Annotated in this window: 56 protein-coding genes and 1 pseudogene (2 of these 57 only partly in view); 29 read left to right on the top strand and 28 right to left on the bottom strand. The window is 70.9% G+C overall.

All coding sequences use genetic code 11. The features are described 5' to 3' along the window. A protein-coding gene (locus tag ABH926_RS31890; RefSeq protein ID WP_370369604.1) for a helix-turn-helix domain-containing protein crosses the window boundary here: on the top strand, positions 1-1,974 show its 3' portion. 297 nt of this gene lie to the left of the window's left edge; the window shows 1,974 of its 2,271 coding nt (coding positions 298-2,271); its start codon lies off the left edge, out of view; it ends in the stop codon at positions 1,972-1,974. 143 nt (positions 1,975-2,117) lie between these two features. On the opposite strand, the gene ABH926_RS31885 is transcribed toward ABH926_RS31890, so the two are convergent. Further along, on the bottom strand, positions 2,118-3,017 hold the full coding sequence (locus ABH926_RS31885; protein ID WP_370369603.1) for a 5,10-methylenetetrahydrofolate reductase: 900 nt from the start codon (positions 3,015-3,017) through the stop codon (positions 2,118-2,120). A 93-nt stretch (positions 3,018-3,110) separates the two neighbouring features. Further along, complete coding sequence (locus tag ABH926_RS31880) at positions 3,111-4,043, bottom strand: alpha/beta fold hydrolase (RefSeq protein ID WP_370369700.1); 933 nt, start codon at positions 4,041-4,043, stop codon at positions 3,111-3,113. A gap of 56 nt (positions 4,044-4,099) precedes the next feature. Between ABH926_RS31880 and ABH926_RS31875 the strand changes: the two genes are divergently transcribed. The 4 genes from ABH926_RS31875 to ABH926_RS31860 all read left to right on the top strand — a co-directional run bounded on the left by ABH926_RS31875 (position 4,100) and on the right by ABH926_RS31860 (position 8,567). Beyond that, positions 4,100-4,708: a TetR/AcrR family transcriptional regulator gene (locus ABH926_RS31875; protein ID WP_370369602.1), complete on the top strand. Its 609-nt coding sequence runs from the start codon at positions 4,100-4,102 to the stop codon at positions 4,706-4,708. A 154-nt stretch (positions 4,709-4,862) separates the two neighbouring features. Beyond that, positions 4,863-6,887, top strand: coding sequence for a LodA/GoxA family CTQ-dependent oxidase (locus tag ABH926_RS31870; protein WP_370369600.1), 2,025 nt, complete (start codon positions 4,863-4,865; stop codon positions 6,885-6,887). Further along, positions 6,884-8,032, top strand: coding sequence for an NAD(P)/FAD-dependent oxidoreductase (locus ABH926_RS31865; protein WP_370369599.1), 1,149 nt, complete (start codon positions 6,884-6,886; stop codon positions 8,030-8,032). Before ABH926_RS31870 ends, ABH926_RS31865 begins: the two co-directional genes overlap by 4 nt. 67 nt (positions 8,033-8,099) lie before the next feature. Then, entirely contained in the window at positions 8,100-8,567 is a 468-nt protein-coding gene (locus tag ABH926_RS31860; protein WP_370369699.1) for a Gfo/Idh/MocA family oxidoreductase, read from the top strand. Here the strand turns inward: ABH926_RS31860 and ABH926_RS31855 are convergent. Next, on the bottom strand, positions 8,549-8,893 hold the full coding sequence (locus ABH926_RS31855; RefSeq protein WP_370369598.1) for a hypothetical protein: 345 nt from the start codon (positions 8,891-8,893) through the stop codon (positions 8,549-8,551). The genes ABH926_RS31860 and ABH926_RS31855 overlap by 19 nt on opposite strands. 96 nt (positions 8,894-8,989) lie before the next feature. Here ABH926_RS31855 and ABH926_RS31850 point away from each other — a divergent pair, with 96 nt between their 5' ends. From ABH926_RS31850 to ABH926_RS31840, 3 genes are all read left to right on the top strand, one after another. Next, complete coding sequence (locus ABH926_RS31850) at positions 8,990-9,154, top strand: hypothetical protein (RefSeq protein ID WP_370369597.1); 165 nt, start codon at positions 8,990-8,992, stop codon at positions 9,152-9,154. A 190-nt stretch (positions 9,155-9,344) separates the two neighbouring features. Next, positions 9,345-10,034, top strand: a complete 690-nt coding sequence (locus ABH926_RS31845; protein WP_370369596.1) for a hypothetical protein — start codon at positions 9,345-9,347, stop codon at positions 10,032-10,034. 37 nt (positions 10,035-10,071) lie between these two features. Then, positions 10,072-10,407 (top strand): hypothetical protein, encoded by a 336-nt coding sequence (locus tag ABH926_RS31840; RefSeq protein ID WP_370369595.1) that lies wholly within the window; start codon positions 10,072-10,074, stop codon positions 10,405-10,407. A gap of 64 nt (positions 10,408-10,471) precedes the next feature. Here the strand turns inward: ABH926_RS31840 and ABH926_RS31835 are convergent, their stop codons facing one another. Beyond that, positions 10,472-10,963, bottom strand: coding sequence for a YfbM family protein (locus tag ABH926_RS31835; protein ID WP_370369594.1), 492 nt, complete (start codon positions 10,961-10,963; stop codon positions 10,472-10,474). 148 nt (positions 10,964-11,111) lie between these two features. Between ABH926_RS31835 and ABH926_RS31830 the strand changes: the two genes are divergently transcribed. Both ABH926_RS31830 and ABH926_RS31825 read left to right on the top strand, forming a co-directional pair. Beyond that, complete coding sequence (locus ABH926_RS31830) at positions 11,112-11,837, top strand: peptidoglycan-binding protein (RefSeq protein WP_370369593.1); 726 nt, start codon at positions 11,112-11,114, stop codon at positions 11,835-11,837. Further along, positions 11,834-12,679 carry an XRE family transcriptional regulator gene (locus ABH926_RS31825; RefSeq protein ID WP_370369592.1) on the top strand — a complete coding sequence of 282 codons (846 nt, stop codon included), beginning with the start codon at positions 11,834-11,836 and terminating at the stop codon, positions 12,677-12,679. The genes ABH926_RS31830 and ABH926_RS31825 overlap by 4 nt, the downstream gene beginning before the upstream one ends. On the opposite strand, the gene ABH926_RS31820 is transcribed toward ABH926_RS31825, so the two are convergent. The 12 genes from ABH926_RS31820 to ABH926_RS31765 all read right to left on the bottom strand — a co-directional run bounded on the left by ABH926_RS31820 (position 12,658) and on the right by ABH926_RS31765 (position 27,476). Beyond that, positions 12,658-13,521: a helix-turn-helix domain-containing protein gene (locus tag ABH926_RS31820; protein WP_370369591.1), complete on the bottom strand. Its 864-nt coding sequence runs from the start codon at positions 13,519-13,521 to the stop codon at positions 12,658-12,660. The two genes, ABH926_RS31825 and ABH926_RS31820, sit on opposite strands and share 22 nt — an antisense overlap. A gap of 163 nt (positions 13,522-13,684) precedes the next feature. Next, entirely contained in the window at positions 13,685-14,083 is a 399-nt protein-coding gene (locus ABH926_RS31815; protein ID WP_370369590.1) for a hypothetical protein, read from the bottom strand. A gap of 132 nt (positions 14,084-14,215) precedes the next feature. After that, entirely contained in the window at positions 14,216-15,457 is a 1,242-nt protein-coding gene (locus ABH926_RS31810; protein ID WP_370369589.1) for an MFS transporter, read from the bottom strand. A gap of 13 nt (positions 15,458-15,470) precedes the next feature. Further along, entirely contained in the window at positions 15,471-16,112 is a 642-nt protein-coding gene (locus ABH926_RS31805; protein WP_370369588.1) for a TetR/AcrR family transcriptional regulator, read from the bottom strand. A 116-nt stretch (positions 16,113-16,228) separates the two neighbouring features. After that, positions 16,229-16,378 (bottom strand): hypothetical protein, encoded by a 150-nt coding sequence (locus ABH926_RS31800; RefSeq protein ID WP_370369587.1) that lies wholly within the window; start codon positions 16,376-16,378, stop codon positions 16,229-16,231. 14 nt (positions 16,379-16,392) lie between these two features. Continuing rightward, on the bottom strand, positions 16,393-16,842 hold the full coding sequence (locus tag ABH926_RS31795) for an ROK family protein (protein ID WP_370369586.1): 450 nt from the start codon (positions 16,840-16,842) through the stop codon (positions 16,393-16,395). Positions 16,843-17,124: 282 nt separating this feature from the next. Then, entirely contained in the window at positions 17,125-19,464 is a 2,340-nt protein-coding gene (locus ABH926_RS31790; protein WP_370369698.1) for a beta-galactosidase, read from the bottom strand. Positions 19,465-19,657: 193 nt separating this feature from the next. After that, entirely contained in the window at positions 19,658-22,429 is a 2,772-nt protein-coding gene (locus ABH926_RS31785; protein WP_370369585.1) for an RICIN domain-containing protein, read from the bottom strand. A 37-nt stretch (positions 22,430-22,466) separates the two neighbouring features. After that, positions 22,467-25,346 (bottom strand): glycoside hydrolase N-terminal domain-containing protein, encoded by a 2,880-nt coding sequence (locus ABH926_RS31780; RefSeq protein ID WP_370369583.1) that lies wholly within the window; start codon positions 25,344-25,346, stop codon positions 22,467-22,469. A 214-nt stretch (positions 25,347-25,560) separates the two neighbouring features. Then, positions 25,561-26,046 (bottom strand): DUF5324 family protein, encoded by a 486-nt coding sequence (locus ABH926_RS31775; protein ID WP_370369582.1) that lies wholly within the window; start codon positions 26,044-26,046, stop codon positions 25,561-25,563. A gap of 97 nt (positions 26,047-26,143) precedes the next feature. After that, positions 26,144-26,335, bottom strand: coding sequence for a hypothetical protein (locus ABH926_RS31770; protein ID WP_370369581.1), 192 nt, complete (start codon positions 26,333-26,335; stop codon positions 26,144-26,146). Positions 26,336-26,423: 88 nt separating this feature from the next. Then, on the bottom strand, positions 26,424-27,476 hold the full coding sequence (locus ABH926_RS31765) for a sigma-70 family RNA polymerase sigma factor (protein ID WP_370369580.1): 1,053 nt from the start codon (positions 27,474-27,476) through the stop codon (positions 26,424-26,426). Positions 27,477-28,071: 595 nt separating this feature from the next. Here ABH926_RS31765 and ABH926_RS31760 point away from each other — a divergent pair. From ABH926_RS31760 to ABH926_RS31750, 3 genes are all read left to right on the top strand, one after another. After that, positions 28,072-29,418 carry a hypothetical protein gene (locus ABH926_RS31760; RefSeq protein WP_370369579.1) on the top strand — a complete coding sequence of 449 codons (1,347 nt, stop codon included), beginning with the start codon at positions 28,072-28,074 and terminating at the stop codon, positions 29,416-29,418. A gap of 460 nt (positions 29,419-29,878) precedes the next feature. Next, the gene (locus tag ABH926_RS31755; RefSeq protein ID WP_370369578.1) at positions 29,879-30,772 is read left to right on the top strand and encodes a C1 family peptidase; all 894 of its coding nucleotides are present in this window, start codon (positions 29,879-29,881) and stop codon (positions 30,770-30,772) included. A 483-nt stretch (positions 30,773-31,255) separates the two neighbouring features. Continuing rightward, entirely contained in the window at positions 31,256-31,816 is a 561-nt protein-coding gene (locus ABH926_RS31750; protein ID WP_370369577.1) for a DUF2269 domain-containing protein, read from the top strand. 9 nt (positions 31,817-31,825) lie between these two features. On the opposite strand, the gene ABH926_RS31745 is transcribed toward ABH926_RS31750, so the two are convergent. Then, positions 31,826-32,134 (bottom strand): hypothetical protein, encoded by a 309-nt coding sequence (locus ABH926_RS31745; protein ID WP_370369576.1) that lies wholly within the window; start codon positions 32,132-32,134, stop codon positions 31,826-31,828. 99 nt (positions 32,135-32,233) lie between these two features. Here ABH926_RS31745 and ABH926_RS31740 point away from each other — a divergent pair, with 99 nt between their 5' ends. After that, on the top strand, positions 32,234-32,824 hold the full coding sequence (locus ABH926_RS31740) for a DUF1707 domain-containing protein (protein ID WP_370369575.1): 591 nt from the start codon (positions 32,234-32,236) through the stop codon (positions 32,822-32,824). A gap of 90 nt (positions 32,825-32,914) precedes the next feature. Further along, entirely contained in the window at positions 32,915-33,163 is a 249-nt protein-coding gene (locus tag ABH926_RS31735) for an SCO4226 family nickel-binding protein (protein ID WP_370369574.1), read from the top strand. Between the two features lie 80 nt (positions 33,164-33,243). Here the strand turns inward: ABH926_RS31735 and ABH926_RS31730 are convergent, their stop codons facing one another. Then, positions 33,244-34,020: a VOC family protein gene (locus ABH926_RS31730; RefSeq protein WP_370369573.1), complete on the bottom strand. Its 777-nt coding sequence runs from the start codon at positions 34,018-34,020 to the stop codon at positions 33,244-33,246. 202 nt (positions 34,021-34,222) lie between these two features. On the opposite strand from ABH926_RS31730, the gene ABH926_RS31725 reads away from it, so the two are divergent. Beyond that, complete coding sequence (locus tag ABH926_RS31725; RefSeq protein ID WP_370369572.1) at positions 34,223-35,704, top strand: hypothetical protein; 1,482 nt, start codon at positions 34,223-34,225, stop codon at positions 35,702-35,704. Between the two features lies 1 nt (position 35,705). Here the strand turns inward: ABH926_RS31725 and ABH926_RS31720 are convergent, their stop codons facing one another. Continuing rightward, positions 35,706-35,918: a hypothetical protein gene (locus ABH926_RS31720; RefSeq protein ID WP_370369571.1), complete on the bottom strand. Its 213-nt coding sequence runs from the start codon at positions 35,916-35,918 to the stop codon at positions 35,706-35,708. A gap of 133 nt (positions 35,919-36,051) precedes the next feature. On the opposite strand from ABH926_RS31720, the gene ABH926_RS31715 reads away from it, so the two are divergent. The 3 genes from ABH926_RS31715 to ABH926_RS31705 all read left to right on the top strand — a co-directional run bounded on the left by ABH926_RS31715 (position 36,052) and on the right by ABH926_RS31705 (position 38,776). Then, positions 36,052-36,975, top strand: coding sequence for a ketopantoate reductase family protein (locus tag ABH926_RS31715; RefSeq protein WP_370369570.1), 924 nt, complete (start codon positions 36,052-36,054; stop codon positions 36,973-36,975). Between the two features lie 85 nt (positions 36,976-37,060). Beyond that, the gene (locus ABH926_RS31710; protein ID WP_370369569.1) at positions 37,061-38,131 is read left to right on the top strand and encodes a lysylphosphatidylglycerol synthase domain-containing protein; all 1,071 of its coding nucleotides are present in this window, start codon (positions 37,061-37,063) and stop codon (positions 38,129-38,131) included. 60 nt (positions 38,132-38,191) lie between these two features. Beyond that, positions 38,192-38,776: a GNAT family N-acetyltransferase gene (locus ABH926_RS31705; RefSeq protein ID WP_370369697.1), complete on the top strand. Its 585-nt coding sequence runs from the start codon at positions 38,192-38,194 to the stop codon at positions 38,774-38,776. Between the two features lie 17 nt (positions 38,777-38,793). On the opposite strand, the gene ABH926_RS31700 is transcribed toward ABH926_RS31705, so the two are convergent. The 5 genes from ABH926_RS31700 to ABH926_RS31680 form a co-directional block, all read right to left on the bottom strand. Then, on the bottom strand, positions 38,794-40,518 hold the full coding sequence (locus ABH926_RS31700; RefSeq protein WP_370369568.1) for an ABC transporter ATP-binding protein: 1,725 nt from the start codon (positions 40,516-40,518) through the stop codon (positions 38,794-38,796). After that, positions 40,515-41,504: an ABC transporter permease gene (locus ABH926_RS31695; protein ID WP_370369567.1), complete on the bottom strand. Its 990-nt coding sequence runs from the start codon at positions 41,502-41,504 to the stop codon at positions 40,515-40,517. Before ABH926_RS31695 ends, ABH926_RS31700 begins: the two co-directional genes overlap by 4 nt. Beyond that, on the bottom strand, positions 41,501-42,469 hold the full coding sequence (locus ABH926_RS31690) for an ABC transporter permease (RefSeq protein ID WP_370369566.1): 969 nt from the start codon (positions 42,467-42,469) through the stop codon (positions 41,501-41,503). The genes ABH926_RS31695 and ABH926_RS31690 overlap by 4 nt, the downstream gene beginning before the upstream one ends. 10 nt (positions 42,470-42,479) lie before the next feature. After that, positions 42,480-44,192 carry an ABC transporter substrate-binding protein gene (locus tag ABH926_RS31685; RefSeq protein ID WP_370369565.1) on the bottom strand — a complete coding sequence of 571 codons (1,713 nt, stop codon included), beginning with the start codon at positions 44,190-44,192 and terminating at the stop codon, positions 42,480-42,482. Positions 44,193-44,310: 118 nt separating this feature from the next. Continuing rightward, complete coding sequence (locus tag ABH926_RS31680; protein WP_323747997.1) at positions 44,311-44,406, bottom strand: Ms4533A family Cys-rich leader peptide; 96 nt, start codon at positions 44,404-44,406, stop codon at positions 44,311-44,313. Positions 44,407-44,716: 310 nt separating this feature from the next. Between ABH926_RS31680 and ABH926_RS31675 the strand changes: the two genes are divergently transcribed. Beyond that, entirely contained in the window at positions 44,717-46,420 is a 1,704-nt protein-coding gene (locus ABH926_RS31675; protein ID WP_370369564.1) for a WD40 repeat domain-containing protein, read from the top strand. Here the strand turns inward: ABH926_RS31675 and ABH926_RS31670 are convergent. Beyond that, positions 46,404-46,862, bottom strand: coding sequence for an Lrp/AsnC family transcriptional regulator (locus tag ABH926_RS31670; protein WP_370369563.1), 459 nt, complete (start codon positions 46,860-46,862; stop codon positions 46,404-46,406). The genes ABH926_RS31675 and ABH926_RS31670 overlap by 17 nt on opposite strands. 62 nt (positions 46,863-46,924) lie before the next feature. Here ABH926_RS31670 and ABH926_RS31665 point away from each other — a divergent pair, with 62 nt between their 5' ends. Next, positions 46,925-47,668, top strand: coding sequence for an AzlC family ABC transporter permease (locus ABH926_RS31665; RefSeq protein WP_370369562.1), 744 nt, complete (start codon positions 46,925-46,927; stop codon positions 47,666-47,668). Continuing rightward, positions 47,661-47,993: a branched-chain amino acid transporter permease gene (locus ABH926_RS31660; protein ID WP_370369561.1), complete on the top strand. Its 333-nt coding sequence runs from the start codon at positions 47,661-47,663 to the stop codon at positions 47,991-47,993. Before ABH926_RS31665 ends, ABH926_RS31660 begins: the two co-directional genes overlap by 8 nt. A gap of 7 nt (positions 47,994-48,000) precedes the next feature. Here ABH926_RS31660 and ABH926_RS31655 read toward each other — a convergent pair whose 3' ends face one another. Continuing rightward, on the bottom strand, positions 48,001-48,579 hold the full coding sequence (locus ABH926_RS31655) for a TetR family transcriptional regulator (RefSeq protein ID WP_370369560.1): 579 nt from the start codon (positions 48,577-48,579) through the stop codon (positions 48,001-48,003). A 126-nt stretch (positions 48,580-48,705) separates the two neighbouring features. Between ABH926_RS31655 and ABH926_RS31650 the strand changes: the two genes are divergently transcribed. Beyond that, positions 48,706-49,431 (top strand): SDR family oxidoreductase, encoded by a 726-nt coding sequence (locus ABH926_RS31650; RefSeq protein WP_370369559.1) that lies wholly within the window; start codon positions 48,706-48,708, stop codon positions 49,429-49,431. 21 nt (positions 49,432-49,452) lie between these two features. Here the strand turns inward: ABH926_RS31650 and ABH926_RS31645 are convergent, their stop codons facing one another. Further along, a complete protein-coding gene (locus tag ABH926_RS31645) occupies positions 49,453-49,941 on the bottom strand; it encodes a hypothetical protein (RefSeq protein ID WP_370369558.1) in 489 nt (162 codons plus the stop codon). Between the two features lie 89 nt (positions 49,942-50,030). Then, positions 50,031-50,504, bottom strand: a complete 474-nt coding sequence (locus tag ABH926_RS31640; RefSeq protein ID WP_370369557.1) for a GNAT family N-acetyltransferase — start codon at positions 50,502-50,504, stop codon at positions 50,031-50,033. Between the two features lie 72 nt (positions 50,505-50,576). Here ABH926_RS31640 and ABH926_RS31635 point away from each other — a divergent pair, with 72 nt between their 5' ends. From ABH926_RS31635 to ABH926_RS31610, 6 genes and pseudogenes are all read left to right on the top strand, one after another. After that, positions 50,577-51,023 carry a MerR family transcriptional regulator gene (locus ABH926_RS31635; protein WP_370369556.1) on the top strand — a complete coding sequence of 149 codons (447 nt, stop codon included), beginning with the start codon at positions 50,577-50,579 and terminating at the stop codon, positions 51,021-51,023. Beyond that, positions 51,020-52,051: an NAD-dependent epimerase/dehydratase family protein gene (locus tag ABH926_RS31630; protein WP_370369555.1), complete on the top strand. Its 1,032-nt coding sequence runs from the start codon at positions 51,020-51,022 to the stop codon at positions 52,049-52,051. Before ABH926_RS31635 ends, ABH926_RS31630 begins: the two co-directional genes overlap by 4 nt. Positions 52,052-52,340: 289 nt before the next feature. Then, positions 52,341-52,844, top strand: a complete 504-nt coding sequence (locus ABH926_RS31625) for a MarR family winged helix-turn-helix transcriptional regulator (protein WP_370369554.1) — start codon at positions 52,341-52,343, stop codon at positions 52,842-52,844. After that, the gene (locus ABH926_RS31620; protein WP_370369553.1) at positions 52,841-53,755 is read left to right on the top strand and encodes an ABC transporter ATP-binding protein; all 915 of its coding nucleotides are present in this window, start codon (positions 52,841-52,843) and stop codon (positions 53,753-53,755) included. The genes ABH926_RS31625 and ABH926_RS31620 overlap by 4 nt, the downstream gene beginning before the upstream one ends. Beyond that, positions 53,715-54,593 (top strand): ABC transporter permease, encoded by an 879-nt coding sequence (locus ABH926_RS31615; protein WP_370369552.1) that lies wholly within the window; start codon positions 53,715-53,717, stop codon positions 54,591-54,593. Before ABH926_RS31620 ends, ABH926_RS31615 begins: the two co-directional genes overlap by 41 nt. A gap of 107 nt (positions 54,594-54,700) precedes the next feature. Beyond that, positions 54,701-55,181: pseudogene (locus ABH926_RS31610) on the top strand (DUF1269 domain-containing protein) (its annotated part continues 5 nt past the right edge of the window); the annotation flags it as partial.

The following is a 55,181-nucleotide window of genomic DNA, read 5'->3' as shown; positions in this document are numbered from 1 at the left end:
CCGGACTTCATCGGCCGCGACGCCGAGATCGAGCAGATCGCGGCCCTGGCAGGCGCTTTCGGACCGGCGGCGTCGGTGGTGGTCCTGTCGGGTCCCGGGGGCATCGGGAAGACGACGCTCGCAGTGCAGGCGGGGCGACAGCTGGCGGAGTCGGCCGGTCTGGACTTGTTCTCCATAGATCTACGGGGCATGGATGCCGAGCCGCTGGACCCGGCGGCGACGCTGTTCCGGCTGCTGAAGGCGTTGGGCGTCGCCAACCGCGACATGCCGGAGGGCGTGGACGGCCGGTCGGGGCAACTGCGCGCGATGCTGGAGCGGCAACCGGCGGTCGTCGTGCTGGACAACGTCCGGGACGAGGAGCAGGTGCGTCCGCTGTTGCCCGGCGGCGGGACGGCTCCCGTGCTCGTCACCAGCCGGCGGCTGCTGACCGGGCTCGAGGGCGTCCGGCGCCTGGCCGTCCCGGCGCTCGCCGCCGACGCCGGGATCGCGCTGATCAGCCGCATCATCGGCGGCGCCGAGGGCCCGCGCGGCGAGGGCCTGGCCGACCTCGCGGGGCTGTGCGGCGGGCTGCCGTTGGCGCTGCGGATCATCGGCAACCGGCTGGCCACCCGGCCGAACTGGACGGCACGGCAGCTCGCCGAACGGCTGGCCGACTCCGAGCGGCGGCTCGGGCAGCTCAACGCCGGGGACCTCCAGGTCACCGCGGCGTTCGCGATGTCCTACGACCAGCTGACGCCCGCGGCCCGGCGCCTGTGCCGCCGCTTGGCGCTCGTCCCCGGGCCGGACTTCGAGCCGGGCCTGGCATCCGTGCTCTGCCAGTCCGGCGTCTTCGAGACCGAAGACCTGCTGGAGGAGCTGTACGAGCTCGGCATGCTGGCCCAGGCCGGCGACGGCCGCTACGGATTCCACGACCTGATCCACCTGTTCGCCGGGGACCGCCTGGCGTCGGAGGAGCCGGCCGAGGAACGGGACCGGTTGCTCAGGGCCATGACGGACTGGCTGCTCGGCGTCACCGTCGCCGCCGGCCGCTGGTTCGAACCCGACTACGGCGCCGCCCCCGCCGACTGGCAGGGCCCGATCGACCTCTCGACCGCGGAGGCCGCCTCGGCCTGGCTGCACGCCGAGGCCGACAACTGGTTCGGCGCCTACCGGATCGCCGCCGCGCACCGGTGGGACCGCCAGGTCGTGGACACCGCCGAAGCCCTGCACTGGTTCTCAGACCACTGGGAGTACTGGGAAAACTGGAAGGAGCTGTTCGGCGGCGCTGTAGCGGCGGCCGAGCGGTTAGGCGACTCCGTCGCGCAGGCGACACAGCTGAACTATCTGGCCTGGGCCTACGCGGTCCGCGGCGAGCGCAGGCGGGCGGCGGACATCGCCCTGGATGCGGCCCGGATCGCCGAGCAGGCCGGGGACCTTCGCCAACAGGCCTGGGGCTACCAGTACGCGGCGCACTCGCTGCTGCGCGTCGAACCCGGCACCGCGCTGCCCTACTCCGAGACGGCGACCCGCCTGATGGCCGAGGCCGGGGACCACGAGGGCCACGCGGCGGCGCTGGTCACCCTGGGCTCGATCCTGATCGCCGTGGACCGCGCGCGCGAGTCGGTCGGGATGCTCCACCAGGCCATGGAGATGACGCGCGTCCCGCAGGACACCCCGGGCGGGCGGATGGTGGCCGACGTCAACCGGATGAGCTGCACCTGGAGCCTGGGCCTGGCCCACGAGGCACTCGGCGAGGACGTGCCGGCCGAGGAGTTCTACCGCGCCACCGTCGCCGCCGGCGAGCGCCTGGACATGGCCGCGCAGCAGGCCCGAGCCGAGGTCAAGCTCGCGCGGACGCTGCATCGTCTGGGCCGGACCGGCGAGGCGGTCGCGACAATGCGCGCGGCCCGGGAGCGGTTCGCCGCGCTGGAGGCCACGGCGGATGTGGCGGAGGCCGATCAGTTGCTGGAGCTGTGGGGTGGCGCCGGTACCTGATCTGAAGGCGGTCGCGGGGCCTGAGGACGCCGTGGCCGGCGTCGGTCCCCCCCCGGCCACGGCGACATGTCACACAGGCAGCGGGCGGTGTCCGATGACGCGCTGGCCCATCGCGGCGGAGTCGCGGACCGCGGCGAAGCCGCTCAGCGGCCGAGCACCACTCCGACCTCCTGCGCCAGCGCCGCCGAGGCCTCGATCTCGACCCGGCGGTTCGACACGCTCTCGATCAGGAAGCCGAAGGGCATGCCGAGCTTGCGGCAGAAGGCGGTCAGGTCGCGGGCGCCGGCGACGCAGTGCTCGAACGACTCGGTGAGGGTGTCGTCCGCGTGCCGCAGGGAGTTCGCCAGCCAGTCCGGGACGTCGACGCCGAGCCACGTGAGGAATGCCAGGGTCTTGACCGAGCCGCAGACCGAGAGGGTGAACAGGATCGGGTTCGGGGCCAGGCCGCGCTCGCGACAGGCGTAGTAGTAGTCGGAGGCGAGGTTCTTGGCGGCGTTGGTGTTGTAGACGACCTGGGAGATGAAGAAGGAGCAGCCCTCGGTCTGCTTGGCGATCAGGCGGAGGTACTCGTCCTTGCGCTCGGCGATGGCGACGCCGCCGAGCAGCAGGTCGGGGCGGACGCTGCGCCGCAGGGCCTGGGCTTGCGGCAGGCGGGTCCGGACGTCCTTGTCCTTCGACGACGCGCCGACGAAGACGGAGTGGACGCGGCCGGTGTCCGCCTGCCGGAGCCAGGTGCCGAGCTCGGCCTCGGTGTACTTGCCCACGCAGCGGTAGATGACCGTCGGACGGTCCCAGGCGCCGAGGTACTCGGCGTGGTACGTCGCCGGATCCATGGTCGGCAGGTAGGGGAAGGGACGCTCGGCCGGGTTGCGGTCGCTCTCGTCGTCGATGTCGTACAGCGCGAGGCCGTCGACGTCCACGCGGTTCAGGCGCGCGAGCGTCACCTCGGCGATCTCCCGGACGCGCTCGCGGCCGGTGGTCAGACGGGGCGGTACGACGCCGAGAAGCAGAGCGCCGCCGTCGTGGGCGTTGGCCAGGAGCATGCGGTGGAAGCTAGCAGGCTGTTCGGCATGCGGAATCCTGTTTTCACTCTGTGAGACGTCGGGCGTCCAGGGCGTCCAGGGCGTCCAGGGCGTTCACTCGTCGGAGCCGATGAACGCGGCTATGGCGGCGGCGACGGCTTCGGGCTGCTCATCGGGGATGAAGTGTCCGGCGTCGGGCACGATGACGCCGGTGACGTTCTCGGCCCACGGGCTGATGGAGGCCGCCATGTCCGGGATGGAGCCGTGGCTGCTGGAGATTCCGAGGACGGGCACGGTCAGGCGCCGCTGCTGGAGTGCTTGGTGGTTCTTGCGCGCCGACTCGGAGGCGTCCCGGTAGTAGGCCAGGCTGGCGCGCAGGGCGCCGTCGGCGGCGAGGGCCGCGGCGTAGTGGTGGAGCTCGGCCTCGTCGAACGTGTCCGGGGCGAGGGCCTTGGCGTTCAAGAACCAGCTGACATAGTCCCGCTCGCGGCCGGCCAGCAGGGTCTCGGGCAGGTCGGGCACGAGGTGGAAGGCGAAGTGCCAGGTCTTCCAGGCCCGATCGGCGTCGAGGGGGATCGCATTCGGGAGCGTGATGCCGGGGATTCCGGCGTCCAGCAGCGCGAGCCCGCGCAGGCGGCTCTCGTGGTTGAGGGCCGGAGATTCGTGGTTGAGAGCCACAGAGAAAGCGACCCAGGCGCCGATGTCGTGCCCGGCCAGCCAGTAGGACGACACCCCGAGGGCGTCCACCGCGGCCTGAACGTGCGCGGCGACGGTGTGCGTGTCGTAACCGCGCTCCGGACGCTCGGAGTGGCCCTGGCCCGGCAGGTCGATCGCGATGACGCGGAACCGGGCGGCGAGGCTCGGCATGACCTTCCGCCAGGCCCACCAGGTCTGCGGGAACCCGGCGAGCAGGACGACGGCCGGGCCGGACGGCTGGCCGCCCTCGACGGCATGCAGGCCGATGCCGTCGGCGTCGACCCAGCGGTGAGTGAATCCGGGCACGTCGTGCAGGGGCAGGCCGGGTGCTGCGGTGTCGGTCATCGTCATGGTCATGCCGGAAGGCTACACATCTTGAACCGATCAGTTCAAGATAGAATGCCCACATGGCAGGCAAGAAGCAGTTCGATGTGGACACGGCGCTCGACGCCGCGATGATCCAGTTCTGGCGGACCGGCTACGCCGACACCTCGCTCGACGATCTGACCCGCGCGACCGGCCTGAACCGCAGCTCCATCTACTCCTCGCTCGGCGACAAGGACGCGCTCTTCCTGCGTTGCCTGGATCGCTACTCCGCGCGCTATGGCGCGATGTACGACACCGCTCTGTCGTGCGCGGCCTCGGATCCCGTTGCCGCGATTCGTGCGTTCTTCGGCGTCACGCTGGGGCGCATCGCCGATCCCGACGTGCCCGACGGCTGCCTGATCGCCCAGTCGGCCATGGTGATTCCGGCGCTGAGCCCGCGCGTGGCAGCGCACACCAAGGCGGTGTTCGGCCTCCAGCGTCAGCGCCTGCACGCCGCGCTGAAGGCCGGGGGGCTGGCCGACCGGGACGCCGAGGACTTCGCTGTGCACACAGTGGCCGTGAACCAGTCTCTGGCGGTCATGAGCAGAGCGGGAGCGAGCCCGGCGCAGCTTCGGGCCGTCGTAGGCGTGACGCTCGACGCGCTCATCATCAAGAACCAGAAGATTCCGGAGCGCGATCAGCTCGGCTGATCAATACGACTACGTGGCGCCCGCGTCCGGCCAGCTCAGGTAGGGGCCAGAGCCGGGGTGGTCACCTGAAGCGGCTATTAGGCCACCCTTACCGTCCATGATCACCCTAGGTTGGTCTCCGGGAATTCTCCCGATCACCCGGAGGCCATCGGCCATGGATGCACAGCAGATCGTTCAGGTGAAGATCCACCCCGCAATCGGTATCGCCCGAGTCGGCAACAGCCCGAGGCCCGCGTTCATCGGCCCCGAGTCGCCCGACGCGCCGCCGTTGGACATGAGCACGTATAAGGACGAAGAAGGCAGGATCGTCCGGCAGGCCGCACGGTTCCGCCTCTACGGCTACGACAGCGCTGGAAAGGTCGTCAGGGAGCTCACACTGGAGGATGAGGACGTCTCAGGGATCGAGTGGACGGTGCACGTGGCCAACAAGAAGGCCGCTTGGTACAAGTTCTTCATCCCGCTGGACATCCCCGAGGCCGACAAACTGAGCGCCGATCAGCGAAGTCTGCGGAACCAGAAGGAGACAGCGCGCGGGGGACTGGTCATCGATCCCAAGGCCCGGACCCTGCGAGTCTCCAAGGGCGGGGGTGAGCAGAAGGCGGAGTTCGACGGCGGGACCATCATGGGCGTCCCGGTCGACCTCGGTTCGATGTCCGTCGGCGCGGCCGGCCGGCTGCTGGTCGCCGGCGGTGTCGGCAAGGCCGCGGCCTGGGCCGACGTCGAACCCCCGATCACCGGCGTGGCGAACAACGACGGCTGGTACGACGACACCTCCGACGGCCCGGTCGCCGCGTCGGTCTGGCTCGACGGCAAGAAGGTCGACGCCACCCGGGCCTGGGTCGTGGTCGCCCCGCCGCACTACGCGCCGGGGGTGAAGACCGTCCGGACGTTGTACGACGTGCTGGAGGACGTCTTCGCCACCGAGGGCACCCAGCCGATGCCCTCGAAGCTCACCTACGACGGCGACATCGAGCCGATCCTGGCCCGGTTCTGCCAGCTCCAGTGGACGAACCGCGGGTTCGCCGCCGAGTTCGGCTGGCGCGGGCCGCACGACTTCCTGGACCCGGACATGCGCCGGCGGCTGCGCGACCCGGGCGAGTCCACCGCCGAGCTGCGCCGCCAGGTCTATATCAACATGCGGTCTTTCGACCGGGACGGGGAGTCGCCGGTGCCGTGGCCGTGGGTGTACGGCGACGCGATGAGCGCCGGGAAGGCCACCTCGGTGCGGCAGCACATCATGCTCTCCGCGGTCCAGGACCGGAAGCTCGCCGAGTGGGCCATGGGCCGTTTCACCCCCGGCGAGGGGCCGGTGAGCCACCCGGACGTGGACCAGGCGCCGGTGGCCGTGCAGCCCGTGCTGCTCGACCGGGGCGCGCTGGAGAACTGTGCCGCGGAGGCCTTCCACCCGGGCTGTGAGGTCACCTGGCCGGTGCGGCACGCCTCGATGTACTCCGAGCCGTTCCGCATCCTGCATCGGGAAGGCGCCGAGCCCGACTACGGTCCGGTGCTCACCGAGAAGGAACTCAGCCGCAAGGACGGCCCCCTGTACGCGCAGGGGCCCGGCGACCTGACCCGCTGGATGGCGGCGCCCTGGCAGTGCGACACCGCCAGCTGCCGCTCCGGCTACCAGGTGGTCAGCGGTCTCGGCCCGCGCTACAGCCCCTATCTGCCCACGTTCTGGCCGGCTCAGATGCCCAACCAGGTGCTCAAGGAGTCGGACTTCGCCATCGTCAACGACACCGGCAAGCCCGACCAGGAGCGGGAGCAGGCGTTCGAGCACCGCGCGGTGTGGCTGCGCGGGCTCAGCGGCAGCGACATGAACATGCAGCGCCGGCAGATGATCCGGGACTGGTATCTGTTCGGAATCGTCCACATGCGCAGGTACACCGGCAGGGACGGGAAGTTCCCGGAGTACCTCCAGGTGGAGTCCGTTCCCGGCGGCGAGTTGGGCGAGCAGCCCGACTACGCCAACCTCATCAACATCCAGGTGCCGCAGGCCGGGGCGCCGATGATGGCCGCCGCGGCCGGCACCTGGACCGGCGAGGTCCCGGCCGAGCAGGTCGAGGCCGGGCTGGTGACCAACGCGGTCCAGGAGGCCATGAGGGCGACGGGCTACGACGAGGCCGCGATCACCGCCGGATACCTGGAGAAGCTCGACCCCTTCCATGAGGCGCTGTGACGCCACCGCGCCATGCGGCTGCCGGCGATCGCGGCGTCTACGACGTCGTGGTCGCCGGCGGCGGGCCCGCCGGGTGTGCCGCCGCGCTCACCCTGGCCCGGGAGGGTCGCAGGGTCCTGCTCGCCGACGCCGGCGGCGGCCCGCCCAAACTCGGCGAGTCGCTGGTCTCGGTGGCGCGGCTGCTGCTGGCCGACCTCGGGGTCGCCGATGAAGTGCTGGGCAGCGGCCATTCGCCCTGCTACGGCAGCCTGTCCGCCTGGGGCTCGGCGGACCTGCACGCCGTCGACTCACTGCGCGACCCCTACGGGCACGGCTGGCACCTCGACCGTCCGCTGTTCGACCGGCGCCTGCGCACCGCCGCCGGGGCCGCGGGCGCCGAAGTCGCCGATCGCACGTCGGTGTCGGTGCAGCGGCTGACGCGGTCGTCTGACGACGGCTGGCGGATCACGCTGCACGATCGCCAGGACGGCTCGGAGCGGGCCGTGCACTGCCGCTGGGTGATAGACGCCACGGGACGCAAGGCCGCCATCGCGATCCCCGCCGGAGCCCGCCGCCGGACCACCGACCGCCTCACCGCGCACCACCTCACCCTCGCCGCCGTCCCCGGCGCGCGAGACCAGCCGGCGGACGGCCGCAACCTCGTCGAGTCCGACCCGGACGGCTGGTGGTACACGGCCCTGATGCCAAGCCGCCGACGCCTCGTCGTCTACTTCACCGACCCCGATCTGCCGTCCGCCGTCCCGCGTACCGCCACCGAATTCCGCCGCCGGATGCTGGCCACCCGGCACGTCTCGGCCCGCGTCCGGGACCACGACCTCACGACCCTGCCCGCCCCCGGCCGCGCACCGGCGCACACGGCGTATCTGGACCGGGTGCACGGACCGGGCTGGACAGCGGCCGGCGACGCGGCGGCGGCGTTCGATCCCCTGTCCTCCCAAGGCATCCTGACCGCTCTTTACACCGGTCTCAGCGCCGGCAAAGCCGTTGCGGCCCGACTGCGCGGCGACATGGCCGCCCTGCCGGAATACGCCACCGCGGTCGCCACCGCCCGCGCCGCCTACGGACAGGGATACCGCGCCGTCCACGCCCAAGAAGCGCGCTGGGCCCAGCATCCGTTCTGGGCGCGACGTGTCCCAGAACATTGATATAAATCGGTCCAGCGGTTGATCGCCTCGGTCCCGAGGTTGTCGCTGGCCGCAGTCGTCACCAACGATCCACAGTGCGTGCCGCCGTCCCGGCGCGCAGGTCGACGACGGCGCGTTCCTCACCCTGCATCACCGCGGCGGGACCGCCTCCGACCTGTGGGCCAGCGCCGTCGTCCGGGACTCCGGGCCGCGCTTCCGGCTGGTCGGGGAGCGGGGCGTTTACACGGTCTCCGGAATGGACGGTCAGGAAGACGCGCTGGCGCAAGGGCTGCGTCCGGGCATGCCCGAATGGGGGAGTACGCCGGAGAGCCGATGGGGCCTGCTCACCGACGCGAACGGCAGCCGCGCCGTGCGTGCGGAACCGGGTTCCTACGAGGAGTTCTACCGACAGCTGGAAGCCGCGCTGCGTCAGGGAACTCCTTTGCCCGTGGACCCGGCATCCACCCTGCCCACGTTGGACGTCATAGACGCCGCGGTGCTGTCCGCGCGCGAAGGGCGTGTCGTGGAACTGACTAGTCAGCCCGCCGACCACTGAGGCCCGAACAAGTCGTCGCGCGCCCGGTCCAGGGCCACGGCCAGGGCGCCGGCGAGCACCGCGTCGGAGCCCGCCGAACCGATCCCCACCTCGATGGGGACCGGGCTTCTCGGGGCTACAGCCGCGGTGACCGACTCCGCCAGGCGCTGCCCGCCCGCCAGGCACACCTCCCCGCTGAGGAAGACGTGTCCGGGGTCGAAGGTGGCGCTCAGCGCGAGCACGGCGTCGGCAATCGAGGCGGCCAACTCGTCGAGGAAGGCGCGAGCCGCAGAGCTCTGCGTCAGCTCCGCCACCGCGAGCGCGACGGCGTCCGCGGCCGCGCGCACAGGGGAGTCTGGATGACCGGTACCCCGCAAGCCGTGTCGAGCCGCCATCGCGCACACCGGTAGAGCGCCGATGACGTCGTGCAAAGGAACGGCCCGGTGCCCCTTGCCCGGCACCGGGAGGAATCCCGGTCGATCGCGATCGCCGTCGGCCTGTCGGACGCGTACCTGGGAGCGGGGTTCGGCGTCACGGCGCACAGCTCGAAGGAGGAGATCGAGAGGACAGCCGAGACCTTCACCGCGGCCGTGGAGAAGGCGCTGTAGGCGTGCGTCTCGGTGGCTGGTTCAGGGCGCGCCGGACGGAGGTCCGGCGTGCCCTGCTCCGGCTCATGTGTGAGAGCATCAGAGCTTTGCCATGCGTTCACTACAAGTGCGTAGATGCTGCGGGTACTGATCCGCAAATCTGTTCTACGCGTTCCGGGGCGGAACGCTCCGTCGGGGACAAAGGAAACGCATGCGCATACGTAAGGCCGCCGGTGCTGTCATCGGCGCCGTCCTGTCGATCGCCACGATCACCACGTTCGCCGCGATGCCCGCGCAGGCGAGCACCGCGAACGGCAATGGGTCCGACAATGGGTCCGTGGTGACGATCGACTCGGCGAACGGGGGTGCGGGGACTGACTCCGTCCTCTCCGTCACCTTCGACAAGACGCTCGACGCGACCAAGCTGGCCCAGGTGCGGGCCGATCTCGCCCAGCGGGCCGGCGCCCGGGCGACCGGGGTGAAGGCCGCTTCCTCGGTGGCCGGGCCGCAGGGGGCCTGGCTCTACTGCAACGATCCCTACAGCTTCAGCGACTCCGACGGCACGTACTCCTTCCAACACGCGTGCGGCGGGACGACCGGGCCGTGGGGCTACAAGGTGAGCTCCGGGCTGTGTGCGATCGTCGTCGGCGACATTAACGAGGTCGGGATGGGCTGGACGCGCAACGGGGTGAACCAGGGGCGGGCCATCGGCCACCCGGTGCCCTGCTCCTACCAGCTGCACGGTGCCTACAATCCGGACCACGACTACGACTACCTGACCTACACCGACACGGTCACCTTCGAGGTCGAGGTCGACGGCGACACCGGGCACGCCACGCTCAACATCACGGGCTCGTTCACCTCGGCCGGCTGCGCGAACGGCCATGCCTGTGGGATGTGACCATCCTTCGGATGGCGGGAACCTCCCGGACGGTCTCATGTCGGTCATCGACGATGAGGCCGTCCGGCCCTGTCTGGAGACCGCCTTCCGGGCGGGGGAACTGGTGCGCCACAGCACGGTCGTCGTCGAGTACACCGACGGCTTCAACCCCGGCCCGGGGGTCGAGCTGAGGCTGGAGACATCGGCCGGCGACGTTCAGTCCTTCCCGGTCTGGCAGCCCGGCGTGCCGTCGCTCGCGACTGGGGCGGGTATGCGCCGGAACCTCCTGCGGCTGTTGGAGGACTGGCTTCCCGAGTCGCGGCTTCGCTGGGGCGAGGAGGTCCGCTTCGACGAGTTGCATGGCGCGGGTGACGGCGCGGACTCAGAAGGCTGATACCGGCCCGATGCTCGAACGCCATGCCTGCCGGTGGCTCCGCCAAGCCCGCCGGTTGCGGTCGTCAGTCGAGCCAGATCAGCAGGGCATCGCCGGCCGCCGCGGTGGCGCCGATGAACAGGGTGAGCGAGTCGAACACCTCACGTCCCCACTCGATGGCGTCGGGGCGATCCCAGACCCCGGGATAGACGCCGAACAGGTCGGCGGCCTCAAGGCCTTTGACGAGACCGTCGTAGTCGGTCCGGCGGAGGGCTTCCGCCGCGACGCGGACGCGTTCGGCCGGCAGGGCCTTCGGCGGACCGTAGCCCCAGTCTTCGTCTTCGGCGAAAGACTGCTCGCCGTGGATGTCGACCGGGAACTGCGACCTGCGCAGCAAGAACCCGAGATAGTCCCAGGCCTTGTGCGTGGAGAAGCACCGTGACATGAGCGGGTCCGGGTCCGATTCCTCTTGGGAATCAAGGACTTCCTGGGCATAGTCGTAGGCCCAGCGCGGGTCTTGGACGGCGCGTCCCAATTCGGCGGGTGTCACCCGCAGGTATTCCCCGATCATGCTCATGGCGGCCATGGTAACCAGCCGATACGACATTCGGTTCGCGCCCGCGCGGCCACTGTTGAAGCACGGGCAACCAAGCCGCTTACCCTGGCGTCGTCCATAATGACTTGGCGCAGGCCTCATCTGTGCCGTGGCGATGAAAGGGGCGCCCATGGCGCGGTGGAGGCCGCTGCCCGCGGGACTGGATCCGGCGGTGGCCAGGCTCGTCGTGCAGTTGCGAAAGCTCAAGGACGACAGCGGGCTGAGTTTGTCGCGGCTCGCCGCCAAGACCGGCTACAGCGCCTCGTCCTGGGAGCGGTACTTGGTCGGCAGGACGGTGCCGCCCGCGGCGGCGGTCGAAGCGCTGGCCTCGCTTGTCGGCGCCGATCCGGTACGCGCCGAGGCGTTGCGCGAAGCCGCGGCCCGTGCGCTGGCGCATCAGCACTCTGATGATGCGAGCGCCGACGATCCGCCGGAGCCCTCGGCCGGCCCGTCCCGGATACGGCGTTTCGGGCGGACGGCCTTGACCGCCGGGGCCGGCGCCGTCGTCGGTGCGGTGATCACGCTTTTGGTGCTGGGCCCGAAGCCCGTCCACGCCAAGCAGCAGGCCTTGGTGGTCACCGCGCGGACCGTCTACACCTGCGCCTTCACGCGGCACGACGGCCTGTGGTACGCCGGAAACAGCACGACGACCAGTGACTTCCTCGAGGTCGATATGTGGGGCCCGGAGGTCGCCGAGCTCCAGTGTCTGCTGCAGCACGCCGGATTCTCGCCGGGGGCCGTCGACGGCAACTTCGGTCCGCTGACCGAGACCGCCGTGATCGACGCGCAGAAAGCGCACCGGCTGGACATCGACGGTCAGGTCGGACCGCAGACCTGGGCGGCTCTGCGCGGATGACGGCGCACCAGACCGAGACCCGCGGCGAGGTCACGACCCTCGCCGCCGAACTGCGCCGCCTGCGCGAACAGGCCGGCCTGAGCTTCGCGGCACTCGGCGAGCAGACCCCGTACAGCCGATCGGCCTGGCAGCGCTACCTGACGGCGAAGGTCCTGCCGCCGTGGCAGGCGGTAAGGGATCTGTGCCGCCTGGCCGGGGAACCGGAGCCGAGGCTGCGCGCCCTGTGGGAGCTGGCCGAGTCGGCCGACCGGGGGCGCGGCGAAGTCATGGCCGAACCACCGAAGAACGAGCCCGAGCCTGAGCCCGAGCCGATTCCCCTGAAGCGGCGCGGAATTCACGTCCGTATCGGCCTGGTGACGGCGCTGATCGCGGTAGTCGCAATGGCCGCTGCCGGGGTCTACCTACTGCGCGACAGCGACAGCGGCGGCACACCCAGCCGCGCCACCACCGGCGCGTTCACCGTGACCTGCACCACGGGATCATGCAAACCCACCTGCCACGGCGCCGCCTGTGCCGGCCAGGATCCGGGGCTGACCCTGTGCGGAATCCAAGCGCGACCCCTGCAACAACAGCAGACCTCGAGCGGTATCGGCCTGGAGGTCCGCTACAACTCTGAGTGCCAGACTGCCTGGGCCCGCTTCTGGAACACCCGCGTCGGTGACTCCCTGACGCTGACAGCGCCGGGCGAACCCACCCAGAGTATTCGCATCGCCAATCAGCAGGACGCAAATGACTTCTCCTACACGCCGATGGTGTACGTGCCTACCTCCGGTATCGCGTTGCGGGTCTGCGTCACGCCTGCTGGAGGGACTCCTGCCTGCTATACCGACACAGTGTCTTGATAACCGTCGTTCCGGTATCGACCGGGCGCTGAACCGTAGGCGGCGCGAAAGGCCCGGCTGAACTCGGCGGCACTGCGGAATCCCCAGCGCGCGCCGATCGCGTGGACCGGCCACGACCGAAGGCTCGGGTCCGCCAAGTCGGCGCGGCAGCACTCCAGCCGCCGATGCCGGATCCACGCCGCGATCGTCAGGTCTCTGGTCTGGAACAGCCGGTGCAGATGGCCCAGGGAGATGTGGCAGTGGCCGGCGACCATGGACGGCGTCAGCTCAGGGTTGCCGAGGTGGTGGTCGATGAACGTGTCTATTGTGGATAACAGGCCCTGGCGGCGGGTTTCAGCAGCAGCGGCGACATCATCGACGCCGGCCCACGCCGTTAAGGTGGCGACAGTCAGGTCCAGGGCCACCTTGCCGAGCTGTGTGCCTTCCCGTTCCCCCACCTCGCCCTTCTCCAGCGCCGAGGCGACGCTGGTGAGGTAGTGGGCGAGGACGGCGCCCATGCCGGCATCCGTCGGCAGCCGGCGGGCGAACAGGGGTTCCAACCCTCGCGGACGCAGCGGGAGCGCGGTCTTCGGAAAACGCAGCATGATGATCTTCCCGCGGTCGACGCCGGACATGGCGCGAAAGCCGTGCGGCAGCCATGCGTCATGCAGCATCAGGACACCGGTCCCGGCCCGAGAAGCTTCGTCATCCTCACCCAGCGGCAGCGCCTTCGCCCCGATCAAACTCAGCTGGTAACGCTCGGGGTCGCAGGGGCCTGTCGAAACCGTCGTACGGATCTCCTGCACCTCAGAAAACGAGTGCGCCGAAAATCCCACCGGGCCGAGCTCCGCCGTCATGCTCATGCCGCCATCTTTCGAAGGCCGGCCCGGCGGCGTCGACGGTGCGGCCCGCGATGACCCTGATGCGGGTTGCGGGACGGTCTGAGCAGCGGGGATGCGTCTTCGAGAGACGGTGCGGCGGGACGGGTTGTAGGCCGTCCCGCCCTACCGATCCGACTGAGGCGCCCTAGTTGCTGAACACCTCGTTCGGAGAGATGACCTCCTCCGAGTCACCGCTCGTCTTGGAGGTGTACTCGATGTAAGTGGTGTAGCCGGTCCCGTTGCTGCCGGGCAGATGCCAGGGGCCGGCGTGGCCGGTCTTACACGGGAGCCCGGTCTGCCAGACCAGGTCGCCGGTGTTGTCGTTCATGACGTACATCAGGATCGAGGAGCATCCGCCGGGCAGCGCGTTGACGTACGCGTCGGGCTTCACACCCGTGCTGTCGGCGCTGATGCAGGCTTCGATGCCGTTCTTCGAGCCGCAGCCGCCGCCGCTGGACGCGGAAGCGGCGGCCGGAATGCCGAGGGTGATGGTGGCCGCGGCGAGCCCGGTCGCGGCGGTGGCGAGGATGCGTTGAGTGCGCATGGTTTCCCTTCCTGATCTGGTGCGCGAACACGTCCTCGGACCTGGGTGCTTCGGCCGGGGACGTGCTTCGCTGGTGCCGGTGATCAGGGTTTCAGGGGGCTCCGGTGGCGTCGTTAGCGTGGCGTCACGTGTTCATTGACGATGGGTCTCCCGCGACGGCCTCTTCGAGGTCTCCCACAGCCACACCGTCATGCCGGCCGCCACCAGGCAGGCCGCCAGCCCCATCACGCCGGACCAGCCGTGCGCGCTGAGGATCGTGCCCGTCACGGCCGAGGCGGCCGCGCCGCCGACGAACACGCCGGTCATGTACAGCGAGTTCATCCGTGCCCTGGCATGCGTGCTCAGGCCGTAGACGTCGCGGACGCTCAGCACGTGGTGCCCTTGGACGGCGAAGTCGAGCAGGACCGCGGCCAGCGCCAGCAGCGCCACGTGCGAGGCGCCCAGGGCCGCGAGTCCGATGGCGACCAGGGCCAGGCCCAGGGCCGCGCCGCGGGCGACCTTGCTGTGCCCGCGGTCGCCGAGACGGCCGGCGACCGGGGCGGAGGCGGCTCCGGCGGCGCCCACGAGGGCGAAGAGCGCGATGCCCGACTGGCTCATGTGGTGACGTTCGGTGAGTTCGTAGGGGACCGCCGTCCAGAAGGCGGTGAACGCGGCGAACATCGCTGCCTGGGAGAACGAGCGGCGGCGCAGGAGCGGCTCGTGTCGGGCGAGGCGGAACGTCGAGGCCAGCAGCGAGGGGTAGCTCGCGGTGTGCTCGGGGGTGCGCTCGGCCAGACGCAGCCGCAGCAGGAGCGCGACGGCCAGCATGATCACCGACGACACGACGTAGACGGACCGCCAGCCCCAGGCGGTGGCCAGGATGCTGGATGCCGACCGGGCCAGCATGATTCCCAGGAGCAGTCCGCCGGTGACCTGGCCGACGACCTTGCCGCGGATCTCCGGCGGCGCCAGATGCGAGGACAGCGGCACCAGTATCTGGGCCACCACCGACGTCAGGCCGACCAGCACGCTCGCGGCCAGGAACACCCCGATGTCCGGGGCGGTGGCCGCCAGGACGAGGACGACCGCCGTGACGATCAGGGTCCTCGTCACCAGGCGCCGGTTCTCCATCAGGTCGCCCAGGGGTGTCAGGAACATCAGGCCGAGCGCGTAGCCGATCTGGGTCATGGTCACGATCAGTGTCGCGGTGCCCGTGCCGACGCCCAGGGAGCGGCCTATCGGGCCGAGCAGCGGTTGCGCGTAGTACAGGTTCGCCACGCTCGCGCCACAGGCGAAGGCCAGAGCCGGCACGGTCCAGCGCAACGTCCGAGGCGTGCCCGTCGGCGTGACGGGGGAGGCGGTGGCCGGGGAAACCGACTCGATGGTGTTGCTCATCGTGCACTTCCTATTAATTGAACGGTTCGTTCGGTATCTCGTCGGAGGCCGGCGGCGCGATGCCGGCGAGCGCGCTGTCGACGAGCCGCTCCACGAAAGACTCGGTGAGCTCGGCGTGCCCGTAGAGCAGCCGGAAGTAGATCGGCCCGAACACCAGGTCCAGGATCACGTCCATGTCGAGGTCGGCACGCAGTTCGCCACGCTGGATCCCTTGGCGGATGATCTCGGCCGTGACCGCGCGGCGCGGGGCCAGCCAGTGTTCGCGCAGCGCTCGCGCCAGGTCGGGCTGAGCTTGGGCGTCCGCGGTCAGAGCCTGCATCAGGGGGCCGCCCGAGGATTCGGTGAACAGCTTGACCGCTGCCAGCGCGATGATCCGCAGCGCTTCGGGAGCGGTCGCGTCCTCGGGGAGGTTCCAGGAGTCGGCGGCCTTGGCCATGAACCCTTCCAGCGCCACCGCGCCTCGGGAGTCCCACCACTTGTAGACCGTCGCCTTGCCCACGCCGGCGCGCGCGGCGATGGCGTCGATCGTCGCCGCCTTCAGTCCGCCCTCCATCATGATGTCGCCGGCCGCCGCCAGGATCGCCTCGCGGCTGGCCTGGCTCCGCGGACGGCCGCGGCGTGGTGCCGCTGGAGGGTCGGTCGGGCTTGCGCTCATCGCGGTGCTTCCCCTCGCCGAGCTCGGTCTGTTTTCTGAACGATGCGTTCAGTATACAGCAAGAGCGAGCGTCGCCGCGCGAGCGGTGCTACGAGCGCAGTGCTAGGGGAGCGGTGCTACGCGAGCAGGAGGCGCTCCTCGGCGGAGTCCAATGCCATCCGTACCGCGCCGAGGGCGACGGCGTTCTCCCGCAGGACGGAGAGCCGCACCTCGCAGGGAGTGAGAACGAGGGGGGCCAGGTGGCGGCGGACCGCGTCCAGCAGCACCTCGCCGCCGTGGCTCAGGCCGCCGCGGCGGCTTCGTTTCCGTCCCCGGCCGCGGTGAACAGGGCTTCGAGATCGTGGCCGGCGGTGCGGCCCGGCAGCGCGGGCCCGCAGGCTTCGAGGGCGAGCCTGCGGATCTCGCCGGCCCCGGCCAGCCGCTCGAACGGGCCCACGCCGTCGGCCACCGCGGCCGGCCGGGCGTCGATCGGGGTGAGCAGGTCCAGGAAGCCGAGTTCGCCGGCCGCCGAGGAGAAGCCCCGGTTGGGCTTGCCGTCGATGACGATGCCGGCGCCGATGCGCTCGCCCCAGTGCACGTACAGCAGGCTCGCGCCGGCCGGACCAGCCTGTTGCTCGGCGCGGGCCGCCAGGTTGACGTCGTTGTCGACCACCACCGGACAGTCCAGCCGGGTGCGCAGCCCGGACAGCATCGGCAACCCGGTCCAGCCCGGGATGCTGGGCGCGACCACGACTTCGCCAGCTGCCAGTTCGGTTCGTAGTAGCCGCTGATCATTCCGGAGAGCTCGTGGGCCGCGTAGTTGTTCAGGCTTCCGTTGCCGGTGGTCGAGACGTTGCTGAACCAGGTGGTCGACAGGTGCAGCAGATCCGAGCGGAGCGTGAGGGCTGTCACCGCGGCGGTGAATCCGTGTCTTCCGGCGGTGAATCCGTGTCTTGTCGGACGCGTCACTGAAGCCTCCCGCCCATACCATGTAACGAAGAGTTCGTTAATATAAGAAGGCTGAGTTACAGCGTCAAGCGGGCACGCCGGTCGCGGAGATCTCCGAGGCACTGGTCCAGGGGCCCCGGCCGCCGGCTTCGGTGAGGGCCCGCAGGCGCAGGTAGCGGCCGGTCGCCGAGCCGAGGAACACGGTCTTGAGCGCTGCCGAGTCCGGGAAGGTCCCGCCGGCCACGGCGTTGCCCCAGGTGGTCGTGGAGTCGGAGACGTAGATCTCGTAGGCGCCGATGCGGCCGTTGGCGTTGCCGTCCTGGCGGGGGAGGTAGCCGACGCCGTCGAGCTGGTAGCGGGCGCCGAGGTCGATCTGGATCTCGTGAGGGAGGGAGTCGCCCGGAGCAGGGGACCATCGCGAGTGCCAGATCGTCGCGGTGTCGCCGTCGAAAGCGTTGGCGGCGGCCCCGTTCTCGGCGACGAGCTCCTGGCTGTCGACGTGGACGAGTTTCCAGCCGGAGACCGGGATGGCCGCGCTGGTGAGCATTGCGTGCAGGGTGATCGGTGCCGGGGTGGTCTGGTGCAGGTCGAAGACGAGGATCTCGTTGGTCCCGGTGGTGAGCCATTCGGCCGGACAGTAGAGCCGCTGCTGCGGGCCGATCTCCCAGTACCTGCCGAGGTTGTGGCCGTTGACCCAGACCACGCCCTTGGTCCACCCGGACATGTCCAGGTAGGTGTCGCCTGCTGCGGCCAGCGTGAGAGCGGCTTTGAAGAAGATGCCGGGGCGGTGGGCGTTGGTTACCTTGTTCCTCAGGGTACTGATGTAGGTGTCGTCCATCGGCAGCGAGTAGGTCTGCCAGCCGGTGAGGTTTCCGGTCAGCGAGCCGGCGTTCTGCAGGGCGACGGTCTGCAGGATTCCCTTGCGGTCGACGATCGCGTGTCCGTAGTTGGTGCGTCCGAGTCCTTCCACCAGGATGTCCATCTGAGGGCTGCCGCCGATCGTGGTGCCGGTGGGCAGCGTCAACGCGGCGTTGGCGGTCGCTATGTTCAAAGCGCTGGTGACGGCTGCGGGGAGGGTCTGTCGGTAAAGGCCTCCGGCGTAGACGCCGTTGAGGCACACCGTCGCATAGTCGTGCACCCACTGGATGGCCAACTGCCCGCCGGAGTAGCCCGACAGCTGCTTGCTGTACAAGATGAAGCCGGAGTTCTGGCCGTAGGTCTCCATCGGCTGCGGGTTCACCGTCTGGGCCGTCGGCAGGGGCGTCGGCAGGTTGTCCCAGACCGAGGCGTAGGCGGCGGGGGTGATCTGTCCGGTCCCTGAGGCGATCGTCGGGACCGGCGCCGGGACGGCCGGCGGCGGTGTGCCCAGGTACCCGGCGATCAGGGTGCGGTATTCGGTGTACCGGGGTGTGGCGACGCCCTGTTCGGTGATCGGAGCGGCGTAGTCGTAGCTGGTGATGTCCGGCTGGTAGTCGCCGGACTGGTCGTTCGCGTTGGCGCCGGCGAAGAAGCCGAAGCTCGTGCCGCCGTGGACCATGTAGAGGTTGAAGGACAGGCCGGCCGCCATCAGGCCCTTGAGGGTGCTGGATATGTCGCTACCGGTGCCCTGGAACGCGCTGTCGCCCCAGTGCGTCAACCAGCCCGGATACACCTCCCCGGCCATCGCCGGCACCGCTGGGAACGCCTGGCGTGCCGAGGCGATCTGCGAGGCGTCGCCGCCGGACAAGGCGATCGCGCCGCCGGTCACGGTCGTCTTGTTGCCCTCCACCTGCGACAGGCCGTCCTCTGAGTAGAAGGGTCCGGTGATGCCGTTCGCGATCCAGGCCTGCCGGATCTCCTCCAGATAGGTGGTATCGCTGCCGAAGGACCCGTACTCGTTCTCGACCTGGACCATCAGGATCGGGCCGCCGGCCGCCGTCATCAGGGGTTTGACGATCGGCGCGAGATGGGCGATGTAGCGGTTCACGGCGGCCATGTAGTGCGGATCGGTGGCGGAGTTCACCCGCAACTGGATGTCCGGATAGGCCAGCAGATACGGGGGCAGACCGCCGAGATCCCACTCGCCGCAGACGTAAGGCCCGCCGCGCAGCAGAACCCACATCCCCTCCTGCTGGCACAGCTGAACGAACGTCGCGATGTCCCGCCGGTCGGTGGTGAAGTCGAACACCCCCGGGGACTCCTCGATGTAGTTCCACATGATGTAGATCGACACCGTGTTCAGCCCCATGGCCTTCGCCATCTGGATCCGATGACGCCAATGCTGGACGGGGATGCGCGCCGGGTGCATCTCGCCGGAGCGGATCTGGAACGGCTCGCCGTTCATCAGGAACGCGCTGCCATCGGGGGCGAACCCGAAGGTCGTGCCGGAAGTCGCGCCGGAGGCTGTGCTGGAGGCCGTCGCGCCGAGGGCCGGGGTGGCCGACATCGCGGCGGCGGCGCTGAGCATGCTGACGGACAGGAAGGAGCGGCGGTTCACTGGCATCTCCCCACATCGGGTTTCCGCTGGTCGCAGCAGACGGCTTTGCGCGTTTGTGAGCGTAATCACGGTACTGATGAGGGTCAATGATTGATTTCAGACGAATCCGAACACAAACGCGTGTGAATCCCGCAGCGGCCGGTCAGCCGACCTTGGCGAACGTCCAGGCTGCGGGTGTGCTCTGCTGAACTAGACCGGTGAGGCCGTTCACGGTCCCGCCGGGCGCGGCGCCCAGGCCGCTGGACTTCGACTGCAGGATGTAGCCACCCGTCGTGGCGACCAGGTACCAGCTCTGGTTGGCGTTGCCGGTGCAGCCGTACTGGATGATCGCGCCTCCCGGAGCGGTGGATGAGCCGCTGACATCCATGCACAGCCGCGATGAGCCGTTGACCAGGGTGTAGCTGCCGTCGGCATTGGCGTTGGCGGTCCACTGCTGGTTCGCGCCGCCGTTGTTCGGATAGACGATCAGCTGCGTGGCGGGCGTCGTCGAGGATCCCGGGTCGTCGATCGCGGTGCCGCTTCCAACTTCGCTGATCTCATAGGCGCTGCCGGATGCCAGCAGCGGCGCGGTGACCGACAGGGTGATCTGCGCGGTGTGCGTGGCCTGCGATGCGGTGCCGGTGATGGTGACCAGGGAGTCGCCGACCGGCGTGGATGGTGAGGTGTGGATGGTCAGCGTCGAGGCACCACCGGCGGCGAGGGTGGCCGGGGTGAGGGATGCCGTCGCGCCGGCCGGCAGACCGGAGACGGCCAGGGCCACATCGCCGGTGGAACCCAGGGTGTCGGCGGTGGTGATGGTCGAGGTGGTTCCGGTGCCGGCCGGGACGGAGGCCATCGGCTGGCTCGCCGAGATCGAGAAGTCGTCGGCGGGGGAGAAGACCTGGACTTCGGCCAGCGACAGGTAGTTGGTGCCGGACAGTTGCACCATGACATAGCGGCCGGTGGTGCGGACGTTCAGCGTGGTCGGTGTCCCGGCTTGGCCGCTCTGGTGGTTCGACCAGACGCCGGGTGTCGCGGCTTGCTGCGCCGGGGTCAGCCCGGTGTTGAACGGACTGTTGGAAACGAACACCCAGTAGTCGCTCAGGCGGTTGGCGCAGCAGTCGGTCCGGTTCCAGACCGCGATGCTGCCGATCGCCTGCGAGGACCCGAGATCGGTCTGCCACCAGGCGTTGGTGTCGTCACCGGTGTGGGAGACCGAGCCGTCGAAGAAGTCGCCGTCGGTGGTGCCGTCGACGGCGTGGGCCGCGTCGCCGCCGGGCTGGGTGTTCGACGACTGAGTCGCGGTCGTCCCCGTGGCCAGGTCGGCGGCGCGTCCGTCGTAGAACAGCCCGACCGTCGCGATGGCCGGCGGCAGGGACCGGGATCCGGTGATCCGCAGCCGCACCTTGGACGTGGTCACGGGGGTCGGCAGCGGTACCAGGCGCTGGTAGCCGATGGTGGTGGCGGTCGCCGCCTGCTGCCAGGCGCTGCCGGTCCAGGTGTCGATCGCGAAGGACTCCACCCGCTGTCCGACCTGGATGTCCTCCTGGAGCTTGACCACGTCCAGCGTCTTGGCGGCGCCGAGGTCCAGCACCAGGCCGCCGGTGGTGGTGCCGGGCTGCCAGGCGGTGGAGTCGTCGCCGTCGACCACGTTGGCCGGGTCGTCGCCTGCGGTGCTGGTGGTCCCGGTGTCGTTGCTCGCGGTCGCGCCCCGGGCCAGGTCGTTGCCGAAGGTCGAGGAGATCTTCCGCCCGAAGCCGGCCAGCGCCGCCTCGTCGGCGGCGTCGAAGCGGCCGGACTGGTCCGGTGGTACATCCAGCAGCAGCTGGCAGTTCTGCCCGACCGAGCTGTAGTACATCGACGTCAGCTCGGCGGGGGTCTTCGGGGCCTGGTTCGGATGCCAGAACCAGGTCGGTTCCAGACGGGCGTCGCATTCGGCGGGATACCAGGCCAGGTAGTTCGAGGCTGTCGTCAGCTGCGCGTCGGAGGCGATGTCGGTGGCCTCGTCGCCGTAGGTGGGATCGACCTCGCCGTCGGGGTCGGCGGTCCCGGTCGCCGGGATGGCGCTCCACTCGCTGGTCCGGGCCACGCCGTTCTCGTTGCCGACCCAGCGGACGTCCGGCCCGCCGAAGATCGCGGCGCTCGGCTGCAGGGTACGGACCATCTGGTACCAGTCGTGGAAGTCGTAGGGCTGGGGCCGGCTGGTGGGGTTGTAGCCGTCGAACCAGACCTCGTCGACGGTCCCGTACCTGGTCAGCAGCTCGTACAGGGTGTTCTCATAGTACGTGTTGTAGTCGTCGGAGCTGAACGCGAACGTCCTGCCGCCGCTGACCTCCGAGGCGTCGCCGGGGATGGTCACGGGCTTGGCGGTGCTGCCGTCCCCGTACTTACCACCGGACTGGGCCTCGTGCAGGTCGGCCGGCGACAGGTAGATTCCGACCTTGAGGCCGATCTTGTGCGCGGAGTCGGTGAACGCCTTCACGATGTCGCCCTGGCCGTTCAGCCAGCTGCTGGAGGCCACGCCGTAGGAGGAGTAGGCCGAGGGGAACATCAGCATGCCGTCGTGGTGCTTGGCGACCAGGATGACCTTCTTGAACCCGGCGTTCTTGAAGTCGTCCGCCCACTGGTCGGTGTCCAGGCTCGTGGGCTGGATCAGGTTCGGCGACTCGGTGCCGCTGCCGACCTCGCTGCCGGTGTAGGTGTTCGGTCCGAAGTGGACGAAGCCGGTCAGCCCTTCCCGCTGCCAGGCCAGCTGCCTCGCGGTCGGCGTGACCTGCGCCGCCTTGGCCAGGATCTGGGTCTGGGTGTCGGACGGGCCGATCGTGACGATCGGGTTCGGCGGCGGGTTGGTGGTGGCGGCGGCCGGACCGGGGCCGGCCAGGGAGCCGAGCAGCGCCGCGGCTGTGACAGCGGCGAGGAGAAGCCGGTTGCGCATGGTGCCTCCACGGGTGGACGAGGTTGCCTTGCGACGGTCAGACGAGAACCACTTGCCACTGCTGGCCGGCCGCGGCCGAGACGGTCTCCTGCTCCAGACGTGCCGAATCAGCGGTCGACGATCCGACGACGCCGATCGCCTTGCCGCTGCGCACACTGATCACCCGCACGTAGCCGTTCCCGGTGTCCTGCAGCGTCCACTGCTGGTTGGTCGCACCACTCGGGGTGTACTCGCAGATCAGCGCACCGTCGGCGGTGCCGCCGCCGAACACGTCCATCGCCAGGGCGGAGGATGCGTTGATCAGGCTGAACGCGCCCGCGCCTGTTTGCTGGACGCGCCAGGACTGGTTCGTTCCCTGATTGCGGCTGTACTGGATGAGCGAAGTGCCCGGGGCGGTGGAGGCGGCGGGATCGTCGATGACCTTGCCGCTGTTGCGATTGATCAGCACGAGGGTGTCGAAGGTGGCGCTCGCGCCCGTGGCCAGGGTCACCTGCTTGCTCCAGGCGCCGGAGGCCACGGTGGTGGTCGCCGTGGCCGGGCCGATGTTGTGCAGGGTGAAGGAGACCACGTGTCCGCCGCTCCAGGCGAAGTCGACGGTGAAGCCGCCGCGCACCCCGATGCCGGTGACGGCGCCCGCGGCCGACCAGGCCGAGGGCATCGCGGGGAGCAGCTGGAGCAGCCCCGGCCTGGAGTAGACCATCATCTCCACGGCTGCCGAGGGCAGGCCGAGGTTCGCGTCGATCTGGAAGATCCCGGAGCCGTAGATGTCCAGCAGGTTCCCGGCGGTCCCGGTGGAGCCGTTGCTCGACGGGGTCAGGCCGTTGACGAAGCACTGGTAGGCGTTCGCGGCGTTCTTCAGCCGGGCCCAGCAGGCGGCGCGCCAGGCCACGCCCCATCCGTAGCTGGCCGTGCCGCGAGCGGTGAGCAGGTTCGTCACCCCGGTCAGCAGCGCCGGCGGGCTGGCGTCGGCGGTGATGCGGTCGCCGGGGAACAAGCCGATCAGCGGCGACAGGTGCCGGTGGGTGAGGTCGGAGGTGTCCAGGTTGTCAGGGGTCATCCATTCCTCCAGCCAGCCGGTCACGGTGCTGACCTGAGGAAGGTAGAGCCGGCTTTGCAACGAGGCGACGACGGCGGCGTAGGCCGAGTCCCGTCCAAGGATCCGGGCGGCGTTCTGGTAGTTCGCGAACAGCTGCCAGACGAGTTCCTGGGCGTAGGTGATGCCGACGGCGTTGGTCGGTCCGTGCTCGGGAGACCAGTCGGCGTCGTCGACCAACACCGAATGGGAGACGCCCGACGGATCGGTGTAGGTGGTGGTGATGAGCCGGGCCTCCCAGAACTGGCAGGCGCCCTTGAGCAAGGGGTAGATCGTTGCCAGGTAGGCCGGGTCCTGGGTGTACAGATAGTGGTCGAACAACTCGTTGCTCAGCCAGGCGTTGCCCGCCGGGTGCCACCACCAGCCCAGACCACCATAAGGGTTCGCCGATATCGCCACGGTCCAGCCCGCGACACGGCCGGTCGAGTTGCGGAATCCGTTGCTCGGGTCGTTGAACAGGGCCTGCGTGTGCTGCGTCCACGACGGGAGCTGGCTGAGGCAGTAGTTCGCAAGCGCCGGGAAGCAGGCGGACAACCCGGTGCGGTCCGGCAGCCAGTAGTTCATCTGGATGTTGATGTCGGTGTGGTAGTCGCTCATCCACGCCGGCGAGTTCGAGTCCTGCCACGGACCCTGCAGGTTGATCGGCAGGCTGCTGCGCGAGCCGCAGATCGCCAGGTAGCGGCCGAACTGGAGGTAGGCGGCGTGCAACTCGGGGTCCGGTGCCGAGCCCGCAGCCGCCGCCGCGGCCAGACGCTGGTCCGTGGGCAGCGCACGCTGGGCGGGACTGGACATGCCGAGGTTGACGGTCATCGTCTCGGCGAGAGCCTGGTAGTCGGCCAGGTGGTTGGCGAGCAGTGCCGCGGACTTGAGGGTCGTGGCCCGAGATGCCCGGCTGCTCGCGACGGCAGCGGGGTCGACCGAGGAGTCCATGAACCCTGAGGCGCTCGCCGAGTAGTCCGTACCGCCGCTGAGGATCAGCAGGACCTCGGAGCAGCCGGTGAAGGTCACCGCGGCGCCGGACACGCCGACCGTTCCGCCGGTGCCGGAGGCCTGGGCCAGCGCCGCGTAGCGCAGGCCGTTGGCCAGGGTCCCGGTGAACGAGGCGGTGACCGCGGCGGCGTTGGTCGCCGTGCTCTCCGAGCGGGTGCCGTTCAGCGTCAGGCCGCCGGTGAAGGTGCCGCCGCCGCTCTGGCTCAGGTGGATGACGAGGACGTCGTCGGGGTGGCTGGCGTACACGTCACGGCGGTAGGTCACGCCATCGTACTGATACGACGCTGACACGACGCCGTTGCTCAGGTCGAGCTGCCGCTGGTAGCCGCTGATCGCCGCCGCGGTGTGCGCCGGGATGTCCAGGTAGGCCTCGGCCAGCATCTGCTGCGTGCCGAAGTCGTCGGTGCCGTAGGGGAACTGGCCGGTCAGGCCGCTTTCGGTGTCGAGGGTCGCGTTCGCGCCACCGGCCCAGCACGTCACGTCGGTGACGTAGTAGGCCTCGTGGCTCGGGTCGCCGGTGAGCAGGGCGCCGATCCGGCCGTTGCCGACCGGCAGGCCGGTGGCGGTCATCGCCGACGCGGTGCCCGGCGACGTGTACCAGAGGGTGGTCGCCTGGCCGGCGGGTACCGGCGCCGCTGGGGTGGCCGGGGCAGGCGGGGTGGCTGAGGCGGCTGGGGTGGCTGAGGTGACCGGCGGACTCGCCGCCGCGCGGATCGCGAAGACCGGACCGGGCACGGTGAGCAGGGTGCCAAGTATCGCAGTACCCTGTATCACCGTCCGGCGGGAGGGTCCTGATCCGGGCTGCGGTGAACCGGACGGGCGCGGCTTGACCATGGGGTCTCCAGGCATGGGGAGAGAACCGGCGGAGGGAGGGCCCGCCCGGTGACGAGAGGCGGGGTTGAGCGCCGCAGCGGACGCTAACCTCCGATGTCTCAATCGTCAACCCATGGAAGGTGATAGCTCAACCCGATCCCCGTATGTCATTGGCCTCGTGGGAATCGACGGATCTCGGGTGAGCGTCACTATTCAGTTGTGCCAGTCATCGGATCTATCCCTCGGCATCCGCGGTGTCCGCGGTGTCCGCGACGCTTTCGGGGTTCGCGGCCGGTTCCGGTGCGGGCTCGGAGACGTCGTCCTGCCAAGCGTCCGGGTCCGGATCCGAGTGCTTCCACCACAGCGCCCACACCGCGACTCCTCCGACTGCGGCGAGCAGGAGAGCGATCTTGCCGCGGGACCGGGAAGCGCCCGCTCGCCCCGACAGCCGGTCGATCTGCGCGGGGGTGACCTCGCCGAGCAGGCCGGACAGCGCCGCCGAGCCCCGGGAGGCCGCCTCGGTCCGGATCGGACGGCTGCGCTCGATCGCGGTGTGTGCGACAGTGTGCACCGCCTGTGACGTGGCCGCGGCGACCTTGGGGGCGACGTCGTCGAACTCGTCGCGGATCTTGTGTCCGGCCTCGGCGGCGTGCTCGGACACCGTGTGCTCGATGGTCCCCAGCAGGCTGCGGTCCGGTGTCTTACGCATCGGGCTCTTCATTTGTGGCTCCTCTCAGCAGGGTTTCCCCCGGCTGCCCAGAACTGCGGAGAACATGCGTCCGTTCCTCGACGCCGCCCTTGCGACCCGTCCTGCGGCCCTAATCAGCGGCCCGCCCCACGACGTGGATCAGACGCGCGACGGCACGGTAGGGGTCGGTCCGCGCCGCGACGAGCTCGGCCTGCTCCAGCAGGCGGTAGCCGGCTTCGTCGAGCGTGTCGAGGTCGCGCCGGTGGTCGCTGAACACGCACACGCCGAACCAGTCCTCGACGCCGACCCCGTGGGCGGCCACTGTCGGCTGATCTGGCTGACGCGGTTGACCCGGCGGATCGCGACGTGGCGGCCGGCCTGCCCGAGGACACGGCCGCCATCGTCGCCCGTCAGTCAGGTCGGCGCTTCGGCAACGCCTGCTTCGTGGTGCTCTCGCCCCGCTGGGAGGCACGCAGCCGTTTGACGGTCTCGGCGGAGATGGTGGTACCGGCCTTCAGCCGGCCGCGGGCGTCGAAGTCGACGTTCCGGCCCATGTAGGTCACTCGTGAGGGCACCACCACCAAGAGCGTCATCGCGGGGCGCCCGGCCGTGCCGTCCACGCGCCACGTCCAGACCTTGGATCCGCCCACGGCCAGGGCTTCGCGCAACTCGGCGAGGTCCTGAGAGGCGGCGATCGGTACGAGGGGAAAGCCTCCGAGGGCTCGCGAGAGCCGCAGGATCCGCTCGATGTGGTGGACGGCTTCCTCCATCGGGATCGGTGCCATCGCCGCGACCTTGCGCTTGCTCTGCGACAGCACCGAGCGGGCTGTGTTGCCGGTGATGTCCAGGCGTGAGGCGATCGCCGCGGGTTTGAGGCCGTACAGCATCGCCAGCACCATCACCTGGCGCTGCCTGCCGGGCAACCCGTGGATCAGGCCGGCCCAGTCCACCTCGTCCGGATGGTGGGCGGTCGGCGGCGCGACGCGCTGTTGCAGCCGGACCTTGGCCGCGAGCACCTGCCGGGCGCTGACGTCGAGCTGGTCGGCGATCTCCCTGGTGCTGTGCTCGGCCGCGCGGGCCACGACGATGTGCCGCTCGGCCGGGCTCAGCGCCGCCATGGCCCGGCGCAGCTCGTCGCGCAGTTCGGCGAGGACCGCGGGGTCCGGCGCGGGCGGCGTCCGATCGGCCGCGAGTCGGCGTGCCTCCTCCACATCGACGAGCACCGGGGCCTCGCGCTTGTGCCGCTTCCAGTACTTGATCACTCGGCGTTTGACGATCGTGGTCATCAGGGCTGCCGGCTTCCTGGCGCTGTCCCAGCGTGTGAACAGGTCGAAATAGGAGTCCTGCAAGATCTCCTCGGCATCGTGGTGGTCACCGCCGACCAACCGAGTCACCCATCGAAGGTTCGCCGGGTAGGTCGCGCTGTGGAACTCGACGAACGCGGCGGGCACGGTGACCTTCACGCCTGGCCGCCGGGGACCGAGGACGGCGCGAGTACCAGCAGAACCGCGATGATCTGCTCGGGCGACCAGCGCATCACCGCCAGCCAGCCGATCAGGGCGATGACGCTCATTCGGTGCGGAATCCCGCGAAGCTCACCAAATGTTTCGCGGGGTTCTGTTCGGGAAAGACGGATCACGTTCAACGAGAGGCACCTCCTTGTCACGGTCCGCCGTCTCACGCTCCCGCCAAAGAGTCACACGACGACGAACCTGCCTGCACCCGCCGGTCAGCGTGTCACAGAGCCTTGAGACCGTGGCGGGTTCTTCATAGATGATGTGCCGCCCGGATCACGGGATCGCATTAACGTTCCGTATCCCCGGGGCCGTGGCGGGGTACCACATAGGTGGAGCATCGCGCCCGGGTCCGCCGGGCGACGCCTGGCGTACAAAGACTCACGAGGGGCACCTCGTGACGGGGTCCGCCGTCTCACGCTCCCGCCAAGAGATACACGGCGGCGGATCCCGGCCCGCTCTGGAAGTCGGTTGCGGGCTGCCGGCGATCGCACCGCAATTCTTCTCCGATACTTATGTCAGGGTTCGTGGTTACTCTGGTGATGTGACTCAGACTGTCTGGCACGCTGGGTACCACATCCTCATCAACCTCTCGCTGGAAGACCTGGGGCATCCCGACCGGCCGGACCTGTGGGAGGAGATCTTCAAGCCGGACCCGTCCCGACCCCGCCTGCTGCGCTGCGTCGCGGTCGACGATGACGACGGCACCGAGTGCCCCGAGGCGATGTACATCCAGGTGCGCGATGGTCTGCGTTTCGCTTCTCATCTGCGACGGGAAGCCAAGCCGCATCGCAATGAAGGCCCCAAACACAGGGCGCTCAAGGAGCGGATAGCGAACGTCGCGCAGCGCGCCGGGTTCGCCGCCGATGTCGAGGATCTGTCCGTGGACGGGGCCCGGCGAACCGATGTCCTGGTCGACGGGGGTGACGGCGGCCCCATCGGGTGGGAGATCCAGTTCTCGCATATCACCGGCCCGGCGGCGATCAAGCGGACCGCGACGGCCAAAAGGCATGGCATCACTCCCATGTGGACGGTCGACAATGACCGGTCGCAGGTCATCGACCGGGGGCCGTGGAACCGGCTGGACAAGATCACGGACTGGCGACACGCCGCCGGCAAACAGCTGAACGTCCGAGGCGGTGTCCGCAGCCTGCGTATGGAACGCTGCCAAAAGGGCTTCGGGCCGTGTCCGGTGAAGAAGCGCGGGTCTTGCGGAGACTGGCACGGTGTCTGGCTCGCGGCTCGCGGGGTGTATCTCGACAGCTTTGTGGCCGAGACCGCCGCCGGCGAGTATGTGCCGCTCTACCAGCCCGCCACCACACGCCGTGGTGGGAACTACATGTGGGTCACGCCGGTCGACAAGGCCGAGTTCCTTCAGGGCCGTACTGAGGCAGACCCCTATACCGACGCCGGGACGATCGAAGCGGGGCCGGAGAGTCCGCAGCTTCCGCGTCCGATCGATCCGCGGTGCCACTACGGCGAGACCGGCAAACCCGGCACGAGGCGCGCGCCGCGCGACACCGGCGACCGCATCGCGGTGGGCGAGTGGTTGACCCGTTCGTTCGCCGACGGTCCTGGTCCAGGCGTGACCGACCCGGATCACGTCCCCGAGGAACTGGTCCGGCTCCAGCTGGCGTTCCTGCGCGCCGATGCGGAATGCGAGCGGGTCAGTGCCGCATTGCCGTCGAGCCTGGACGTGGTGGCCGGCCTGGCGAGCATCGACGATCAGCAGCGCTTCGATCTGGATACTGCGCGGGCGGAGCGGCTCGCGGTCGTTCTGGCGAAGAGCGAGCACCCTTGGTGGGCAGTGGTCGCCAACCGCTACGAGGCGGATGGCCGGCTGCGTGCGATCGTCCAAGAGCGTTTGGACAGCGCACGCCGTCGAGTGTGAACGAGGCAGTTCAGGAAGAGACAGCGCCCGTCCCAAGGGTTCCCCTTGCACCGACCCTATGAGCCCTTTGCGAAGCTTTTGCCAGGCTGATGGCTGACGTAAGTCGCAGGTACTTGCTACGTTTCCTCACTAGTACGAGCCCCCTCCGCAGCCGAGGCCGGACCGCAGCCGGTCTCCGTCGCGAAGCAGGGGCATCCGGTCGCGCCGCGTCGGCGTAACCGTCGTCACCTGGATTTGCTGCTTTCGGCGTCGGTCTTCGGCGGTCATCTCCCAGGGTTCGCATGTCCTCACGGCACCGGTGCGTGTACGCGCCCGGTACCGGGCCGACGTGTGCCCGGGTGTGGCTGCGATGTCAAGGGCTGCTCAAGATCCTGACTGCGGTTGCCTGCGGGCCGTGCTGCGCGGGCCGGCGTATCAGAGTCATGCCACCTTCACGGACACGTAGAACAAGGGAGTTCTCATGCACCACGCCAAGACCGTCGGCATAGCCGCGGCGTTCGCGACTGCCGCCGCGATCACCGCCGTCGCGGCCTCGCCGGCGTCCGCCGCGCAGCCCGCCAAGGCCGTTCGGCACCACCACTACGCGACCGGGCTGAACATCGCCCGGGCTCGGGCCGCCGAGCGGGCCGGGCTGGCCGCGCAGCTGCACAGCCACCACCTGCTCGCCGCCGCGTCCGCGGACGCTCCGGGCAGCGCCAGCCTGGCCCAGTACGCGCTCTCGCCGGGCGACCAGGGTCAGGTCGGCTCGTGCGTGACCTGGGCGACCGGGTACAGCGCCTACGGGATCCTGATGAACGAGCAGGGCATCTCCGGGGCCCCGATGGCGCCGATGTACATCTACGCCCAGATCGCCCAGGGCAACGACCAGGGCACCACCGGCGACGTCGCTCTTGGGATGGAGCAGCAGCAGGGCATCGACACCAAGGCCGACTACTACCAGGGTGACTTCGACTACACCACCCAGCCGGACGGCAACGAGCGCGCGAACGCCGCGCACTACAAGCTGTCCGGGTACCAGACCCTGCCGGTCGGGGACGGGACGCAGGCGGCCATCGAGGACGCCATCTCCCAGGGCCTGCCGGTGTCGATCGGGTTCAACGTGCGCCAGAGCTTCATGGACCTGAGCGGCTCGGCGGCCTCGGACTACAGCTACCAGCCCGGCGACGACAGCAGCGACCCCGTCGTCGGCGGCCACGAGGTGGCCGTGATCGGCTACACCGACCAGGGCGTCACCATCGAGAACAGCTGGGGCAGCAGCTGGGGCGACAACGGGTTCGTCAACGTGCCGTGGAGCTTCTTCACCACCGGCGACGTCGACGAGGTGTACGCGGTCGGCAAGCTCGTCCAGGGCTGACGCAGCGTAGATCACACCACGGATCCGGTACGGCCGACACTCGACAGGCGCCGGCAGCATCAGGATCCCGATACGGGAGCAGTGGCTGAAGCCCGCCACCGGCCATCGACTCCCGGACAGCCGGGGCCATCGCTTCGATGGTCCCGGCTCGTTCCATCTCCAGGGCCCACACCGGTTCGGAGCCGCTTGCCAGGGCGAGGCGTGCGTAGGCCTGACCCTGAGCAGTGCGGAGTGCAGGCGCGTCACATCGGCGGTGGAGGAGGTAGTGGAGCGCGCGGCGGTCGCGAGTTCCAAGGCGAAGCAGTCCACGTTGATCTGGCTGAGCACCTGGGTGGAGGCGATCAACCGGGGCCAACCACTCTGCCCTACCACTCCCGCAGTAGTACCGGACACTCCCGGCGGCGGTTGTGGCCGCATCCGCGCGCCGGGGAGCGTTGACGGCGGCTGGGATCGTGCCGACCGTGATGACAGGAGTGGATAGCCGTGACTGCCGTGCCAGATGCGCAGGAGGCCGTGGGGAAACGGGGTGCCGGGACGGTGCTCCCGCGTCTGGGCAGGCGGGGGCGCAAAGCCCTGGTCTGCCTGCACGTGGCGGTCTCGGTCAGCTGGCTCGGGGTGACGCTGTGCCTGCTGGCGCTGGCCGTCACCGCGATGACGACCGACGACGCGGACATGGTGCGCGCCGCCTACCGGGCCATGAAGGTCATCGGCGACACGCTCGTGCTCCCGGTGAGCCTTACGGCCCTGCTGTCCGGCCTGTGGCTCGCCCTGGCCACGTCCTGGCGCCTGTTCACCTGGCGCTGGGTCACGGTGAAGTTCTGGCTCACGCTCGCCGCCGCCGGGGCCTCGATCTTCGCGCTGCGGGCCCGCCTGGACGAGGCCGCGCACGTCGCCGCGCTGCATCCGGTCGGATCGGTCGCCGACATGCATCTGGGGTTCCTGCGGTACAACATGGTGATCATTCCGTCGGTCGCGACCTGCGTGTACCTGGCGAACGTCATGATCTCGGTGACCAAGCCCTGGGGGCGGCGTAAGGCGGGCTAGGGCGACGGGCTAGGCCGGGTGCTCCTCCGCCGGCCGAGCCGGCCAGCCCGCGCGGTACCAGTACGCGATGCGCCAGGCGAGGCGTCGCGGCCAGATGGCTGTGGTCCGCAGGGCGTCGATGTCGATCCAGGTGATGGTTTCGCCGGGATACAGGTCCAGGCTTTCGTGGGGTGCGGTGGCGCCTCTCGCGTCCACCAGGAAGTAGTGCTCGTGGTGCTCGGTCGGCAGCGAGTACCAGGTTCCCCGCGGGCCGCGATGGTCGACCAGGCCGATACCCCGAGTGTTGATGCGCACCCGCAGCGTGCGCTCTCCCGGCATAAGCGGGACGGTCGCAGACTACTGATGGCTCCGGCAACCTGCTTGCGCTCGTCCTGCGCGGCCCAGCAAGCTGTCAGCGTGAGCGATGAAGATCAAAACATGTCGGTGGAGATGAAGGCCTCGCATGCCGACCGCGACCAGGTCGTCGACATCCTGCGTGACGCCTCGGCCGACGGCCGGCTGACCGGCGAGGAGCTGGACGAGCGGGTGGAGGCGGCGCTGAGTGCGCGCACCGTGGGGGAGTTGGCCGACCTGACCCGCGACCTGCCGGTCCCGGCCGTCGAGGCGGCGCCGGCCACCGAGCGCGACGTGGTCGTGGCCGACCAGCGGTTCGGCACGTTGCAGCGGGTCGGGGTGTGGCGTGTGCCGCGGCGGTTCGAGATCAAGATGGTCGGCGGCGATGTGCGGCTGGACTTCACCGAGGCGGTGTCGGAGCACGGTGAGCTGGAGCTGTACGTCGAGGTCGGGTTCGGCGGCGACCTGGTGCTGATCACCAAGCCCGGGGTGTCGGTGGAGACCGAGAACCTGAAGGTGCGCATGGGCGACATCAAGATCCGCACACCGCGCTCGGACGCGAACACGCCGGTGACGCTGCGGGTGAAGGTGTCCGGGCGGGTCAGCGGGGACGTCATCGTCCGCTACCCGCGGCGCACGCTCGGGCAGTGGGTGCGGGGCGAGAGCTCGCTCTGACTGCGGAATTTCGTCGATCGGGCGGGACCGGCCCGGAGCGGCGATGCTTGGTAGGAAGCAGCGCTGCCTAAGGAAGGGAAGGTGGTCTGTGTGGCGACCTTCATGGATGTGCACGAAGGATTCGTCGGCGTGACCGGCGACCAGCTGAAGGAGGCGCACGCCGCCGACCTCGCCATCGAGGCCGACGAGGGCGTGCACTTCGAGAAGGCCTGGCTGGACCCCGAGTCCGGCATGGTCTTCTGCCTGTCCACCGGGCCGAGCAAGGAGGCCGTGCAGCGGGTCCACGAGCGCGCCGGCCATCCGGCGACCGAGGTCTACGAGGTCCCGATCACGGCATAGAGGTTCCGATCAAGGTGTAGTGGTCCGATCGCGGCATCGTGGTCGCGACCAAGGTGTCAGCCGGGAGCCGCGGTGGCCGCTCAAGCCACCGCGGCGTCCTCGTCCTCGGCCTGGTACACCGCGAACACAGCTCCCTGCGGATCCCGCAGCGTCGCGAAATACCCCGTCCCGGGCAGGTGGAACGGCCCGGACAGGGTCTGCGCGCCGAGCGCCTGCGCCCGCGCGGCCGTCGCCGCCACGTCCGGGGCCTTGAAGTGCACCAGCCAGTGCGTCGGCACGTCCTCGGGCACGCCCATCGCGTTCATGTCCCGCAGGCCGCCGAACTGCCGGCCGCCGGCACTCAGGTGCGGGTAGTCGCCGCTGCTCGCCGACCAGCCGAGCAGCCCCTGGTAGAACGCCGTGGCCGTGGGGACGTCGCGGGTCGCCAGCTCCACCCAGCACGCCGCCCCGGGCTCGTCCCACAGGCCGAAGCCCTGGAAGCCGCGCGGCTGCCAGACCGAGAACATCGCGCCGCCGGGGTCGCGCAGGACGGCGAAGCGGCCGTTGTCGAAGATGTCCATCGGGGCCATCAGCACGGCGCCGCCTTCCTCGGCAGCCCGCGAGGCGGTGGCGTCGGAGTCCAGGACCGCGAAGGAGACGCTCCAGGCGACCAGCTGGCCCGGGGCGTACAGCGGGGAGATGGCGGCGACGGGCACGCCGGCCAGGGAGGCCGTGGTGTAGCCGCCCGTCTCGGCGCGGGGGTCGGTGGCGACGGTCCAGTCGAACAGGGCACTGTAGAACTCGCCGGCCTGCGGGACGTCCGCGGTGCCCAGTTCCACCCAGCAGGGTGCGCCGATGGCCGCTTCGGTCGGCTTCATGGGGTCTCCTCGTCAGGGTCCTGCGGTGGCGGTGACGGGCGGCTCGCACCGTGGTCGCCCCTTACGTTTCCAGGTCGCGCGGACGGGCGCGAAGGGAATCGGGACGGTGTTCATCCGTTCAGCGCAAGCGATTCGTTTCTCCGGGTCCTGATCGCCCAGAGTAGGCGCGTCTTCGGCAACCTCGGGCGGACGGATGGGGACCTTGGCCACACGGCTCTCGGCAACGGCGGCGGCGATCGGGCTGGTCGGCGGGGTGTTCGCCGCCTCCTCGGCGGGTGCGGTCGACGCGGCGGCGCGCCCCGGCTCCGCACCGGCGGCCGGGCTCGCGGTGGGGCTGTCCGCGGGGCTCCCGGCCGGCGCGGCGGTGCCGGCGGCGCTCGCCGAGCCCGGCGCCGGCTCCATCCCGTTCTCCGTCGCCGACCCGGACACGGCGCCGCGTCCGGTGGTGACCGTCGCGATCGGCGGCGTGCCGCTGCTGTTGCTGCTGGACACCGGCTCGACCGGGATCCGCGTGGCCGGCGACAAGATCCCCGCCGGCGCGGTCGCGGTCACCGGCGCGGCCGCGGCCTACGGCTACGGCAGCGGCATCCAGCTGCACGGCGACCGGGCCGACGCCGACGTGGCGATCGGCGACTTCCACACCGGTCCGCTGCCGATCGAGCTGGTCCGCTCGACCGACTGCTTCGCGGACAAGCCGGACTGCCCGGCGGCGCACGGGGTCAAGCCGGCCATGTTCGGCGGCGTGCTCGACGGGATCATGGGCGTCAGTCCGGAGGAGATCTCCGGGCTGATGAACCCGTTGTGGGCGCTGCACAACGCCGCCGGCGAGCACATCGGCCGGCAGTTCGCGGTGCGCTACGACCCGGAGCTGGTCAGCGGCGAGGTCCAGCTGAACGTCCCGGCCGCCGGATACGGCCTGGCGCAGCTGCCCCGGACGCCCGGGAGCGGCAACGGGCACCCGGGGACGCAGCGCGGCTACGACGCGCGTGCTTATGTGAGTTCGTACATGGGCTCCTACGCTTCCCGCTCGAACACCGGCGCGGTGGCCGACCACCCGGCCACGGCGGCCTTCGCGGCGCCGCCGTCCTGGAACCCGCGTGCCGTGCAGACCTGCGTCGAGGGCGCCGGGCTGCGCAAGAGCTGCGGCCCGGCGATGTTCGACACCGGCACGCCGGAGTTCGCCCTGAACGTCCCCGGCGGCCCGGCCGGCACCTGGCCCGCCGGACGCTCGCTGGTCGTCGGCGTCCCGGCGGGCGGCTGGACGGCGGACTACAGCACCGGCCCGGGTGCCGGGGTCACCGTGGCCGACGCGCCCTCGACCGCGAACTCCGGCACCCTGATCGGGCTCCCGGCGTTCGCCAAGGGCCCGATCCGGTTCGACCTGGAGGCCGGCACCGTCGGCTTCCCGGTGGCCTCCTCGCGGCCGCAGCAGCAACAGCGGGCGCTAGTCCCGGCCGCGACCACGATCACGAGCGCGACGCCGCGTCCCGACCCCAGGCACACGGCGCCCAAGAAGCTGCATCCGCGGCTTCCCTTTCTCAAGCCCAGCAAGGAGGCGCGCAGCCTCCCCGACACCGGAGTCCCCATGTCAGCAGCCCTCGGAGCGGTCACCGCGCTGACCGCCCTGTTCGTTGGGATCGGCACCGTGCTGGCGGCCCGCCGCCGCCCTGATCATGAGTCCTGAGTCAGTCCTCGGCCGGCGGTAAGTGCTCCGCGTCTGGTCGGCCCATCCCGAAGTGCGCCGGACTATGGCGGCAGCCGAACAGCGACCACTTGTGGCCGTCACAGAGGTCGTACTTCGGCGCGGTCGCGGCTGCGGCTGCCGGCGCCAACGACAGGACAACGGTCGCGGCGACGGCCAGGCGCGCGACGCTTCGGGGCTTGATGAGGACTCTCATGTCATCAAGGGTCCCGATCCGCCGGGCACTGTGCCGCATCCGTTGCTCCGAATGGGTACTTCCCGGGAATGATCACATGACCGCCGTCGTTTCCCGCTGAGAACCATTGTTTGTCGATCAGGAGGGGTGCGGGATGCGGATTCTCGTCGTCGGAGCCGGAGCGACCGGAGGCTACTTCGGGGGACGGCTGGCCCAGGCCGGGCGGGACGTGACGTTCCTGGTCCGCGAAGGACGGGCCCGGACGCTGCGGGAGCGGGGCCTGCGCATCGTCGGGCTCGGCGAGCAGACGGTGCTGGAGCCGAAGCTCGTCACCGCCGACGCCGTCGAGGGCCCCTATGACCTGGTGCTGCTCACCGTCAAGGAGTCCGGCCTGACCGGCGCGGTGGCCGACCTGGCGCCCGCGGTCGGCCCGGACACGCTGATCGTCCCGGTGCTCAACGGGATGCGGCAGATCGACGTGCTGGTCGAGCGGTTCGGCGAGCAGGCCGTGCTCGGCGGCATCGCCTACGTCATGACCACCGTCGACGCCGACGGCGACATCCTGCGCCTGGCCGGCATGCACCGCCTGGCCTACGGCCGGCGCGACGGCCGCGTCGACGACAAGGTGCGGGCCGTCCACGCCGCGCTTTCCGACGCCGGGTTCGACACCGCGCTGTCCGAGCGGATCCTGTCGGCGATGTGGTCGAAGTGGACGTTCATCGCCGCGCTCGGGGCGGTCTGCGTGCTCGGCGGCGGCACCGTCGGCGAGGTGGAAGCGGTCCCCGGCGGCACGGCGCTGGCCGACACGGTGCTCGCCGAAGCCGCCTCGGTCGCCTCGGCGGCCGGACATCCGGTCCCCGACAAGGAACTCGCCGCCTACGCCGGCATGCTGACGGCGCAGGGCAGCGACGACACCTCCTCGCTGTTCCGCGACCTGTCCGCGGGGCTGCCGGTCGAGGCCGAGCAGATCTTCGGCGACCTGGTGGCGCGCGCCGAGGCGCTGGGCGTGGCCGTGCCGTCGCTGGCGGCGGTGACGGTCCGGCTCCGGGTGCACAACGCGCGGGCCGCCAAGGCGTAGGGCTCCGTACGGCCTGCTCCGCCCCTTCACCGGCCCGATCCGTTAGCCTCCTGACATCAGGGCGGAGGGGGCTGTGATGGTGGGGATGGGGACGACCGGCGGCCGGGGGCGGCGCGCGGTCGGGGTGCTGGTCCCGGCGGCGGTGTGCGTCGCCGCGTTCGGATACGGGCTGCCGAAGCTCGCGCCGTACCACGGCGTGCTCGGCACCCTTCGAGCGCTGACCTCCGGATGGGCCGTCCTGGTGCTGGCGGCCGCCGCGCTGAATCTGCTCGCGAACTGGCTGTTCATCGCTGCGGCGATTCCCGGCCTGCCGCTGCGGCGCGCGGCGGCGGTGAACCTGGCCTCGACGGCCGTGGCGAACACGGTCCCGGCTGGCGGCGCGGTGTCGGTCGGGGTGAGCTGGCGGATGCTGTCCAGCTGGGGGCTGAGCCGGCGCTCGTTCGCGGTCTACACCGGGGTCACCGGCGTGTGGAGCACGCTGGCCAAGCTGGCCACGCCCTCGGCGGTGGTGCTGGTACTGGCCGCGACCGGACGGCTGACGTCCGGCAACGGCGCCGTCGCGACGCTGTGCGGCGGCGCGACGATCTGCGCCGCCGCGTTCGTGGCCGGGGTGGCTGTGGTGCGGCGCTCGCTGCGCGACGAGCGCGCGGCGCGCGCCGTGGGACGCGAGGCGCAGCGCTGGGCCGACCGCCTGTTCCGGCTGGCCCGGCGCACGGCCCCGACCACGATCGCCGCGGCGGTGGTGCGCTTCCGGGACGACGCGGTGGAGCTGCTACGGGTGCGCAGCCGGCGGCTGACGCTGGCCAGCATCGGCAACGACCTGGGCTGGCTGCTGGTGTTCCAGACCTGCCTGCTGGCCTGCGGGGTGCCGCAGTCGCAGGTGCCCTGGAGCCGGTGCCTGGCCGGGTTCGCGCTGGCGCGGGTGCTCTCGGCGGTGCCGGTGACGCCCGGCGGGGTCGGGGTGATCGAGATGGGCCTCACCGCCTACCTGGCCGCCGGGCTGGACGCCGCCGGGGCGACGCGGGTCACGGCGGCGGTGCTGCTGGCGCGGGCGCTGACGTATGTGCTGCCGATCGTGTTGGGGCCGGTGGCCTACGCGGGGTGGCGGTTGCGGCGGCCGGCTCAGGGGACTGAGACGGCCGTTGCTGAGAGGTAGGCGGGATCAGGTCGGAACAGGCCGGTTGGGTGGTGCACGGCACCCTGGCATGATGTGATCATGGCTGACTCCTTGGACGTCCCACGCTTAAGCGCCGGTGACAGGTTTCTGCTGCGCGCGTGGGAGCTTGGCGATCTGCCTCTGGTCCGCGAGGCGTCAGACGACGACTACATCCCGTTGATCACCACTGTTCCCACGCCCTACTCGCCGGCGGCCGGTGAGGCCTTCGTCCGCCGGCAGTGGGAGCGAGCGTCTGCCGGTACCGGATGTCCGTTCGTCATCGAGCGGAAGGAGGACGGGCGTCCGCTGGGGACGATCGGCCTGTGGTTGAAGGACCGAGGCGAGGGACGGGCGTCAGTGGGGTACTGGCTCGCCGGATCGGCTCGGGGCCAGGGAGTCGCGGCTGAGGCGCTTCGGGCAGTCGCGTATTGGGCGCTCGGCGACCTGCGGATTCCGCGTCTTCAGCTGTATGTCGAGCCGTGGAATGCCGCCTCGTGGCGGACAGCTGAGCGGGTGGGGTTCCAGCGGGAGGGCTTGCTGCGCAGTTGGCAGCGGGTGGGCGAGGAACGCCAGGACATGATCGTGTTCTCGATGCTGGCTGCCGACCTGCCCCCTCGGGCCGCCGCCGGGATGTCGGCGGCCTGAGGAGTCCTTCGACGGCATCACACCGCCGCCAGCGCCTCCCGCCGTCGCAGCCGCTGGGCCCGGGCCGCCGCCGGATCGACGATCGGCACCGCGTCCAGGAGGGTGCGGGTGTACTCGTGCTGCGGGTCGGCGAACAGGGTGGCGGCGTCGGCGAGCTCGACGATCTTCCCCGCCCGCATGACGGCCACGCGGTCGGCGACCTGGCGGACCACGGCCAGGTCGTGCGCGACGAACACGACCGTGAGGCCGTACTCGCGCTGGACGTCGCGCAGCAGGTCCAGGATCACCGCCTGCGTGGAGACGTCCAGGGACGCGACCGGCTCGTCGCACACCAGCAGCCTCGGGCGCAGGGCCAGGGCGCGGGCGATGCCGACGCGCTGGCGCATGCCGCCGGAGAACTCGTGCGGGAAGCGGTCGTAGGAGGCGGGGTCCAGGCCGACCTTGGTCATGAGGTCGGCGACGGCGGCGCGGATCTCGGGGTCCGAGGACTGGCCGGCGATGCGCAGCGGATCGGCGATGGTCTCGCCGACCGAGCGGCGCGGGTTCAGCGAGGACAGCGGGTCCTGGAAGACCATCTGCAGGTCGCGGCGCAGGGGCCGGAGATCGCGTTCGGCCAGGGCCGAGATGTCGGTGCCGCTGAAGACCACGCGGCCCGCCGAGGGTTCCAGCAGGCGCACGAGCATGCGCGCCAGGGTTGTCTTGCCGCTGCCGCTCTCGCCGACCAGGCCGAGGGTCTCGCCGGCGCGCAGGTCCAGGCTGACGCCGTCGACCGCGCGGAGCGGCTCGGTGCGGCGGCCAAAGACCGCGCCGCCTCGGCGGTAGTGCTTGGCGACGTCCTCGATGCGGACCAGGACATCGGGTGCGGCCTCGGCCTCGGGCGAGGCCTCGCCAGCGGTTCCGGTCTGGACCTTCACGCGCTCGGGCAGCGGCGAATCCAGCCGCGGCATCGCGGCCAGCAGCCCCTGCGTATACGGATCCTGCGGATCCAGCAGCACCCGCTCCGCCGTCCCGCTCTCGACCGCCACCCCCTCGTGCATCACCACCACCTCGTCGGCGGTCCCGGCGACCACCCCGAGGTCGTGGCTGATCAGCACCAGCGCCATCCCGGTCTCGGCCCGCACCTCGTCCAGCAGGTCCAGGATCTGCGCCTGGACCGTCACGTCCAGCGCCGTCGTCGGCTCGTCCGCGACCAGCACCGCCGGACGGCAGGCCAGGGCCATGGCGATCAGCGCGCGCTGGCGCATGCCGCCGGAGAACTCGTGCGGGTGCGCCCGGTAGCGCCGGCCGGCGTCGGGGATGCGCACCTGCTGCAGCACCTCGATGGTCCTGGCCCGCGCCTCGGCCCGGGAGGCCTTGGTGTGCAGGCGGTAGACCTCGGAGATCTGGTCGCCGATGGTGTGGAAGGGGTCCAGGGCGGTCAGCGGGTCCTGGAAGACCATCGCGATCTTCGAGGCGCGCAGTTTGCGGACCTCGGTGTCGGAGGCCGAGACCAGGTCCACGCCGTCGACCAGGACCTGGCCCGACACCTTGGCCGAGGTGCCGCGGTGCAGGCCCAGCAGGGACAGCGCGGTGGCGCTCTTGCCCGAGCCGGACTGGCCGACGATGCCCAGGGCCGAGCCGGCCGGGACCGCGAAGCCCAGGTCCTTCACCGCGTGCACGACGCCGCCGCCGCGGACCGGGAAGTCGATGGTCAGGCCCTTGACCTCCAGCACCGGGTTCGGCACCGGGTTCGTCGTGGTCATGCCAGCTCCACTCGGGGGTCGATCGCCGCGTACAGGATGTCGGCGCAGGCGTTGGCCAGGACGTACACCGCGCCGGCGGTGAGCGTGACGCCCACGATCACCGGCAGGTCGGTGCTCCCGACCGCGGACACCAGCGCCTGGCCGATGCCCGGCAGGCCGAACATGGTCTCGGTGAGCACCGCCGAGGTCATGATCCCGGCCAGGTCGATGGCGGCCATCGTGACCAGCGGGGTGAGCGCGCCGCGCAGCACGTGGCCGGTGATGACGCGCCGCTCGGGCAGGCCGTAGGCGCGCGCCGTGCGCACGTGGTCCTCGCCGAGCGTCTCCAGCGTCTGGGCCCGGGTCATGCGCGCGTAGGCCGCGGCCTGGATCAGGGCCAGCGCGATCCACGGCAGCAGCAGGTTCTGGGCCCAGCCGGCCGGGTCCTGGGTCAGCGGCACGTACGTCGGGAACGGCAGCCACTGCAGGTCGGCGCAGAACACGATGAGCAGCACCAGTGCCACCAGGAACACCGGGGTGGCGTACCCGACCAGCACCACGGCGTTCAGGCCGTGGTCCAGCCAGCGCCGCCGGCTCAGGACCGTGACCAGTCCGGCGCCGACGCCCAGCAGCAGCGACAGCGCCATCGCGCCGAGCGCGAGCGAGGCCGACACCGGCAGCGCGGTGCTCAGGATCGTGGTCACCGGCTGGTCGGTGGCGAACGAGTAGCCCAGGCACGGCGCCGGGCAGTGCTGGACGGTGGGGCCGGAGGAGTAGTCGTGCCCGAGGATGATGGCGTGCAGGAACGACAGGTACTGGTCGACCAGCGGCTTGTCCAGGCCCATCGAGGCCTTCACGACCGCCAGCCGGTCCGGGGTGCAGCCCTTGCCGCAGGCCAGCAGCGCCGGGTCGGAGGGGCCGGCGTAGAAGAGTCCGTAGACGATCGCCGACAGTGCGAGCAGCACCACCGCCGCGCCGATGATCCGGCGGACCAGATAGCCGATCACGGTGCGACCTCCGTGTTGCGCGGGTCCAGGATCCGGCGGATCCCGTCGGCCAGCAGCGTGAACGCCAGCAGCGTCAGGAACAGCGCGCCGCCGGGGACGAGGACGTACATCACGTCCGGGCGGAACCAGGTGGTGCCCGCCGAGAGCATCTGGCCCCAGGACGGCGTCGGCGGCCGGACCCCGACGCCCAGGAACGACAGCCCGGCCTCGGAGATCATGTTGGTCGGCACCAGCAGCGCGGCGTAGGTCAGGATCGGGGTGACCAGCCCGGGCAGGATCTCGCGCCGGGCCACGCGCAGCGGCGGCGCGCCGGAGAGCTTGGCGGCGGCCACGTAGTCGCGGGTGCGCAGCGACAGCGCCTGGCCGCGGGCCAGCCGCGCCGTGCTGCCCCAGCCCAGCAGTGCGATGACCACGGCCAGGATCAGCGGCCGCGGGACCGAGCCCGGCACGATCGCCATCAGCCCGATCGCGAACAGCACCGCGGGGAACGCCAGCGTCAGGTCGGTCAGCCGGCTGAGCACCGCGTCGGTGGCCCGGCCGCCGAGCCCGGCGGCGATGCCGACCGAGACGCCGATGAGCACCTGCAGCGCGGTGGCGCCGAGCGCGACGCCCAGGGAGATCCGGGCGCCGTAGACGAGCCGGGCGAACAGGTCGCGCCCGGTCTGCGGCTCGACACCCAGCCAGTGGCTGCCGCTGATCCCGCCGAGCGAGCCCAGCGGGGTGCCGCCGCTGGCCGAGTCGACCAGTTCCGGATGCAGGGAGGTGGTGTTCTGCCCCTCCAACGCGGTGAGTACGGGCGCGAAGACCGCGACCAGGACCATCACCGTGATGATGGCCATGCCGATCGCGGCGGCCTTGTCCTTGCGCAGGCGCCGCCACAGGGCGCCGCGCGTGCGGGAGGCGGACGGCGGCGACGACGGGTCCGAACCCGCCGTCGCCCCCGCCGCGTCGATGATCGCGGTCAACGCAGTGGCCTTACTTGACCGACACGCGGGCCAGGTCGTACTGGCCGCGCCAGCCGTCCGGAACCGCGTCCTTGACGTTCTTGCCGAACAGGTAGACGTCCTTCTCGTAGAACAGCGGGACGGTCAGCGCCTGCTGCCCGAGCTTGGCGTCCAGGGCGCCCCAGCGGGCCTGCGCCTGCGCCGGGTCGGTGATCGCGTTGATCGCGTCGATCTCGGCGTTCACGGCCGGGTCGTTGAGCTGCGCCATGTTGAAGTTGCCGCCGCTGTTGATGATCTCCCGGCCGTCGAAGATCGGGATGAGGAACGGCGCGCCGGAGGGCCAGTCGGCGCCCCAGTACTGCAGCGAGACGCCGGGCTCGGTGGCGGGCTTGCCGGTGACGTCCTGGTAGCTGTTGTCGTCCACCGGGTTCAGCTTCACCGTGATGCCCGCCGCCTTCAGCGCGTCCTGCACCGCGGTGGCTTCCTTCGGGCCCAGGTTGTTGGCGTCGTCGCTCTGGTGGAAGAGCGTGATCGTCAGACCGTTGGGATACCCGGCCTGCGCCAGCAGGTCCTTGGCCTTGGCCGGGTCGCCGGTGGCGCCGGCCGGGAAGTAGTCGTAGGGCTGGTAGCCCAGCGCCTTCTGCGGCGGCAGGAAGGTGGTGGAGGCGCCGGCCACGGCGGTGCCGCCGGCCGCGTTGACCGCGGTGGTGCGGTTGATCGCGTAGGAGATCGCCTCCCGCACGCGGATGTCGTCGAACGGCTTCACCTTGGTGTTGAACGCCAGGTAGGTCGTCGCCGGGAACTCCCCGCGCGCCACCCGCTTGGCCAGCGAGGGGTTGCTGTTGAGCTGCGCCAGCTGGTCCGGGCCGATGGTGGTGTCGGTGGTGACCGCGTTCGCGTCCTGGCCGGTGCCGGTGGCGATGCGCTGGTTGATGACCGCCGGGTCCAGGCCCGAGGTCACGTCGATCTTGTCCGGGCAGGCGTAGCGCAGCGGGTCCGAGGCCGCCGACCAGTGCGGGTTGCGCACCAGGTCCAGGGTCTTGCCCTTGTCGTAGCTGGCGACCATGTAGGGGCCGGAGGAGATCGGGTGCTTGTCGTAGTCGACGCCGGTGTCCTTGGCCTTGGGCACCGGGGCGAACTGCGTGGCGGTGGCCAGCAGCGGGAAGTCGCCCTCGGGCTTGCGCAGGTGGAAGATGATGGTCTTCGGGTCCGGGGTCTCGATCGCCGCGATGCCGTCCGGGTCCTTGTACGGGCCCTGGTAGTTCGAGGCGTTCACCAGCCAGTCGCGCAGGTACGGCGCGCCGCCGGGCAGCTCGGGGGCGAAGGAGCGCTCGATGCCGTACTTGACGTCGGCCGAGGTGATCGGCGTGCCGTCCTCGAAATAGATGTCGTTCTTGAGGTGGTACGTCCAGGTCTGCGCGTTGTCGCTCGGCGTGCCCAGGTCGGTGGCCAGATCCGGCGCGGGCTTGGCGCCGTCCTGCCCGGGCTGCCGGTTGCGCGTGGTCAGGGTGCGGAACAGCAGCGAGGGGATGTTGCCGCCGCCGGAGGTGTAGATCCGCGCGGGGTCCAGCTTGCTGATGCTGTCCTGGTTCAGGACCTCCAGGGTGCCGCCCTGGCAGGTCTTGGGATCGAAGGCGGCCGAGCCGGCGGTGCCGGACGAGGAGTGGCCCGCCGACGACGAGCACGCGGCCGCACCCGCGGCGACCAGCGCCAGGGCAGCCGACAGGACGGATATTCTCCGCATGGGAAGAGACCTCTCGGACGAGGGAGACGTGGGAAAGCGGTGCGTACCGGCGAGGGCGCGCACTGACGAGAAAAACGCTTAAGCAGAAGTCCGCAAAGGAACGCGGAAGCAAGGCCGACTAACGGCTACAGAGGATGTCCGCCACGCAGTGGTTGGTCACGGCGAGCAGCGCGCGTTCGAGGAACGCCATGCGGGCCGTGATGATCGAGGACATGTCTAGAAGGTAGGTCGGGATTCGGGGGAGGGTCAAACCGGTTCGGTATATGGACGAGACCTTGATGCGATCGTTACATGGGGGTGCCCGCGCCGAGATCATCCGGCGGCGGGGTCCACAAGGCATGGGGCGGTTATGCCCATGACAAGTCAGGGTCATGCGATCAAGACGGGGCCGGAACCGGCACCGGTCCACGCGCGGCGGTTATACCAATCCTCTGATTCGCAAGGAAGGGGAGTTGTGCGCTGCTCCTGCCTTCACCTTCACCCTAGCTTGGAAAGTCGGGTAGGTGCGGCGAAAGGGGAGTGGCGTGGACAAGCGGAATGCCGACGTCGATCTTTTCCGGCCTCGTCAGCCGGTCCGGTGGCGGCCGGCCTGGGCCACCAGCGCCGAGCCGGACGTCCGGTACCTCGGCGCCCTGGGTGCGCACGACGGACCTGTCCGCGCCGTGGCCGCCACGGCGATCGGCGGGCGGCCGGTCGCCCTCACCGGCGAGGGCTCCGGCCTGCTGCGGACCTGGGACCTGGCCACCGGCGGGCTGGTCGGCGCGCTGCGGGCCGCCGACCGGGGTCCGGTGCTCTCCGTGGCCGCCGCGGTGCTCGACGGCCGGCCGGTCGCGGTCACCGGCGGCGCGGACGGCACCGTCGGCGTCTGGGACCTGATGACCGACAGCCCGGCCGCCGGCCCCTTCACCGGGCACGGCGAGCAGGTCCGCGCGGTGGCGGCCACCGTGCTGGGCAGCCGGCCGGCGGTGGTCTCCGGCGGCGCCGACGGCACGGTCCGGGTGTGGGACCTGCGCACCGGTGCCGCGCTGCGGCCGCCGGAGCCGTCGCTCGGCGCGGTGACGGCGCTCGCCGCGGCGGTGGTGGCCGGCCGGCCGTGGGTGTTCAGCGGAGACGACCAGGGCTCGGTCATGGCCTGGCCGCTGGCCGGCGGGGACCAGGTCAGGACCGTCCTCGCGCACGAGGCCGGCGTGAGTGCCGTGGCGGTGGCCGACCTCGGAGGCCGCGCGGTGGGCGTCAGCGGCGGGCACGATCAGAGCGTCCGGGTCTGGGATCTGGCGACTGGCCGAGCGCTCGGCGAGGTCGTCGCCGAGGGCGGCGGGCAGGTGTCCGCGCTCGCGGTGCTGCCCTCGCCGGGCGGGCCGGTCGTGGTCATCGGGCGGACCGACGGCGACGTCGATCTCGTCACCCTGGCGACCGGCGCGCCGGCGGCCGTCCCGGTGCGCGGCCACCGGCGGGCGGTGAACGCGCTGGCCGTCGCCGAACTCGGCGGCCACCCGATCGTCGTCTCCGCCGGTGCCGACGCCCTTGTCGCGGTCTGGAACCTGGCCGCGCGGACCGGTGGCGGGTCGCCGCTGTCGGTGCCGGGCGTGCGGGCGGTGTCGGCGGCGCTGACCGAGGTGCCCGGCGGGCCGACCATCGCGGTGGTGGGCGACGACGCCGGCCGGCTGTGGCTGCGCGATGTGCGCACCGGCGCGCAGCTCGGCGATCCGGTGTGCGGCCATGCCGGCGCGGTGGACACGGCCTGCGGCGTGGCGACGGCGGTGCTGCACGGCCGCCCGGTGTTCGTCTCCGGGAGCGCCGACGGCACGGTGCGGATGTGGGACGCCGACTCGGCCAGGTCGGTCGGGACCCCGATGGCCGGGCACGAAGGCCCGGTCACCGCGATCGCGACGGCGGTGCTCGACGGCCGGCCGATCGCGGTCACCGGCGGCCTGGACGCGACGGTGCGGGTCTGGGACCTGGTGGCGTGCGCGACGGCCGGTGCTCCGCTGGCCGTGCACGCCGACGCCGTCCGGGCGGTGGCGGTCGCGCTGCTGGACGGCCGGCCGGTCGCGGTCAGCGGCGGCGACGACCGGGTGGTGCGGACCTGGGACCTGCGCACCGGCGCCGAGGCCGCGCCGCCCCATCCGACCGCCCACGCGGTCCGGGGACTGGCCGCGACGCGGGACGGCGTCCTGGTCGCCGCGCTGGAGACGCTGATGCTGGTCCCGCTCAGGCCTCGGTCTTGAGCTCCTTCATCGTCAGGTGCGAGGTCAGCCGCAGCACCCCGGGCAGACCGCTGAGCTTGGTGGTCAGGAACACCTCGTAGGCGGCGTGGTCGGCGACCGCGACGCGCAGGAAGTAGTCGGGCCGCCCGAATAGCCGCCGCAGCTCGGTGACCTCCTCGTAGGCGACCACGATGCGTTCGAACTCCTCGAAGCTCTTGCGGTCGGTGGCGCTGACCTCGACGTCCACCAGGACCTCCAGGCCCCGGCCCAGCGCCCGCGGGTCGATGACGGCGCGGTAGCCGCTGATGACGCCGGCGTCCTCCAGCCGCTTGACCCGGCGCAGGCACGGCGGCGGGGTGAGGCCGACGCGCTTGGCGAGTTCGACGTTGGTCAGGCGGCCGTCCGCGCGCAGGTGGAACAAAATTTCTCGATCGATGGCGTCGAGGCTCACTTCATTGCTCATCAGGCCAGTGTAGAGCCACAATCGGAAACCAAATTAGGCGCGATTCTTCCTAGAATTTCGCCATGGGAACTGGTGTGGTGGTCGCGGACGCCCCGGTCACGGCGGTGGCCGGCCCGGGGCGTCGCTCGCAGGCCGGCGCGGCGCTGCGGGACTCGGCGTCGGTCGGGCTCGGGCTGGTGCCGCTCGGCGTGGCCTTCGGGGTGGTGGTCACGCACGCCGGGCTGCCGTGGTGGTGCGCGATCCTGTTCACCAGCGTGATCTACGCGGGGTCGCTGGAGTTCTTGCTGGTGCCGCTGGCCGTGGCGGCGGTCCCGCTGGCGACCATCGCGCTGACCGCGTTCCTGGTGAACGTCCGGCACGTGTTCTACTCGCTGTCCTTCCCGCTGCACCGGGTGCAGGGCCGCGCGGCCAAGGCCTACAGCACCTTCGCGATGACCGATGAGGCCTACGCGCTGACGACCGCCGAGAAGGCAGCGCACTGGCCGGGCCGGCGGATCGTGTGGCTTCAGGTGTTGCTGCACCTGTACTGGGTGCTCGGGGCGACGGCCGGGGCCTTGCTCAGCACCCTGATTCCCAGCGGGATCACCGGTCTGGACTTCGCGATGACCGCGCTGTTCACGGTGCTGGCGTTGGACGCGCTGCGCGATCGGCGCGGCGACCTGCCGACGCCGGTGCTGGCAGTGCTCAGTGCTCTGATAGCTCGCTGGGTGTTCCCGGGACAGTTCCTGCTGGCCGCTTTCGTGGTGTTCACCGCCGGACTGCTGGCCCGACGCCTGGTCTGGACACGGAGGAACGCAGATGCCTGACACCGGTTACCTGATCGCCGCGGTCGTCGTCGCCGCCGCTGTGACGTGGGCCCTGCGGGCGCTGCCGTTCGCGGCGCTGAACGCGCTGCGCTCCAGCGCGACCGTGCGGGAGCTCAGCGCCCGGATGCCGGCCGGCGTCATGGTGATCCTGCTGTGCTACTGCCTGCGCGATCTGCCGGTGACGCATCCGGCGCGGCTGCTGGCGCCGGTGGTGGCCTTGGCGGTGACGGTCGGTCTGCACCTGTGGCGTCGCAGCGCTCTGGTGAGCATCGTCGGCGGGACCGTGGTGTACGTCGTGCTGGCCAACGCGGTGCATCTGCGCTGACCGGCGCTCAGTCCCGCTCGGCCACCGGCGCCAGGGCGGCGGTCAGCTCGGCCGCGGCCTCGTGGATGTAGACGGGGAAATCGGCCCCGTCCGGCTCCTCGGTCCAGCGGGCGAACGCGGCCCGGAACACGGCGATGCCGACCTCGGCGAGCATGCGCGCGGCGGATTCGGTCGCGCCGCGCTCGCGCAGCGCCCCGGTCAGGGAATCGCTGACCGCGGCGAACTTGGTGCGTTCGCGCTCCTGCAGCTCGGGGCTGCCGGCGACGATGCGGCGGCGCTCGGGGGAGCGGGGCACGGTCCTGGCCAGGATCCTGCCGGTGTCGGCCAGTCCGGCCAGCAGCGCCTCGGCCGGGCCGAGCCCGGCGTCCGCGCCGGCCACGGCGCCGGAGACGACCTGGGGCAGCCGGTCGGAGCCGGCGAACAGCACGTCGCGCTTGTCGGCGAAGTAGCGCGAGAACGTGCGGCGGGTCAGGCCCGCGGCCTGGGTGATGTCGGCGACGGTGACGTTCTCGTAGCCCCGGGCCAGGAACAGCGCCAGCGCGGCTTCGCGCAGACGGTCCTCGGCACTCGGCTCCCAGCGCGGCATGGGGCCAGCCTAGCTGATGACACAGTGAGACATCACGCGCTATGGTGATGTCTCAGTGGGACATCACCACGCGGTTGCCGGTGTGAACCGGCATCCGTCGGTATCGAGCGGTATGGAGGACGGATCATGGCACTGACCGGTAAGAAGGTCGTCGTCATAGGCGGAAGCTCGGGCATGGGACTGGCGACGGCGCAAGCCGCCGCCCGCGCCGGCGCCGAAGTGACCATCGCCTCGAGCGACAAGCAGCGCCTGGACGCGGCGCTCGCCGAACTGCCCGACGGCTGCGACGGCGTCGTGGCCGATACCCGGGACGAGGAGGCGATCGCGGCGTTGTTCGAGCACGTCGGCAGCCTGGACCACCTCGTCTACACCGCCGGCGACACCGTCGCCCCGCACCCGGTGGCCGAGGTGGCGCTCGCCGACGCCCGGGCGCGGCTGGACGTGCGCTTCTGGGGCACGGTCACGGCGGTGAAGCACGCGGTCCCGCGCCTGAGCCGGACCGGCTCGATCTCGGTGACCTCCGGCACCGTCGGGGTCCGCCCGGTCCCCGGCTTCGCCCTCGGCGCGGCCGGCGTCGGCGCGATCGAGGGCCTGGCCCGCGGGCTGGCGGTGGAACTGGCGCCGGTCCGGGTGAACGTGGTCCGGGCCGGCGCCGTCCGCACGCCGATGTGGGACGCGATCCCGGCGCCGCAGCGCGAGGGGATGTTCGGCGCGATGGCCAAGCGGACCCTGACCGGCGCCATCGGTGAGGCCGAGCAGATCGCCGCGACGCACCTGTTCCTGATGGAGAACGGGTTCGTGACCGGGACGGTGGTCACGGTCGACGGGGGCTCGGTGCTGACCGGGAGCTGAGCCCAAGCCGGGAGCCGGGTGTCAGGCCTTGACGAAACCCTCGGTGGGCCCGAAGGCCATGAACTGGGTGAGGGTGACGGTGTGGATCTGCGCGTCCGCCGGGTCCCAGTAACGGACCGCGACCGGCTGGGTCGGGTCGTCGGGCTGGCCGATCGCCAGGGCGACGACGACGTGCCCGGTGATGAACGTGGCCTGCGGGAAGTTCTGTTCGATCTGCGAGGTCGACCAGTCCGTGCCGAACCAGCGCGCGAGCATGCGGATCCGGCCGTGCGAGCCGTCCCTGTTGATGGCCTCGACCATTTCGTAGGTGCCCTTGTTCCCCTGCCCCTGGAACAACTGGTCCAGCGGGGTGAACAGCGCCATGCTGCTCCACGTGGTGTTGAGGATCGCCCCGAAGGAGAAGGCCCAGCAGGTCATCGTCCCGCGGCCCTGGGCCCGGGCGGTGTGGGACAGCGTCTGCCTCCCGTAAAAGGTGTACGCCTGCCCTTGCAATGTTTCACGCCACGACATGATCGCCCCCTGATCGGGTTGTGCGAACGGTGATGGAAGCGAGCGTATGCAGGGGCGAACGGCGAGGTAATGGCTATTCGCGCAGACTTCTAGACCTGCTTGCGCATCACCATCGAGGCCACGTCGTAGCCGCCGCGGCGGTACAGCGCGATCGCCGCGGCGTTGTCGCCGACGACGTTCAGGCCCAGCGCGCTCATACCCTCGGCGGCGATGAGTTCCTCGACGGCGGCCAGGATGGCGGCCCCGTAGCCGCGGCGTCGGTGTGGCTCGAAGACGTCGAGGTCGTAGAGCCACGCCGACCGCGCGGCGCCGCTCGGGTCCGGGCCCACCCAGGCGGTGCCGACGGCCTGGCCGCTGTCGTCCTCGGCGGTCAGCAGGTGGTGGCCGGGCGTCTGAAGACCGTCGGGCAGGAACCTGGCGGTGCCGCCGGCGACCCGCTCGCGCGCGAGTTCTTCCGGCATGGTCCTGCTCAGGACGCGGACCGACTCCGCTTCGCGGTGTTCGGTCGCGGCCCGGTACTCGGTCGTGGTCATCGTGCGGAGGGTTATCTGCTGCTCGGCCATGGCGCCATTCTCGTCGCCCGGCTGGGGCCGCGCGGTTGACTTCAAGCGCTTGAAGTGTGGTCCGCTGCCTCCATGACGGTTTCCACGGCTTACACCATCCAGGAGGTCTCCCGGCACAGCGGCCTGTCCGAGCCGACCCTCCGCTACTACGAGGAGGTCGGGCTCGTCGGCCCGATCGACCGGGACGAGCGCAGCGGGCACCGCCGCTACGGCGAGCGCGACCTGGAGACGGTCGAGGTGCTCTCGTGCCTGCGCGCGGTCGGCATGGGCATCGACGACATGCGCACCTACCTGGCCAACCGGCGGGTCGGGCGGGCTCGGGCGGGGGAGCAGCGCGACCTGCTGCTGCGGCACGCCGAGCGGGTCGAGGCCGAGATCGCCGCGCAGCGGGTGCGGCTGGGCTACCTGCGGGAGAAGGCCGAGCTGTGGGACGCCCGCGACCGGGGCGACGCCGTCGCCGAGGCCGTGGCCACCGAACGGTTGGTGGCCACAATGAAGCGTTTGGAGGCGCTGCGATGAATGTCGAGACGAGGAATTCGACGAATCCTGTCCTGGTGACCGGCGGGTCCGGCTACCTGGGGAGCCACGTCGTGGCCGCGCTGCTGCGGGACGGCCGCCGGGTGCGGGCCACGGTGCGATCGCTCAGCCGCGAGGCCGGTCTGCGCGAGGCGGTGCGCCGCGGCGGGGCCGACGACGCCGGCCTGGAGGTCGTCGCCGCCGAGCTGACCGCCGACGCGGGCTGGAAGCAGGCGATGGCCGGTGTCGAGGAGGTCCACCACGTCGCCTCCCCGATCCCGATGGCGCAGCCCGACGACCCCGACGAGCTGATCGTCCCGGCCCGGGAGGGCACCCTGCGGGTGCTGCGCGCGGCCCGGGACGCCGGCGCCCGCCGGGTGGTGCTCACCTCGTCGTTCGCGGCGATCGGGTACACGCCCAAGCCGGACGCGGAGTACACCGAGGCCGACTGGACCGACCCCGACACGCCGGGGCTGGCGCCGTATCCGCGGTCCAAGGCGATCGCCGAGCGGGCGGCGTGGGATCTGATGGGCGACGGCGGCACAAGCGGGGGCACAGGCGACGGCACCAACGGCGGCACCGAGCTGGTGGTCGTCAACCCGACCGCGATCTTCGGGCCCACCCTGACCCCGGCGCTGGGCTCGTCGATGCAGCTGATCAAGGCCCTGCTCGACGGCACGATGAGCGTCGCGCCCCGGATGCGCTTCGGCGTCGCCGACGTCCGCGACGTCGCCGACCTGCAGCTGCGCGCGATGGCGGCGCCGCAGGCCGCGGGCAAGCGGTTCCTGGCCCTGGCCGACGGCCCGGCGCTGAGCTTCGTGGAACTCGCCGCGATCCTGCGCGACCGGCTCGGCGACCTGGCGGCGCTCGCGCCGACCACCGAGGCCGACGGCCCGGACGTGCCCCGGCCGGTGATCCACAACGACCGGGCCCGCCGAGAACTGGGCTGGCGTCCGCGGCCGGTCGAGACCACGATCGTGGAATCGGCCGAGAGCCTGCGCGATCTGGGGCTGCTGACGCCCCGGGGGTGACGCCGGCGGTGACAACTGATCTGTCACCGCGCAACCGGTAGGCGGGCCCGGGGACCGGGGCCCGATGCCCGCCGACCAGCAAACCCCCAGCCGGGTCGCCGCCCGCGCAGATGGCAGGGTTCGATGTCGCCGAGTCGACCTGCGTCGGCGTCTGCCATGTCTCGATCGATGGCCGCGACGAATCAGTACGGCGCATCGGCGTGGAAAGGTCCTTATTGCTTCACCGCATGACACCGTGGTGCGCCACCCCCCTCTTCAATTAGCTCTGCGTCAGAGCTAAAATCTGGGTATGAGCGGTGCCACCGAGCCATCGGAGCTTGAGAACGTCCTCGCGGGCCTGAACCGGCTGATCCGCCGCCGGCTGCGCGCCGGGCTCCAGCTGCCGCGCCTGCGCGGCGCCGAGGTGGAGCTGCTCAGGCTGGTGCGCGCGCATCCGGGCCTGCGGGTCTCCGAGGCCGCCAAGGAGCTCGGGCTGGCCGGGAACTCGGTGTCCACGCTGGTCAAGGGGCTGGTGGAGCTCGGCATGCTGGAGCGCGCGGCCGATCCCAGCGACGGCCGGGCCACCTTGCTGCGCATCACGCCCGAGGCCGGGAACCGGCTGCAGGAGTGGCAGGACCGCCGCTCCGTGCTGGTCCGCACGCACATCGAGCGACTGTCGCCGGCTGATCGCGCCGCCCTGGACGCCGCGCTGCCGGCGTTGCGGGCGCTGTCCGCGTCGCTGCACGAGGAGGCCGAGAACGGGGCCGGGGTCCCGGACCGCGTTGAGTTCCCCGAGAGCGGAGAGGTCATATGACCGCCACCGATTCCCGACAACCCGCAGCCGAGCCCGAGCCCGAGCCCGAGCCCGAGCCCGAGCCTGAACCCGAGGCCGGCGCGCCGGCGATCGCCGTCACCGGCCTGGTCTACGCCTTCGGCCCGACCCGCGCCGTGGACGGCATCGACCTGACGGTCCCGGCCGGGCAGGTGTTCGGCCTGCTCGGCCCCAACGGCGCCGGCAAGACCACCGCGATCCGCGCCATCACCACCCTGCTCAAGGTGCCGCCGGGGATGATCCGCGTCTTCGGGCACGACGTGGCCCGCGACCGCATGGGCGCGCGCCGGCTGCTGGGCTACGTCCCGCAGCAGCTGTCCGCCGACAGCGGGCTGACCGGCCGGGAGAACGTCGCGCTGTTCGCCCGGGTCTTCGACATCGCGCGCCGGGAGCGGGCCGAGCGGGTCGCCGAGGCCCTGGACATCGTCGGGCTCGCCGACGTCGCCGATCGGATGGCGGGCACCTACTCCGGCGGCATGGTGCGCCGTCTGGAGCTGGCGCAGGCACTGGTCAGCGCGCCGCGGCTGCTGATCCTGGACGAGCCGACGATCGGCCTGGACCCGATCGCGCGCACCAGCGTCTGGGAGCGGATATCCGACGTGCGCGAAGCCACCGGGATGACCGTGCTGGTCACCACGCACTACATGGACGAGGCCGACCAGTACTGCGATCAGCTGGCCCTGATGCACAAGGGCCTGATCCGGGCCACCGGCACGCCGGAGAGCCTGAAGCGCGATCTCGCCGAGGTGTGGCGTGCGGCCGGCCACGAGACCGAGCCGACCCTGGAAGACGTGTTCCGCCACTTCGCCGGCAGCGAACTGATCGGAAGCACAGACGGAGGGAGTTTCCGCGATGTCCGCCGTTCCCGTCACACCGCCTCCCGTGTCGGCTGAGGCCGCGCCGGCTGGGGCCCCTGCCGCGCCGGCCCGGCCCCGGCTGCTCTACCAGCCCGCGGAGGTCCGCACCGGGTGGCGCGTGCTGCCCACGCGGATCGCCGCGATGTGCGCCGTGGAGATCCAGAAGCTGCGCCACGACCGCACCGAGCTCTACACCCGCGCGATCCAGCCGGCGCTGTGGCTGCTGATCTTCGGCGAGACGTTCACCCGCCTGCACGCCATCCCCACCGGCGGCCTGCCGTACCTGGACTACCTGGCGCCGGGCATCATCGCGCAGTCGGCGATGTTCATCGCCATCTTCTACGGCATCATGATCATCTGGGAGCGGGACTCCGGGGTGCTGACCAAGCTGCTGGTCACCCCGACGCCGCGGGCCGCGCTGGTGGCCGGCAAGGCGTTCGCCGCCGGGGTGAAGTCGGTGATCCAGGCGGTCGTGGTGGTGGTGCTGGCCGCGCTGCTCGGGGTGGCGCTGACCTGGAACCCGCTCAAGCTGCTCGGGGTGGCCGGCGCCGTGGTGCTGGCCTCGGCGTTCTTCTCCTGCCTGTCGATCTGCATCGCCGGGATCGTGCTGACCCGCGACCGCCTGATGGGCATCGGCCAGGCCATCACCATGCCGCTGTTCTTCGGCTCCAACGCGCTGTACCCGGTCTCGCTGATGCCGGCCTGGCTGCGCGCGATCAGCAAGGGGAACCCGCTGAGCTACGAGGTGGACGCGCTGCGCGGGCTGCTCATCGGCACCCCCTCGCACCTGCCGTTGGACTTCGGCGTGCTGGCCGGCGCCGCGGTGGCCGGGATCGCCGCGGCCTCGGCGCTGCTCGGGCGGCTGGCCAAGTAGCCGCCGCGGCGCGGGCCGGCGCGGGCCGGCGCGGGCGGACCCGCCGACAGGCAGGTCCGCCCATACCGACGCAAACTGGTCGGGATGCCCTTCCGAAGGAGGAGTTCGTGGCAACCCTGACCGTATGGAAGTTCGACAACCCCGACAGTGCCGAGACGGTGCTCGAGGAACTGAAGCAGCTGCAGGCCCAGGAGCTGATCAAGGTGCTGGACGGCGCCGTGGTCAGCTGGCCGGCCGACGCCAAGCGGCCCAAGACCCGGCAGCTGGCCGACATGACCGGCCGCGGCGCCCTCGGCGGCGCCTTCTGGGGCCTGCTGTTCGGGCTGCTGTTCTTCATCCCGCTGATCGGCCTGGCGGTCGGCGCCGCGGCCGGCGCGCTGGGCGGCTCGATGGCCAACGTCGGGATCGACAAGGACTTCATCGAGCAGGTGAAGGCGAAGGTCACGCGGGGCACCTCGGCGCTGTTCGTGCTGTCCTCGGACGAGGTCGGGGACCGGGTGCTGCCGACCTTCGAGCGGGCCGGGGCCGAGCTGATCAAGACGAACCTGTCCAAGGAGCAGGAGGAGCAGCTGCGCGAGGCCTTCGCCG

The organism is Catenulispora sp. GP43 (assembly GCF_041260665.1).
GTDB lineage: Bacteria > Actinomycetota > Actinomycetes > Streptomycetales > Catenulisporaceae > Catenulispora.
The sequence above is the reverse complement of the archived record's forward strand: the minus strand, read 5'-3'. Positions and strand labels throughout refer to the sequence as shown.

Excerpts from the sequence above, each read along its gene's own strand:
- ABH926_RS31885 (WP_370369603.1), bottom strand. The coding sequence starts at position 3,017 with ATGCTCCTGGCCAACGCCCACGACGGCGGCGCTCTGCTTCTCGGCGTC.
- ABH926_RS31880 (WP_370369700.1), bottom strand. The coding sequence starts at position 4,043 with ATGACGATGACCGACACCGCAGCACCCGGCCTGCCCCTGCACGACGTG.
- ABH926_RS31875 (WP_370369602.1), top strand. The coding sequence starts at position 4,100 with ATGGCAGGCAAGAAGCAGTTCGATGTGGACACGGCGCTCGACGCCGCG.
- ABH926_RS31870 (WP_370369600.1), top strand. The coding sequence starts at position 4,863 with ATGGATGCACAGCAGATCGTTCAGGTGAAGATCCACCCCGCAATCGGT.
- ABH926_RS31845 (WP_370369596.1), top strand. The coding sequence starts at position 9,345 with ATGCGCATACGTAAGGCCGCCGGTGCTGTCATCGGCGCCGTCCTGTCG.
- ABH926_RS31840 (WP_370369595.1), top strand. The coding sequence starts at position 10,072 with ATGTCGGTCATCGACGATGAGGCCGTCCGGCCCTGTCTGGAGACCGCC.
- ABH926_RS31835 (WP_370369594.1), bottom strand. The coding sequence starts at position 10,963 with ATGAGCATGATCGGGGAATACCTGCGGGTGACACCCGCCGAATTGGGA.
- ABH926_RS31830 (WP_370369593.1), top strand. The coding sequence starts at position 11,112 with ATGGCGCGGTGGAGGCCGCTGCCCGCGGGACTGGATCCGGCGGTGGCC.
- ABH926_RS31825 (WP_370369592.1), top strand. The coding sequence starts at position 11,834 with ATGACGGCGCACCAGACCGAGACCCGCGGCGAGGTCACGACCCTCGCC.
- ABH926_RS31820 (WP_370369591.1), bottom strand. The coding sequence starts at position 13,521 with ATGAGCATGACGGCGGAGCTCGGCCCGGTGGGATTTTCGGCGCACTCG.
- ABH926_RS31815 (WP_370369590.1), bottom strand. The coding sequence starts at position 14,083 with ATGCGCACTCAACGCATCCTCGCCACCGCCGCGACCGGGCTCGCCGCG.
- ABH926_RS31810 (WP_370369589.1), bottom strand. The coding sequence starts at position 15,457 with ATGAGCAACACCATCGAGTCGGTTTCCCCGGCCACCGCCTCCCCCGTC.
- ABH926_RS31805 (WP_370369588.1), bottom strand. The coding sequence starts at position 16,112 with ATGAGCGCAAGCCCGACCGACCCTCCAGCGGCACCACGCCGCGGCCGT.
- ABH926_RS31790 (WP_370369698.1), bottom strand. The coding sequence starts at position 19,464 with ATGTCGGCCACCCCGGCCCTCGGCGCGACGGCCTCCAGCACAGCCTCC.
- ABH926_RS31785 (WP_370369585.1), bottom strand. The coding sequence starts at position 22,429 with ATGCGCAACCGGCTTCTCCTCGCCGCTGTCACAGCCGCGGCGCTGCTC.
- ABH926_RS31780 (WP_370369583.1), bottom strand. The coding sequence starts at position 25,346 with ATGGTCAAGCCGCGCCCGTCCGGTTCACCGCAGCCCGGATCAGGACCC.
- ABH926_RS31775 (WP_370369582.1), bottom strand. The coding sequence starts at position 26,046 with ATGAAGAGCCCGATGCGTAAGACACCGGACCGCAGCCTGCTGGGGACC.
- ABH926_RS31755 (WP_370369578.1), top strand. The coding sequence starts at position 29,879 with ATGCACCACGCCAAGACCGTCGGCATAGCCGCGGCGTTCGCGACTGCC.
- ABH926_RS31745 (WP_370369576.1), bottom strand. The coding sequence starts at position 32,134 with ATGCCGGGAGAGCGCACGCTGCGGGTGCGCATCAACACTCGGGGTATC.
- ABH926_RS31740 (WP_370369575.1), top strand. The coding sequence starts at position 32,234 with ATGTCGGTGGAGATGAAGGCCTCGCATGCCGACCGCGACCAGGTCGTC.
- ABH926_RS31730 (WP_370369573.1), bottom strand. The coding sequence starts at position 34,020 with ATGAAGCCGACCGAAGCGGCCATCGGCGCACCCTGCTGGGTGGAACTG.
- ABH926_RS31720 (WP_370369571.1), bottom strand. The coding sequence starts at position 35,918 with ATGAGAGTCCTCATCAAGCCCCGAAGCGTCGCGCGCCTGGCCGTCGCC.
- ABH926_RS31715 (WP_370369570.1), top strand. The coding sequence starts at position 36,052 with ATGCGGATTCTCGTCGTCGGAGCCGGAGCGACCGGAGGCTACTTCGGG.
- ABH926_RS31710 (WP_370369569.1), top strand. The coding sequence starts at position 37,061 with ATGGGGACGACCGGCGGCCGGGGGCGGCGCGCGGTCGGGGTGCTGGTC.
- ABH926_RS31705 (WP_370369697.1), top strand. The coding sequence starts at position 38,192 with ATGGCTGACTCCTTGGACGTCCCACGCTTAAGCGCCGGTGACAGGTTT.
- ABH926_RS31700 (WP_370369568.1), bottom strand. The coding sequence starts at position 40,518 with ATGACCACGACGAACCCGGTGCCGAACCCGGTGCTGGAGGTCAAGGGC.
- ABH926_RS31685 (WP_370369565.1), bottom strand. The coding sequence starts at position 44,192 with ATGCGGAGAATATCCGTCCTGTCGGCTGCCCTGGCGCTGGTCGCCGCG.
- ABH926_RS31680 (WP_323747997.1), bottom strand. The coding sequence starts at position 44,406 with ATGTCCTCGATCATCACGGCCCGCATGGCGTTCCTCGAACGCGCGCTG.
- ABH926_RS31670 (WP_370369563.1), bottom strand. The coding sequence starts at position 46,862 with ATGAGCAATGAAGTGAGCCTCGACGCCATCGATCGAGAAATTTTGTTC.
- ABH926_RS31665 (WP_370369562.1), top strand. The coding sequence starts at position 46,925 with ATGGGAACTGGTGTGGTGGTCGCGGACGCCCCGGTCACGGCGGTGGCC.
- ABH926_RS31660 (WP_370369561.1), top strand. The coding sequence starts at position 47,661 with ATGCCTGACACCGGTTACCTGATCGCCGCGGTCGTCGTCGCCGCCGCT.
- ABH926_RS31655 (WP_370369560.1), bottom strand. The coding sequence starts at position 48,579 with ATGCCGCGCTGGGAGCCGAGTGCCGAGGACCGTCTGCGCGAAGCCGCG.
- ABH926_RS31650 (WP_370369559.1), top strand. The coding sequence starts at position 48,706 with ATGGCACTGACCGGTAAGAAGGTCGTCGTCATAGGCGGAAGCTCGGGC.
- ABH926_RS31645 (WP_370369558.1), bottom strand. The coding sequence starts at position 49,941 with ATGTCGTGGCGTGAAACATTGCAAGGGCAGGCGTACACCTTTTACGGG.
- ABH926_RS31640 (WP_370369557.1), bottom strand. The coding sequence starts at position 50,504 with ATGGCCGAGCAGCAGATAACCCTCCGCACGATGACCACGACCGAGTAC.
- ABH926_RS31635 (WP_370369556.1), top strand. The coding sequence starts at position 50,577 with ATGACGGTTTCCACGGCTTACACCATCCAGGAGGTCTCCCGGCACAGC.
- ABH926_RS31630 (WP_370369555.1), top strand. The coding sequence starts at position 51,020 with ATGAATGTCGAGACGAGGAATTCGACGAATCCTGTCCTGGTGACCGGC.
- ABH926_RS31625 (WP_370369554.1), top strand. The coding sequence starts at position 52,341 with ATGAGCGGTGCCACCGAGCCATCGGAGCTTGAGAACGTCCTCGCGGGC.
- ABH926_RS31620 (WP_370369553.1), top strand. The coding sequence starts at position 52,841 with ATGACCGCCACCGATTCCCGACAACCCGCAGCCGAGCCCGAGCCCGAG.
- ABH926_RS31615 (WP_370369552.1), top strand. The coding sequence starts at position 53,715 with ATGTCCGCCGTTCCCGTCACACCGCCTCCCGTGTCGGCTGAGGCCGCG.